The organism is Acidobacteriota bacterium (assembly GCA_020845575.1).
Classification (GTDB): Bacteria; Acidobacteriota; Vicinamibacteria; order Vicinamibacterales; family Vicinamibacteraceae; genus Luteitalea.
On the sequence record JADLFL010000054.1, the window covers coordinates 1 to 57,671 of the forward strand.

Sequence of the window (57,671 nt, forward strand, 5' to 3'; positions counted from 1 at the left end):
CCGGTGGCCGCGCCATCACCGAGGACCTCGGCATCAAGCTCGAGAACGTCAAGCTCGAGGATCTGGGCCGCGCCAAGAAGGTCACGATCGACAAGGACAACACGACGATCGTCGAGGGTGCCGGTGTGGCCGCCGCCATCGAGGGTCGTGTGAAGCAGATCCGCACGCAGATCGAGGACACCACCTCGGACTACGACCGCGAGAAGCTGCAGGAGCGCCTCGCCAAGCTCGTGGGCGGCGTGGCCGTCATCAAGGTCGGTGCCGCCACCGAGACCGAGATGAAGGAGAAGAAGGCGCGCGTCGAGGACGCGATGCACGCGACCAAGGCGGCTGTCGAAGAGGGCATCGTGCCCGGCGGCGGCGTGGCCCTGATTCGCGCGGGCAAGGCCCTCGAGGGCCTGACGCTCGACACGCACGACCAGCAGGTCGGCGTGAGCATCATCAAGCGCGCCATCGAGGAGCCGATGCGCTGGATCGCGACCAACGCGGGCCAGGAAGGCACGATCATCGTGCAGCGCGTCAAGGAAAACGACACGGTGGAGTTCGGCTACAACGCCGGCGCCGAGAAGTTCGAGGACCTGATCGCGGCCGGCGTCATCGACCCGGTCAAGGTCGTCCGCACGGCGCTCCAGAACGCCGCGTCGATCGCCGGGCTGCTGCTCACCACCGAAGCGATGGTGTGTGACATCCCCGAGGAGAAGAAGGACGCCGCTCCGGCACCTCCGGGCGGAGGGATGTACTAAGCACGTCGGCAACCGGCAACCGGAAGGACAAAGGGCCTCACTGGAGCAATCCAGTGGGGCCCTTTGCGTTGGACTCAGGGGCAGCGCATGGAACCTGGTTTGTGGTGTGCGGTTGCCCGTTCCCGATTGCCGGTTGCCGACATGCGCCGCGGACATTCAGGCGGCGCGCTACCTCAAGCTGAATTCCATCTCCACGGTGATGACCGTGGGAACGGCGACGCCCTGGCGCATGCCGGGACGGAAGCGCCAGAGGCGCATGGCTTTCATCGCCTCCTCGTCGAGGCCGAACGCGCGATCGAGCGAGCGGGCGATCTTGATGTCGCCGGGACGGCCGTCGGGTCCGACGATCACCTCGAGCCACACCTTGCCCTGAATCTTGGCGCGCATGGCTTCGGTGGTGTACTGCGGTTTCACCTGCGAAACCAGTTCCGGTGGCGAGACACCGGAACCGGGTCGATAGGCTCCGCCTCCTGTGCCGCCACCGAAGCCGGCCCCGAGACCGCTGCCGCTGCCGGAGCCGACGCCGGTGCCCTGGCCGGTGCCTGCTCCTCCACCGCTTCCACTGCCCTGCGATGTCCCACCCGGGATGGCCGTCCTGTCGATGACGCCGGCGATCGCGACGTTTCCTGATGCGACGTTCTGCACGGGAATGGTGAGCGGCGGCACGGGAGGCGGCTCGACCGGCTCGGGCGGCTCCACCTTGGGCGGTGTGAGATTCACCTTCGGCGCCACGGGGACCGAGATGCGGTCCTGCCCTGGCAACTCCAGTCGTCGCGGCGGTTCGGTACTCTGGTTCCCACCACCGCCGCCACCGCCACCGGGCCCTGGCTCGGCCACGAACACGAGCGTGTGCTCGGGATCGCGCGGCGGCACGACCTCCGGTGGGGACTCCGCCGGGACGGCACGGATACCCACGTACAGGATGATGGCCCCCAGCACGTGCGCAAGCGCCGACGCGACAGCCGCGCCGCTGGTCCGCTGTCGCTGCATCCCGAACTGGAGATCGACAGTGGGATGCGTCCCGATCGGCAGGATCACCGAGCCGTGGGCGGGCGATTCCTGAGGGGTGGGAGCGGGCGCGTCAGACATATCCGGGCGAGAACGAGAGAACGCGTTCATTCTGGCAGCACTCTTGCGTGAGCCGCAACCGGCTGCGCGATCGCGGGCAGTCCCATCGCGTCATGCGGCTCGGCATTTTGACGTTCGCAGTGGGGTATCCGGCCGATCTCAGCGGGAGAAATACCCCGTTCGTGCGCGCACCTGGTGCCTGGTGCGCGTGACACGCACCTCGATCCGGCGGTACTCGCCCTCCCGCGCCGCGCGCTGCGGCTGATAGCCGAGCAGATACTGATGCCGCAGCTCGGTCGCGATCCGGCGCATCGCCGCGGGGAGATCGCGCAACCGCCTGACGCGCTCGGTGCGTCCGCCTGTCGCGTCGGCCAACGCCTGCAACAGATCCGGGATCTTGCGCTGCAGGACCAGTGGATACGCCAGCACGTCGCTCGCCCGCACGCGCGCCAGGACGTCCTCGGCGCTGAGGCGGCTGTTGCGCTCGAGGCCGTCGGACACCAGCACGAGGGCGCGACGCCCCGGCGCGGGCTCGATCGCGTCGAACGCCGTCACCACCGCGTCGCGCAGCGCCGTCGATCCCCAGGGATCCAGCCCCTGCAACGCCGTGTCGACGGCCAGGCGATTGTTGGTGAGGGCCACGGCCACCTCGACGTCGGACCCAATCGCCACGAGCATGGTCCGGTCCTGGTCGCCGAGTTCCAGGAGGAGCTCGCGTCCACCGCGCTGTGCCGCCGCGAGGCGTCCATCAGCCATGCTCCAGCTCCTGTCGACCGCCAACGCGATCGACACGGGCTGCTCGCCGTCGGCAAACGTGGTGACGGTCTGCGGCACGCCGTCCTCGAGCACGACGAACTCGTCGCGCGCGAGGTCGGTGACAAACCGTCCCTTCGCGTCGGTGACCGTCGCATAGACCTCGACCAGCTCGGTCCGCGTAACGAACTCCTGCGACGCGGCCCCACCGGCATGCGCCGCCACGTGGCCCGGCCGTACCGGGGCGAGCAGCACGAGCAGCCCGCAGACCGACAGGACGAGGCGAAGGTCGAGTGGTAGAATCACGGGCAGTCGCTGTACGACAAGGAGCACCTCATGATCGCGCTGGGCTTCGGACCGATCGGTATCCCCGAACTGATCATCATTCTCTTCATCGTCGTGCTGATCTTCGGCGCGAACCGCCTGCCGGAAATCGGCCGCGGGATCGGCAAGGGGATCCGCAACTTCAAGGACGCCACCAAGGACGGCGTGGCCACCAAGGACGAGTAGTCGTCATCGCGTGTCGATCACGACGCGCGCGTCGCCCTCCCGCCGCGTGACGCGCGTGCGATCGAGCCATTCCAGCAAGGGGATCGCGGCACGCCTCGTCAGGCCATAGCGGTCCTTGAACCATCCGATCTCGACTCGCCCCGTTCCGCCACCGCTCCCGGCGGACGCCCGCAGGTCCTCTACGAGCCCCCTCAGCCTCGTGTGTGACACGTAGAGGTCGCCCACGCGCGCCACATCGCCGCTGCGCGCCAGGCGCGACAACACGGCCGCCAGCGACTTCCTGTCGGGCACTGCCCCCGTCCCCTCGAGATCGGCGACTGTCACACCAGCCAGGGCCGCCGCGTCGATCGACTCGAGGACGCGCACATCGACGGGATCACGCTCCGGTGCCTGCGCCGTCGCGCGCGTGATCCGATCCTCACCCGTGATGATGCCCCCATCGGCGAGGCGTGCGAGTACGAGGTCGGTCACCTCCGCCCGCCATCGTCGTCCGCCGATCCTTCGCAGCGTGGCTCTTGGCACACCGCCACTCAACGGATCTGATGCCATGGCCTCATCGAGACGCGCGAGCACGTCCTGCTGCATGCCGTCGAGGATCTCGACGGCCACCCAGTATGGTCCCGCTGCAGCCAGCACGCCCTCGTCGGTCAACCGCTGCGCCACGCGGCTCAGGACGGCGGGAGCCACGCCGCACCGGGCGGGCAGATCGACGCGCACGCAGCCGAGCGGTCCCGCGGCGCGCGCACGCGCCAGCAGCAGCGCGGCAACGTCGGTGACGGCCAGATCCGCGGGCGGCACGCCACGCGCCGGCGGTGCGGGATCGAGCACCACGGCGCCGCCCACCGTGGTCACCGGCGAGTACGACCGCAACACCAGGCGGTCGCCGCGACGCGCCGGAAGCGGCGTTTCCAGCCGCAACACCGCCGCTCCACGCGCACCAGCGGTCAGCACGCGCGCCGATCCGTCAGCATTCACTGACGGAAGAACGAGCCGTCCGACCACGACCGTCGTGCCCAGGTGCACATGCAGCCGCGTGCCATGCCGCAAAGCCGTGGGCAGGGTCGGCCCCCCGACCCCGACCGCGCCTCGCAACACCGTCACGTCGACAGCGAGGCGACGCGTGGGGAGCGCGACACCGTCGGCCAGCAACATGTGGCCGCGATCGATCTCGGTGCGTCCGAGCGTCGCGACGTTGAGCGCGGTGCGTTGTCCGGCATCCGCGCATGGTGCCGGGACTCCGTGTACCTGGACGCCGCGCACGCGGACGCGCTGACCGCCCGGCCACGCCGTGAGCTCGGACTCCGGCGCGATACGCCCAGACCAGAGCGTGCCCGTGACGACGGTGCCGAAGCCCTTCACGGAGAAGACACGATCGATCGGCAGACGTGTCGGAGTTGCCGCGTCTCGCTCTCGACGCGTGCGTGCGCACTCGAGCAAAGCGGCACGCAGGTCGTCCAGGCCCCCGCCCGTCGTCGCCGACACGCGCACGATCGGCGCGTCGCCCAGCGGCGACCCCTCCACCAGGGCTCGCGCGTCGAGCTCCGCCACGGCCTGCATGGTCTCGTCGGCCAGATCGCAGCGCGTGAGCGCGATTACGCCGGCGGGCACGTCAAGCAGGCGACAGATGTCGAAGTGTTCGCGCGTCTGCGGCATCACCGATTCGTCCGCCGCCACCACCAGCAGCACCGCATCGATCCCGCCCACACCCGCCAGCATCGTCCGCACGAACCGCTCGTGACCAGGCACGTCCACGAACGACAACGTCACGTCGCCAACGGTGGTGTGCGCGAACCCGAGCTCGATGCTGATCCCGCGCGCACGCTCCTCAGGCAACCGGTCGGGATGCGTCCCCGTCAGCGCCTGGACGAGCGTGCTCTTCCCGTGATCGATGTGCCCCGCTGTCGCGATCGTGAGGTGCACCGCTATCGTCTTCCCTTCACGGCCTTCGTGATCGCGCGCTCGCGCTTGCCGGGCCTGCCCTTGGCAGGGCGACCCTTGCCCGGACGACTCTCGTGCTTCGGCGATGCCTTGCTCGTGCGGGGACCGCGGTGGCGCTCGGATTCGCGGATGCGATCGAGGACCTCGACGACGCCGAGATCGACCTGGCGGCGGTCCTGATCCACGCGCACCACCTGCACGCGAATCGGGTCGCCGAGCCTGAAGACGCGATGCGTGTTCTCGCCGCGCAGCTGGTGCGCGCGTTCGAGGTAGCGGTAGTAGTCGTCGGCCAGGCTGGAGATGTGGACCAGACCTTCCACGTAGTGCTCCACGAGCTGCACGAACAGGCCGAATGGCGCCACGCCGGTGATGAAGCCGTCGTACTCCTCGCCGACCTTGTCGGCCATGAAGCGGACCTTCTTCCACGCGACGAGCTCGTTGGCCGCCTCGTCGGCCCGGCGCTCCATCTCCGACGTGTGACGCGCGACTTCCGGCAGTTCCTCGACTCGCTCGTCGTAGAGCGCTTCGGTCAGCACTCCGTGACGGAACTCGCGCAGCGTGCGATGCACGATGAGGTCGGGATACCGGCGGATCGGCGACGTGAAGTGCGCGTACGCGTCGGCTGCCAGACCGAAGTGGCCGAGGCATCCCGTGTCGTAGCGCGCCTTCTGCATCGTGCGCAGCATCAGCGTGGCGATCGGCCGCTCCTCCGGCTTGCCGCGCAGCTTCTCCACCAGCTTCTGGAAGTGCCGCGGCTTGATGGCCGACGCCGACGCGGCGAGCGTGTACCCGAGCGTCGCGATGAACTCCTCGAACTGCTCCACCTTCAGCGAATCCGGCGCCTCGTGGATGCGGTACAGCGTGGGCACGTCGTGCGCGTCGAGGAACGCGGCCACCGTTTCGTTGGCCACGAGCATGAACTCCTCGATCAGCCGGTGCGCCACGTTGCGCTCGGCCACGAGGATGTTCTCCACCTGGCCGTCCTCGTCCAGCACGATCTTCGCTTCCGGGAGATCGAAGTCGATCGATCCGCGGCCGTGGCGGCGCCGGTTCAGGATGTCGAACAACTCGCGCATGCGCTCGAAGTGCGGGACGAGCTCGCTGTATCGCTGTCGCCGCTCCGCGTCGCCGGCCAGAATCGCGTGGACGTCCGTGTACGTCATGCGCGCGCGGCTGACGATGACCCCGTCGTGGAGCGTGGCGTCGACCACGCGCCCGCGTCCGTCGATCTCCATCACGCAGGACTGCACGAGGCGATCCACGTGCGGACGCAGCGAGCACAGACCCGTGGCCAGCGCCTCGGGGAACATGTGGACCGCGCGTTCGGGGAAGTACACGGACGTACCGCGATCGGCGGCTTCGCGATCCAGCGCGCTCCCCTCCCGCACGTAGTGCGCCACGTCGGCGATGTGCACCTTCAGCAGGTAGTGCCCGCTCTCCAGCCGCTCCACCGATACCGCATCGTCGAAATCGCGCGCGGTCTCGCCGTCGATGGTCACCGCGACGTCGCCGCGGAAATCAGTACGGCCGGCGATGTCGGCTGGATCGACGTCCTCGCCCATGCGCGACGCCTCGGCGAGGCTCTCGTCCGAGTGGCGATCGGGAATGCCGTGCTTACGGATGATGATCTGCGTGTCGACGCCTGGTGCGTTGATGTCTCCCAGCACCTCGAGCACGCGGCCGAGCGCGCCGCGCCCGTGGACGGGCCAGCGCACGATCTCGATCACCACCATCTGTCCCGCCGTGGCGCCGAGATCGTCGCCGGCCGGGATCTGCACGTCCATCAACAGCCGCTTGTCGAACGGCGTGACGTACTGGAGGCCGTGATCTTCCCTGTCGAACCGGCCGACGGTGGTGGCCGCGCTCCGCCCGAGGATACGGACGATGCGGCCCTCGGCGCGCCCGTCGCGCGCGTGGCGCTCGACGCGCACGACGACGCGATCGCCGTGCATGGCGTCGTGCAGGTTGTGACCGGCAACGTAGATGTCGCCCGTCACCTCGTCGATGGGCTGATCCAGCTTCACGAAGCCGAAGCCGTTCGGATTGACCACCAGCCGGCCGGCGGCAAGATCCATCAGCTCCGGCACGCCGAAGTGGCGTCCGCGTGTTTCAATCAGCGCACCACGGGCCACGAGCGTCTTCAGGGCCTTGCGGATCGCGGGGGCCTCCGACCGGGGCAGGCCCAGCAACCGCATCAGCTCGTTGACGGTGGCGGGATGGGTCACGCGCGTGCGGATGCGCTGCAGCAGATCGTCTGGCGTCATGGTGTCGTCGATTTTCCCAACCGGAGTGTCCCGGCCTCAGTCTACAGGGTCGGTGACCGACGAGGCGCTCGTGGCCCGCGCGCAGGCCGGGGAAGAGGAAGCGTGGGCGGAGCTCGTGCGGCGGCACCACGCGGCCGTGTTCCGGGCCGCGCACGCCGCGCTCGTCTCGCGGGCGGATGCCGACGATGCGGCGCAGGACGCGTGGATCGCCGCATGGCATGCACTCGACGGCTTCCGCGGGCAGGCGTCGTTCCGCACGTGGGTCCTCACGATCGCCTGGCGGAAGTCGCTGGATCGACGGCGAGGACTCGCGGCGTGGTTACGCATGCGGCGTCTCGATGCGGAGGACGATGACCCGCTGGCCGTGACGCTGGCGGCCACCGAACCCGGCGCCGCCGCGCAGTTGGAGGACAAGGTGGCGCGTGCCCGCATCACGAAGCTGATACGCGCGCTGCCTCGCACGTACCGCGACGCGCTGGTGTTGATGGCCACGGGAGACTTCTCCTACGTCGACGGCGCGGCGCTGTTGAACATACCCGTGGGCACGCTGAAGTGGCGCGTGAGCGAGGCGAGACGCCTGCTGCGCACCAGGATGGACGCCCACTCGCCTGGAGGGCCGCACGATGCTTGACGAGGAACGAATCGACGCGGCGCTCGAAGCGATGGCGAGACCCGAGCCGCGGGCCGACGCCGTCGCCCGCGTCCTCGCCCGCACGGGACCGGGAGTTGCAAGACCGGCGATGGCGCGGGTCCTGTCGCCGGACAGCCCCACCCGTCCTCAGCGCGAACAGCACTTGTACGGGAGACGCGCTTGCGGGCCGGCGGGGCGCCCCGTCCGGCGCCACCCGCGCCCGGACGCGATTCTTCACGCACTCCAGAGCCCCTGGCTCACCGCCCCTGCCGCCCTCTGTCTCGCCGTGGCGACGATGTGGTTCGTGTGGCGGCCTGACACGCCCGTCGCGCCTGCACCAGGCACGCTGGTAGTCGACGCAGTGAATCCGCCTGCGCTCGTCTCACGACAACCGGCGCCCGTGACAGCCGCCGCTCACGATGAACCGCCTGAACCGCGTCGTGTTCACAGTCGCGCGTCGAACACCAGACGTGCGTCGGCGTTCGTGCCCGTACCCGTACTCGTGGCCTACGCCGATGTCGTACCGCCGCGCGCGGATCTGGAGGCCATCGAGGTGCCGCCGATCGCCATCGAAGACATCACACAGACATCCATCGACATCGAGCCGCTGCCAGCCCTCGAACCGATCGCGATCGCCGCAATCCCACTGGCGCCCCTCGACGCCATCGACAACCAGGAGAACCCATGACGTTCATCGCCCTCGCTCTTGCCGCCGCCACGCTGGCAGCCGCCCAGCCGGCTGCACCGCCGTCCACACAGACCACCTCGACCAGACCTGCGACCGTGACGGCCACGACGTCGCCGGACACGGAGTCCGCGCAGGCACCTGCCGACAACCGGCCATCCGTAACCCGCACACTGCCGTCACAGAACGTCAAGGTGGACGTCACGATCACCGAACAGGCGGCCAAGGACTCACCTGTCAAGAAGACGGTCACGCTCATCGTGGCCTCCGGCCGAACGAGCAGCGTCCGCACCACAACCAACGTGCCGCTCGTCAACGGACGTGATCGCGATCTTCCGTTCAATATCGACGCGACTGTCTTCGTCACGCAGGAAGGGCGCGTGTACCTCGAGCTCCGATTCCTCTACACGAGCGTACGAGGGATGCTGCCGATGGCCAGCGAGGGGCTGTCGGACCTCGAGCCAACCGACGACAAGTTCGCGAAGACAGCTCGCCCGTCGCACTCGACCGTCCAGGACTCGCTCACATTGCTGCTCACACCGGGCGTCCCCGTCGTTGCCGCGCGCTCGGCCGACGCCGCCAGCGATCGCACGGTGACGGTGGAGGTCAAGGCGGAGATTCTGAAGTGAGCAGGGGAATGACGAATGCCGAATGACAAATGCAGAAAATGCTGAATGACGGACGGTGTCGCGATACGCCCGGCACTTCCGACATTCGCCATTCTGCACTCGTCATTCTGCATTCGTCATTGAATGATCTACCCTGCCCGTATGACTCGCGGACGCTTGTGGGGGTACTTCGCCGGCACGACCGTGGTGGCGGCGCTGTTCGGATTCCTGTTCGGCTGGTATCAGGCGTACCCGGCGCAGCACAGTCGCGACCGCGCGCTGCTGCGCCTGCGCCTGTCCGAGACGCGCGCCCGGACGCTCGACGCGCGCATGGCGCTCATGAGCGCCAACTACGGCAACGCGCGTGCGCACGTGGAGGAAGGAATTCGACTCCTCGACGCGTTCAGGACGACGGGCCAGCGCGACCTGCCACCCACCGAGGCGGCCAAGGTCGACCAGGCGCAGCAACTGTTGCGCGACGCACTGGCGCTCGTACCTGGTGCGCCGGCTACCACCGAGACGGCTGTCGCAAGACCTGAAGGCGAGGCCGAGTCGAAGACGCAGCAGGCGGCCAACCTGCTCGGCGAGGTGTATCGCGCCACCCCCGAACCGTAGGGAATGCCGCGAGGACATGCCGCGATGGGGCGCGGCCGGCGTTGCATCGTCAGTAGAGCAGCGCCACCTGGACGTCGCAGACGTTGGTGTCCGTCGGCCCCGTGCGCGTGAGCGTCCCGAGGCGGCGATGGCACTCGTAGGCGTCGTTGTTGCGCAGATAGGCCTCCACGTTGACGCCCTGCGCCGCCGCCAGCGCTGCGGTGCCGTTGTCGGCCCACGCGCCAGCGGCGTCGGTGGGGCCGTCGATGCCGTCGGTGCCGACGCTGGCGAAGAGCACGGGCTTCTCCGCGCGTGCCAGTGCATCGATCGCACCGGCGACCAACTCCTGATTGCGTCCGCCGCGTCCCGTACCCGAAACGGTGACCGTCGTTTCACCGCTGCTGATCACGCAGACGGGACCGCGCCTGTCGCCAACCACTGCAAGAACCGCCGCGACGTGTGCGGCGCCTGCCTCGCGCGCTTCCCCGAGCACAGGCGACGGCAGCACGATGGCGTCGTATCCGCGTCGCCGCGCCTCTTCTGCGGCGCCTGCCATCGCCATGCGACGCGATCCGATGAGCCGATACTCGCTGCGCCGGATCGCCGCGTCTCCCGGCTTGGGCGTCTCCGGGACGTCCCCCTCCGCGCCGCGCTTCAGCCACGCGCGGACTGACGCCGGGACCGCCGCCTGATCGGCCATCCCCGTCACGATGCGCCATGCGTCGGCGAACGCGCTCGGGTCGGCAACGGTCGGCCCCGATCCGATCACGCTCGGGTCGTCTTCGATCGGCGCGACGACGTCCGAGATCGCCAGCGTCACGGTCCGGCCGCCGCACGCGGCGGCAAGCCGTCCCCCCTTGATGCCCGACAGGTGCTTGCGCACGCAGTTCAGTTCGTCGATCGCGCGCCCGTCGTGCATGAGCGCCCGCGTGATCTGCTGCTTCTCTGCCAGTGTCACGCCATCGACCGGACGGCACAGCAACGACGACGCCCCGCCGGACAGCAGCACGACGAGGTGGTCGCCTTCGCGCACCGCTCGTGCAGCGTCCAGCGCGGCGTTCGCGGCCGCCACGCTCTCCGGTGTCGGTGTCGGATGCCCTCCCGTGTACCACTCCACCTCGTCGGGCACGCGACGGCCGTCGTGCGTGCCCACGCCGATGGTCCGCCGCGGAAGTTCGGGCACGAGCGCGAACCAGCGTTCGAGCATGGCCGCAGACGCCTTGCCCGCCGCGATGAGCGTGTAGGGGCGGCCGGCCACGACGGGCGCGGGGCCGTCGACGAGCGCACGGCGTACGAGTGTGGAGGCGGAGACGGCGGCGAGCGCCGCGGCGGTGATGCCGGCGAGATCGTCGCGCGCACGCGACGGGAGTGTCAGTGGCAGCGCCGTCCGTCCATCCATGCCTGCCGTGAGGCAACGTGGCTGAAGTGATCGAGGATACCGCCCACCACCTGCTCGGCCTGACCCTCCCGGCAGAGGATCTCGATGCGATCCATCACGCGGCCGAGTGCCAGCTCGACGCACGCGACCGTCGCGCCCGAATAACACTCGCGCTGGAGAAGGAGTTGTTGGTGGCAGCGCTGGAGCTCTTCACGATAGAACTCCGCGAGGACCGACACGCGAAGGTGGGTGTCGACGGTGGTACGTGTGTGTCGGAGCAACACATCCCACTCTAGTCACGCGCGCGGCCGGGTGTCAACGACCGATCTCGCGGGCGCCGACCCACCCGGCCAGCGCGCCCGCCAGCACTGTGGCCGCGCCAAGCGTAAGCAGGTGCTGCCATGTCAGGAACGGCGCGTACGGCAGATCCAGCGCGCGGGCCCACGCGGCGGCCGGTCCCTGCCAGACGACCCACAGCGCCACGCGCAGCAGGACCACGGCCACGACCGTGCCGGCCAGCGCCTGCAGGATGCCTTCGGCCACGAACGGCCCCGAGATGGCGCGCGGCGGCGCGCCGAGCAGGCCGAGGACGTCGATTTCGTCACGTCGCGCGTAGTAGCCGAGTCGCAGGACCGCGGCAACCGCCGCGAACGCGGCCAGTGCCAGCAGCAACGCGAGCGCCGTGACCACGCGCCTGACGGTGGTGACCGTCAGCAGCACGCGCCGCAGCACATCCCTGTCGTACGCCACCTCGTCCACGCCCGGCAACGCGCGCAGTCGCTCCACGAGCGCGTCCACCTGCGCCTCGGTGGCGGACGCGGCAAGACGCGCTTCCACCACCGCACCGAATGGCCGCTCCGGCAGTGCCGTGATCACGCCTGCCAGGTCCGGGAAGTCCTCGGTGACGCGCGTGGTCGCCTGATCGGCGTCGAGCACCTCCACCGCCGCGACCGCTGCATCGTCGCGCGTGGCCTGCGCCGCCGCGTCGCGATCGGCCGTCGACGCGTCGCGCGCGAGATAGACCGACAGTTCGGCCGCTTCGGTCATCCGCGTGGTGAGATCGCGCAGCGCCGTCGACGCCGACAGCGCCGCCGCCAGCACGAACACCGCCGCGGCCAGCAGCATCGTCGACAGGCTCGCGACGCGCCAGCGCCGTCGCAGCGACGTCCACGCCTCGTCGAGGCAGTACCGCAGGAAGCCGACGGCATGCGTGTCCTCGTGGCGGCGGCTGCTCACGACGCCCTCCGATCGGCCACCACATGTCCGCGCTGGAGTTGGACGACCCGCCTGTTGACGTAGCGGATCAGTTCCTCGTCGTGCGTCGCCATCAGGACCGTCGTGCCCGCGGCGTTGATGCCCCTGAAGATGTCCATCACCTCGATGGACAACGCGCGATCGAGGTTGCCCGTCGGTTCGTCGGCCAGCAGGAGCGCGGGTTCGTTCATCAGCGCGCGCGCGATCGCCACGCGCTGCTGTTCACCGCCTGACAACTGCATCGGGAACGCTTCCATCCGGTGCTGGAGGCCCACCTGCTGCAGGAGCAGCGACGCACGACGCCACTGCTGCGACCGTGGTACGCCCATCACGCGCGCCACCGTGGCGACGTTCTCGAACACCGTGCGGGCCGGCAGCAGCTTGAAGTCCTGGAAGACGAATCCCACCGTGCGCCGGTACGCCTGCCGCGCGTCGCGTCCGAGCGCAGCGAGGTCCGTGCCGTTGACGCGGACCTCACCGGACGAGGCGACGTCCTCACGAAGGAGGAGGCGGAGCAGCGTGGACTTGCCGGCGCCGCTGGGGCCGGCCAGACACACGAACTCTCCCTTGTCGATGGTGAGCGACACGTCGCGGAGGGCATCGAACCCCTGCCCGAACGATCGCGTGACGGCAGATAGCGTGATCACGTGCGTGGTACTCCAGGACGCGTCTCGACGAGCTCGACGCGCACGCGTCCGAATCCGGCAGCCACGTCGATGCGCAACGGCACTCGACGGTCGTCGGCACTCAACCAGAGATCGATCTGCGGCGGTGCCCGACGCGGGACGCGCTGCACCAGCGCCGGCTGCATCCGCAGCGCCGGCACCGGCTGTCCCCGCCACCGGATCGTCTCGGCTTTCAGCGGCCCGGACTCCAGCGTCAGGTTGCGGCCCATGTCGTTCACGGGGATGGCCACGTCCATCCCGGGCACCAGCGGCAGCGTACGCATGAGCAGGAACGCCGCGATCGGATCGCGATGGTCGCCCGGCGCCCTGAAGCCAGGTCCCGCCTCCACGCTGGCGGCATCGGGAGGCACCACGCGCACCACCCCGCCCGCTCCGTCGTGGAACACCGCCTGATCCACGTGCCGCCGGCCCTCTCGGATTTCCCGCAGGTGGACGATCGGGAGGAACGCCTCGTCAGTGAACGTGCGGAACACGTCGCGCGCCTCGAAGAACTTCGCTACCCACGGCGCCGTGGCCAACGACACGCGCGCCTCGTACCTGATGCGGACGCGGTTCTTCTGGTCCAGCCATCGCGGCAGTGTCGGATCGTCTCCCGACGCGGCGAGCACGGCGATCTCGATGGTGCCCGCCGACACCTGCGTGCCGGCGCCATCCCAGAACACGTCGTACCGGTTGGACTCCCCCACGGCGAACCCCGGTGTTCCCGGCTGCGGCGCGCTGACCATGGCTGGCGCGCCGACGGCCGCCAGCAGTGTCGCCTCGTCGGCCAGTTCGTAGATCACGTCGATGCGTCCCTCATCACCCGCCACGCTGCCGCGTCGAACCAGCGGCCACTGCGCATCGAGGCCATCGTCTGCCGTGACCACGAACCTGACGTCGAGATCGTGCAGCGTCCAGATCGCGTCGGCCGACGGGAATGTGCCGAGCGCGCCTGCGACGGCGCCCGCAAACGACGGGCGCTGACCGCTGTACCCGTTCACGATCGGCCGACCGTGCACGAGCGTGCCCAGCATCAGCGGCGTGGCGGCGCGATCCTCGGGCTGCGGCAGGAACGCCACGGCACCGGGTCCCTCGGCATCGCGTAACCACACGTTGACGGGCGTGTCGAACGCGGGAGCGGCAACGTACGGCACGCGCCACGCGAGCGCCTCCACCAGCACCACCGCCGACAACGCGAGCACGACGATGCGCCCGGCGCGGGGTCGCTCCCGTCGCCAGTGCGTCACCGCGCACGCGGCGAGGGCCGCCACGGCAAACGCGAGGAGCACGCCGAATCGTGCCGGGGCTCGAACGGCCTGGAAGCCGAACACCCACCGATGCGCGAAGGCGTAGACCGTGCGCACGCCGTCAGGGCCGAGCGCCAGCACCACGCCGGTCACGCCCACGGCGAGCCACGTGGCGAGCAGCGGCTGTCGGCGTCGATGCGCGATCCCCGCCACGCCGAGCACCGCGAGCGCGAGCGCCCCCCACCCCGGCAGCAGGCCGTCTTCTTCAGTGCGTCCGATAGGCGCGAACGGGATCGGCCGCCACGGCGGCTCGCTCACGAAGCTCAGGGGCGTGGCCGCGTGGCGGCTCGCTTCGTCCATCGTGCGCACGAAGCCCTCGCGCTGCTGCACCTGCATGTACGGCACCAGGATCGGCGCCACGAGCGCCGTCGACACGATGGTGCCCAGCGCGAATGGACCAAGCAGCCTGCCGAGCGACACGCGGCCTGCCGTGGCCACGAGCGCGAAGCCGCCAATGCCCAGTGCCACGAGCCCGACCACCGCGTAGTACACGGACCCGAGCGCTGTCAGGCCGAACCACAGACCGAGCCACGCACCGTCCTGCCAGCGCCGCTTCGCGACAACGCGATGGAGCGCGCCGAACGCGAGCGGCAGGAAGTAGAGCGCCTGCAACTGCAGATGGACGATGTGCGAGAACCTGTAGGCGCAGAATCCCCAGACGAGGCCGCCCACGAGGGGGCCGATCGCATCGTCGAGCACCTGTCGCAGGTACCACCACATCGCCCATGCGCTGGCGACGAGCGAGGCGACCAACACGACGTTGTAGCAGAGGACCGGATCGCGCCAGATCGCGTACACCGGCGAGACGAGCGCTGCCTGCACGAGCAGGTGATCCGTGAATGCGAGGGTCTGTCGTGCCGGATGGAAGATCGGCGCGTCGAACACCGCACCGTTCACCCACGACGAGGGCGCCGCGAGCAGCTTCTGGAGATCCCACCCGAGCGTGAAGAGATTGAGGAAGGGGTCGCCGGCGCCGAGTGGTGCGCCCAGGAGCGCGCGCGGATGGCGGGCCAGCGGCCATGTGGCCACCACTGCCGCAATAGCGAAGCACGCGAGCGCCACTAGACGCTCGCGCCAACTCGCGCGCCCTGACTCAGGCGTCGAGCTGACGCTGGATGAGGGCATGGACCACTTTCGGATTCGCGGTGCCGCGCGTCAACTTCATCACCTGTCCGACCAGCGCCCCGATCGCCTGTACGCGACCCGCGCGATAGCTCGCCACGGCATCGGGGTTGGCGGCGAGCACCTCCGTCACGTGCGCCAGCAGCGCCGCTTCGTCGCCCACCTGCGTCAGTCCCTCGCGCTCGACGATGGCCGGTGCCGGCTCGCCCGTGCGCCACATCGTCTCGAACACCTGCTTGGCGGCGGGTGTCCCGATGGTGCCGGCATCGACGAGGCGCAGCAGTTCGGCGAGTGCGGCGGGCGTCACAGGTGCGTCGGCGATGGAGGAATCCGCGTCCTTCAGCATGCGCAGCAGATCGCCCATCACCCAGTTGGAAGCGAGCTTGGCCGGCACCTGCGCGGCGACCTGCTCGAAGTACGCCGCCACGTCGACGTCCTGCGTGAGCACCCCGGCATCATAGGCAGGCAGGCCGTACTGCGAGACGAAGCGCGCACGACGTGCGGCCGGGAGTTCGGGCAGCGACGCCCGGATGCGGTCCACCTGCCCCGGCGCGAGCACGAGCAGCGGCAGATCCGGCTCGGGGAAGTAGCGATAGTCGTGCGCTTCCTCCTTGCTGCGCATCGAGAACGTGCGTCCCGTGTCTGGGTCGAACAGGCGCGTCTCCTGCACGACGGTGCCGCCCTCGGACACCAGTGCCGACTGTCGCGCGATCTCGTAGTCGATCGCCTTCTGGAGGTAGCGGAACGAATTGACGTTCTTGACCTCGACTTTCGTGCCCAACGCCTCCTGCCCCACGGGACGCACCGACACGTTGGCGTCGCAGCGCAGGCTGCCCTCCTCGAGGTTGCCGTCGTTGACGTCGATCGCCACGAGCACGTCGCGAATCGCCGTGAAGTACGCCGCAGCCGCGGCGGCGTCACGGAGATCGGGTTCCGAGACGATCTCGATGAGCGGCGTCCCGGCGCGATTCAGGTCGATACCAGTGAGCGACGGGTCACCGGTGCCTTCGTGGAGCGACTTGCCGGCGTCTTCTTCCATGTGGATGCGGGTGATGCCCACATGGACGGCCTGTCCGTCGACGTCGAGCTCCACGTGCCCGCCCGTCGCGATCGGCCTGTCGTACTGCGAGATCTGGTAGCCCTTCGGGAGGTCGGGGTAGAAGTAGTTCTTGCGCGCGAACTCCGAGACCTCGTGCACGGTGCAGCCGAGCGCCACGGCCGCCGCAATCGCCTTGTCCACCGCTGCCGCATTGAGCACGGGCAGCGCGCCGGGCAGCCCGAGGCACACAGGACAGGTATGCGTGTTCGGCGGATCGCCGAACGAGGGCGTGCAGCCGCAGAAGATCTTGGTGTGGGTCTGGAGTTGAGCGTGCACCTCGAGTCCGATCACGGCCTCGAAACGCACGGACGCAGGTGTCGCCGGCACGCAGGGATTGTACGGGAATGCCGAATGCCGCGATGCCGAGAGTGCCGAATTCCGGTTGCCGGTTGCCCGGTGCCGGTTGCCGGGTCAACCGACGCCGATCCCCGGCAGGCGCGTGAAGGCGCGAACGATGTCCGGGTCGAACTGGGTGCCGCTGCCGCGCACGAGTTCGCTGATGGCCTGCTCGTGGTTGAGGGCATCGCGAAACGGCCGTGGCGACCGCATCGCATCGTACGAATCGGCAACGGCCAGCACGCGGCTCGTCATCGGGATCTCGTCGCCCGCGAGCTGTCGCGGATAACCGCCACCCGCGTACTCCTCGAATCGCGACCTGACAATCACCGCCGCGGGCCGCAGCCCGGGCAGCGCGTCGAGGATCGACGCTCCGAGGTCCGGCACGCGACGCCACAACGCGCGTTCCTCGGCCGTCAATTCGCCCGTCTTTCCGAGCAGCCCGTCCGGCAACACCAGGCGACCGAGCTCGTGCAGCAGCGCGGCCTGGGCCAGAACGTCGATCTGCCCATCCGGCACGCGCACCATGGTGGCGAGCGCGACAGCGAGCTGCCGCACGCGGTAACTGTGCTCCCGCCAGACGTCGCTGCGGAACGCCACGAGATCGAGCGCCGCTTCGACCTGCCTCGTCGTGTCGACATGCAGTTGCGACAAGGCGGCGACGAGTCTCCCATGCCGGGCCCCGAGTTCCGTCGCACGCTGCTCACGCAGCAGCCTGTCGGCGCGTCGCAACCGGTGCTGACGCATGCCGTTCTCCAGCGCACGTGACAGGCTGCGCTGATCGAACGGCTTCAGCAGGTAATCCACCACGCCGTGCTGAAGTCCTCGCAGCGCCCAATCCACGTCGTGGACGCCCGTCACGAGCACGACGGCCACGTCGGGGTGGTGCTGCTCGATGTGCTCGACAAACCAGAATCCATCCCGCTGCGGCATCTGCACATCGCAGAGCGCGACGGCCACGGTGTGCGAGTCTGCCACCGCCAGTGCCTCCTCGGCACCGCTCACCGACAGGGGCAGGCAGCCATCGGCTTCCACCCACGCCGTCAGTACCTCCCGCACGTCCTCGTCATCGTCGATCACGAGCACGCGCGCGGCGTGCTCGGGCCGAGGACTGACGGCAATCCCGCTGAAGTCGAACTCGCTCGGCGTGCTCATGCCGCCCCCTGCCCGCGCCGCGCGATCGTGACGCCGAGATCGAGGCGTTCGAGCTTCCGGTACAACGCCCGCCGGCTCACACCCAGCAGCAGCGCCGCCTTCTTCTTGTTGCCGTTGGCGCGCTGCAATGCGCGCATGATGTGCTCGCGCTCGACGGCCGACAGCGGACCGACGTCATCGGCCACGCCGCGCGCCCTGTCGATCGTCGCCAGCACGCTACGCTCGACGGGCAGACTCGCTGCCGCGCGAGGCGCGGGGAGGCTCGCGCGCACGTCGAGCTCGCCGACCAGACGCCCTTCGGCCATGAGGCAGGCCCGCTCGATCACGTTGCGCAGTTCGCGCACGTTGCCAGGCCAGTCGGCTTCACGCAACAGCCGTTCCGCACCGGAGGTCAGTCCCGTCAGTGACTTGGCCAGCCGCGTCGCCGTGGCGCGCATGAAGGCGTTGGCCAGGTACACGATATCGTCGCGGCGATCGCGCAGCGCGGGTACGTGGATGTCGACGACATTGAGTCGATAGAACAGATCGCGCCTGAAGCGGCCGGCGTCGCACTCCACCTCGAGATCGCGATTGGTCGCCGCGATCACCTGCACGTCGACCTTGCGAGGCTCGAGCGATCCGACGCGATGCACCTCGCCGAACTCGATCGCGCGCAGGAGCTTCGCCTGAACGCCGGGCGGCAGCTCACCCACCTCGTCGAGGAACAGCGTGCCGCCATCGGCCAGCTCGAACAGCCCCGGCTTGGCGTCGGTGGCGCCCGTGAACGCCCCGCGCATGTGCCCGAACAGCTCACTCTCGAACAGCGTCTCGACGACGGCCGAGCAGTTGATGACGACGAAGCGTCGCTCGGCGCGGGGGCCGAGCTGGTGCAGGGCGCGCGCGACGAGTTCCTTCCCGGTTCCCGTCTCACCACTCACGAGCGCCGTGCGCACGTGCGGAGCCACGGTGCGCAGTGTGCGGAACAGACGCTGCATCGGGACCGACCGTCCGATCATGCCGTGGAACGACACGCCCGGTGAGCGTTCGGCAGGAAACAGACGTACGCGCCGCCGCAGGGCATCGTCGTAGCGCTCCGTCAGGAGCGCGCACATCTTCTCGGCGTCCAGCGGCTCGCGCAGATAGTCGTGGACGCCCAGCCGGATGGCGGCCACCGCGGATTCGACGGACGCGCGCGAAGTGACGAGCACCGTCGGGAGGTCGGGCGCCTCGTCGCGGACGCTCCTGACGAGCGTGAGGCCTTCCATGTCGGTGACGTCCAGCGAGGCCAGGAGCATGTCTGGCGTTCGCTGGCGGAATGCGGCCAGTCCTTCCCCGCCGCTGTCGCACACATGCACGAGAAACCCCGCACGGGCCGCCGCGTCGAGCACCAGGGTCCGTGTCGGACTCGGGGGATGGATGACAAGCAGGGCGGGCGTGCTCATGACTCCTTCCCCCAATCGACAGTCGTCCCGCGCGCCTTGAACCAAAGCGCACACCCGCGCGCAGACGTGCGCAGGAGACGGACACCGACATTCCGCCATCTCCGGAGCTACCATCACCGCCGATGGCGTTGCGATTCGTGCGGGTTCTGGTGGTGGCGTCGACGGTCGTGGTCGCGGGGACGGGGGGGCTGGGGTGTGCGGCTCGGTCGCGGCCCGTGGCGCGGCAGCCCCCACCCGAGCCGGGGCCGCCGGTGTCGGAGCCTGCACCGACACCCACTCCACCGCCCGTACCACCCGCGCCGGTGCCCCGTGCGCCGCAGCCGGCGGGGATCGTGCTGCGCGTCGAGACCGGGCCCCACGGGAGCGGAGTTGTCGAAGCGGTCGACATCGACACGTACGTGCGCGACGTGGTGGTGGGCGAACTGTCGGTCTCCTCGCGCGACGGGGCGCTCGCGACATCGGCCTACGAGGCGCAGGCCATCGTCGCGCGCACGTATGCCTTGTCGGTGCGCGGGCGGCATGCCGCGGACGGCTTCGACGTCTGCTCCACCACGCATTGCCAGGTGTATGCGCGGGACCAGTGGCGGCGGAGTCGCTGGGCGGCCGAGATCGACGCCGCGGTACGGCGTACGAGCGGCCGCTACCTGGCCGTGGAGTCCGGCAGGCCGATCGAAGCCGTGTTCCACGCGCACTGCGGCGGACACACGAGCGCTGCCGCGGAAGTCTGGCGCGGCGTGGGTGCGGCGTACCTGCAGGGCGTCGACGATCCGTACTGCGTGCGCGAACAGCCGGCGCCCTGGTCCGTCACGCTGGACCTGGAGGACGTGCGCACCGCCCTGAACCGGCAGCCGCGCACGGCCGTGGGCGACAGACTCGACGGCGTCCAGGTCCTGCGGCGCGACGCGGGCGGTCGCGTGGTGGAAGTGGCGGTCTCCGGCTCGCGCGCACCCGTCATGACCGGCGAGGACTTCAGGCGCGCCGTGATGGCGGCGCAGGGTCCGCGCAGCATCAGGAGCACGCGATTCGAGGTGACGCGCACCGGCCACCAGCTCCGGTTCGTCGGTCAGGGGTCGGGCCACGGCGTCGGGCTGTGCCAGATCGGACTCCTGGGCCGCCTGCGCGCCGGCCAATCGGTCGAGGCCGCCCTGCTCGCCTACTACCCCGGCGCCCGCCTTGTCAGCCCCGGCACCTGACCGCCCCCCATCAGAACGTGCTGCCGGACTCTGTCCGGCAGTCAGTGATCTCCACCCGCCGGACAAGGCCGGCGGCTACACCTTTCCGCGGTGGCGCCAGCCAGGGCGGCTCTCGAGATGTAGGGGCGACGGCATGCCTCGCCCCTACGCTCACTCAGAAGATCGTTTGCAGCTCGCTGAATCGCTCGACGCGGCGGGTGCGCGCGTCGTCGGGGGGTGGCAACTCGCCGAGTTCGAGTTCCCACGTGGCCGCGTGGGGGACGAACACGGTGCCGAATCCCGCCGCACGGGCGGGCAGGATGTCGGACTTCGGGCTGTTGCCGATCATCCAGGCCGTCTCCGGACGCGCGCCGAGCCGACGCGCAGCATCGCGATAGGCGTTCTCGTCCTTCTCGCGCACCACGTCCACCTGGTGGAAGTGCTCGCGGAGTCCCGATCGCACCACCTTGTCCCACTGCTCGTCGTGATTGCCCTTGGTGAACAGCACGAGCCGATGACGCCGGCCGAGATATGCGAGCGTGTCGCCGACGTCGGGCAACAGTTCGAGACGCTTGCGACGCAGCGCCGCCACCTCGGCACGCAGGAACGGCCGCAGTTGGTGAAGTGTTCCGTCCACTCCAACGTGATCGCAGAGCACTTCGAGCGACAGCCCGAAATTGAGCGCGCCATAGCCGTGCGCGCGCGTGCGCTGGCGCTCGATGGCCAGCAGTGCCTCACGCGTGCGATCGGGCTGCACCCCGTAGGCCGACAATCGCGTCGCGGTGCGCGCGATCACCGAGTCGAAGTGGACGTTGTTCTCCCAGAGCGTGTCGTCGGCGTCGACAAAGAGCGTCAGGCCCGGCTGCACGCGACCTCCGGCGTGGGATGCGCCGTCACGACGTCATGGCGTAGACGGCGATGTTGGCGGCAAACTTCGTGTTGTCCTCGCGGCGGAAGCGCTTGTTCTTCCAGTCGTAGTCCCATTCGCAGCCGTAATCCTTGTTGCTGTACAACACGCCGAGCCGTCCCTGGTGCTCTATTCCGCGCAGGTAGTCGTGGATCATGTCGTCGCCGAAGCCATTCAGCTCGTGCGACGTCGTGGGTGGCGTGGCGAACGTGAAGAAGCACCGGTAGAGCGGATGCGACGCCGGCAACTTCGGCATCGCCCCGGCCTTGCCGAACGTGGTCGCCATCTCCTGCTCGAAACTGCGCGCGTAGAGCCCGTCGATGTCGTGGTTGCAGTCGTCCGAGAACAGGAGACCGCCCTGCTCGACGTACGTTCGCAGGCCCCGTCGCTCGCGCTCGCTGAACCGCACGAGCAGGTGTCCGGTCATGAACAGGAACGGAAATGCCGGCAGATCCGTCGCGTCGGCCGTGATGACGACCTCGTCCCGATAGACGGGGATGTTCGTGTAGGTGAGCACCGCATCGAGGACGTTGGCGGCGACCTTGGGGTTGTAGTCCCAGTCGCCCGACGAGTAGCGCAACCGCGCGAAGACGAACTCCGAGGCCCGGGGCTGTGCCTGCGCCGCCGTCGAGGCCAGGCACGCCGCTCCGGCCGACGCGACGGCCCCTCGCACGAACCGACGACGACTCACCCGCACACTGGCAATTGTAAATCGCCATGCGGCCGTAGTAGCGTGAAGGGCATCATGCCTCCGGCCGTAAACACGCCCGCCCCCGCCAGGCGTACCCATTCATGGCAGCCGTGACGCCTGCCGATGCGGCCCTTGCGGGCGCGTCCGCCGACGTCGACATCGCCGCGGTGGTCAAGGCGCATCTGCTCGCCGACGAGGGCGCGGCCGCCCGTGACTTGTACGGCGAACTCGTGCGCCGGCACCAGCGGAAGGCCACGCGGATCGCCTTGTACTACCTGCGCGAGTCGGCCGAAGCCGACGAGGCCGTGCAGGACGCCTTCGTGAAGGCGTACACGCACCTGCGCGACTTCGAGTACGGCCGGTCGTTCGAGGTGTGGTTCACGCGCATCCTCGTCAACACGTGCCTGGATCGCGTGAAGGCCCGTGGGCGGCGGGCCCGCTGGATGATTGCCGCCGACGACCTCGGCGATGCGAGCCCGCTCGAGCGCGTCTCGGTGCCGCGGGAATCGACGCCCGAGGCCCTTGCGCTCAGGCGCGAACGCGGGGCCCGGTTGCTGGACGCGATCGAACGCCTGCCGGAGCGGCAGCGAACGGTGGTGTTGATGAGCCAGATCGAAGGCGCATCGACGCGAGAAGTGAGCGAGATGACAGGCTTGCGGGAGACGACGATTCGGGTACACCTGTTCAGGGCGCTGCGACGCTTGCGTCTGCTGCTGGCCGACGATCCGGCCTTTCGCGCCGCACCGCTCGAGGATTGAGACGCCACACGATGTTCATGCTGCACACGCGCTGGTTCGGGCCGTGGGCCCTGCCCCACCTCAGCGACGAGTCGCTCGTCGAACTCCACACCCTGCTCGTCTCCGGCGAGCAGGCCGTGGCGGCGCGCTATCTTCGGCACCTGAAACAGTGCGACGACTGCGCGCGCCGCTTCGACGCGCTGCGCGAGGACGCGGCCGCCTTGCGCCACGACGTGGCGACCAGCGTGGAGGCGCTCATCACGCCGGCACGGCTCGATCGCCAGTTCGACGTCATCATGCGTCGTCTCGAAGGGCACTCGGGACGCCTGCTGGCGTTCCCGCGCGCGGCGCGCCGCACGGCGCCCGTGCAACCGCTCCGCCGGTGGCTCGCGATGGCGGCGGCGGCCGGCCTGCTCGTCGGCATCGGCGCGGGTCGCCTCATGGGCCCGGTCAAGGCCGACCCGGCGGCCCTCTGGCGCGCGCGCACCGACGCCGTACGTCCCGTGCCGTCGACCCTCTCGCAGGAGACCGACGAGCAGATGCTCGTGGAGATCGATGCGGCCATCGCGCGGAGCCGATCCAAGGAGTTCCGTGTGCTCGACCAACTCACTCCTCGAGCCTCGGACATCCGCGCCAGGCCGACGCGGTAGACCGCGGGAGCCGGTCGAGAGGCCAAGACCGTATACTGATGTGTGGTGCCGCCACTCATCTTCCGCAAGGGACTCGACCTCAAGGACGCCGTCAAGGGCGATCTCGCCCGTGATTACCACAGCGACGTCGTCGAGCGGATCCGCGGAAACGACTTCCGGTTCGACGAGGGTCGGCTCACCATCCACCTGGCGCGTGAGTTCGGGTTCTGCTACGGCGTGGACCGCGCCGTGGACTACGCCTACCAGGCGCGCAAGCGGTTCGCCGACCAGCGCGTCTACCTGACGGGCGAAATCATCCACAACCCGCACGTCAACGAGAAGCTGCGCGCGGCGGGCATCAGGTTCCTGAGCGATCCCGGCGAGCCGGAGACGCCGCTCGGCGACGGCGACGTGGTGATCATCCCCGCGTTCGGCGTCACCGTCCACGAACTCGCCCGGCTGCAGGATCTCGGCTGCGCGCTCGTGGACACCACCTGCGGGTCCGTGCTCAACGTCTGGAAGAACGTCACCCGGTACGCGCGTGAAGGCGTCACGGCCGTCATTCACGGCAAGGTGAAGCACGAGGAGACGCAGGCCACGGCCAGCCAGGCGCTCAAGACGGCCGGCGGGCGCTATCTGGTGGTCCTCGACAAGGTCGAGGCCGCCGACGTCTGCCGGTACATCCGCGAGGGCGGTGACAGCCACGCCTTCATGGCGCAGTTCGGCCACGCCGTCTCGGCGGGGTTCGATCCCGAGCGCGACCTGGGGCACATCGGTCTGGCCAACCAGACGACGATGCTGATGACCGAATCGCTGGAGATCGCCGAGATGCTGCGACAGGCGATGGCCGACAGGTACGGGGAGGCCGCGCTGGCCGACAGGTTCCGCCCGTTCGACACGATCTGCAGCGCCACGCAGGAGCGGCAGGACGCCGTGCTGGCGCTCCTCGACAACGAGCCGCTCGACCTGATGCTGGTGGTGGGCGGCTACAACAGCAGCAACACGTGCAATCTGGCGCGCATCTGCGCCGATCGCGTGCCGACGTTCCACATCGCCGACGTCGACCGACTGGAGACCCCGGACCGCATCCGCCATCGTCCCGTACCGCCGTCCGACCAGCCGACGGCCAAGCTGCCCGAGACCGTCTCGCACGACTGGCTCCCGCGGTCGGGAGTGGTGCGCGTGGGGCTCACGGCGGGGGCCTCGACGCCCAACAACATCATCGGCATGGTGGTGGAACGCCTCTCCGCGTTCACCGCCGGCACATCGCGGTAAACAGGCGTCGAGGGGCAACCGTACCCGGAGGACGGGGAAGGTGTGTTCATGAACAAGGTGGTGACAGCAATCGCAGGGGCGTTGATCGTGGCCCTGAGCCTGGCTCCGGTCCACGGCGGCCAGGCGCAGGGTCAGGCTCCACGGCCGTCCAAGTGGTGGCTGGACCCGGTCTGCAGGATGCGGGTCGGGTTGAGCGACGCGCAGACGGCGGACCTCGACAAGGTGTTCCTCTCGGTACGCGACGAGCTGCGCGCCGAGAAGGCGGAACTGGAGAAGCGGGAAGCGGCCCTGTCGCGGCTGCTCGGCGAGTCCAACGAGGACGAAGCCGTGGTGGTGCGCACCATCGATCGCGTGGAGGCGGCGCGCAGCGCGCTGTCCAAGACGCGCACGCTGATGCTCTACCGCATGCACCGGCTCCTGACGCCCGAACAACGCCGCAAGCTCGAGGCGTACGAGCAGTCGCGTGCGGCGGGGACCGCGCCACACCCGTCAACGCAGCAACGGTAGGAGGTTCCGGCCCCCGGCGGGCTGGTCGGCTGGTCCGCGGACCGGCAGGAGGATCGTTCGTGAGATCGACTGTGTATCTGGTGCCGGCCGTCGTGGCGGCCCTGACCCTGGCGCCCGTCCCTGCACTCGCGCAAGCCAACGCCCCGACAGTGAGCGAGGCGCGCGTCGCCGAGTTGCTGCGCGCCGTGGGGGCCAATCAGGCACCTGCCACGTCCGGTGTGCAGTCCCCGTCGGCCGCGCCGACGCCGACGACCGATCCCGCGGCGATGGCGCTGCGGATCGAGGACGCCGTCGCGATGGCGCTGGAGAAGAACCTCGACATCGCCGTGGAGCGGCTGAACCCCGTGGCCATGGATCTGAGCCTCAAGGCCATCCAGGCCAACTTCAACCCGGTGGCCTCGTCGACGCTCGGCCTCAACAGCACGTATCAGCTGCCGACCAGTCAGCTCATCGGCGGTGACCGCGTGAAGAACGACCAGATCACGTGGAACTTCGGCGTGAACCAGTCGCTCCCGTGGCTCGGCACCCAGTACTCGGTGGCGTTCAACAACCGGCGGCAGGACAACAACAACACGTTCGTCACGTTCAACCCGCAGTACAACTCCACATTCACCGCCCAGATCGTCCAGCCGCTGCTGCGTGGGCGCGAGACGGACAACACGCGCACACAGCTCGTTGTCACGCGCATCAACCGCGAACTGTCGGACGTCCAGCTCCGCACCACCGTCACCAACACCCTCGCGTCGGTCCGCAACGCCTACTGGGATCTCGTCTTCGCCATAGAGGTTGTCGAAACGGCTCGCCGATCACTCGCGCTGGCGCAGAGTCTGGTCGAGGACAACAAGGTGCGCGTGGAGGTCGGGACGCTGGCTCCCATCGACGTCGTCCAGGCCGAAGCGGAAGCCGCAGCACGTAAGCAATCGCTCGCGCAGCTCGAGGCGCAGGCACGCACCGCCGACCTCACGCTCAAGCAACTCATCGTCTCGGGGACGAGCGACCCGGTCTGGAACGTGCGCATCAATCCTGTCGATCGCCCCACGATGACCGAGCAGCCCGCTCCGCTCGAGGAGGCGCTGCGCAACGCGCTGTCGGCCCGTACGGACCTCACCCAGCGCCGCCGCAACCTCGAGATCACCGACGCGAACATGGCCCTGCTGAAGAACCAGGCCGGGCCGCAGGCCAACCTCGTGGCCAACTACGGCGGGCAGGGTATCGGCGGCGATCGCTTCGGCACCATCCCGGGCACCAGCGACCGTGGCGTCACCGAGTCAGGCGGGTATGTCGACGCGCTCGACCTCATGTTGCGCCGCCGCTATCCGACATGGAGTGCCCAGGTCGTCGTGTCGCTGCCGCTCGGCCCGAATCCGCAGTCGGTCCAGTACGCACGGGCGAAGATCACGCGTGAGCAGGCCCTGACGGAAATCCAGGGTCTGGAACTGCGGATTGCGTCGGACGTGACCAACGCACGTCTTCAGGTGGAGTCCAACCGCGAACGCGTCGACTCGGCGCGCGTCGCACGCGATCTCTCGCAGCGGCGTCTCGAAGCGGAACAGAGCAAGTTCGACGTCGGGCTGTCCACCAACTTCCTCGTGGTGCAGGCCCAGCGCGACCTCCTGACCGCCGAGAACACGCTGCTGCGCGCCGAACTCGACTACCAGCAGTCGCTCGTGACCTTCGAGCGCGTCCAGCTCACGTCAGGTGGTGGCATCACGATCAACACCAACGCCAACGCCGGCACGGGTACAGGCGCTGCCACCGGCACCGGGACGGGCACCGGCCAGGCCGGCGGTCAGGGTACCGGCACCGGTCAGGGCCAGCAGTAGCCGCCGCCAGGGTGACCGCCCGTCGGGCAGGGCATCCACACGGGGTGCCCCGACCTCTCGCTTGCGATCGCCGTGCGTAGGGGCGGCCCTTACCCGCCCGCCGGCGCCGTGTCGCAGCGGAGAGGGTGGCCGTCCGTCGCGCCCTGAGCCGTGGGCATCACATCAGCGCGTTGAACACCAGCTTGTACGTGCCGTGCGTCTGCGCGCGGTTCTGCGGACGGAAGCCGATCATGACGACACGGCCCTTGCCGTGCGAGACGGCGACGGCCGCGGCCTTGCGCGCGATGACCTGCTCGCCGAGAAGCCAGCCGCTCTGGAGAATGTCGCGGTCGACATAGGTGGCCAGGACAGCGATGTCCTGGCTGCGGTCCGTGGACGTGATCTCGAACACCTGGCTGCCTGGCATGAACAGCGCCAACCCCTCCGCCGGCATGCCGTACACAAGCGGATTGTCGTTGGCATAGCGCACCCGCAGCGTGGATCCCGGCGACCAGAACGTCCTGGACGGCAGCCCCGCCACCACATTCCGCACCGGAAGGCTGAATCGCTGCACGGGCAGGTCGGCCGCCTGCGCGAACGTCACCAGCGTGCCGCCGGCGTGCACGAACGCCTCGAGCGCCTTCACGCCTTCGGCACCGAACCCGCTGCGATACTCCTCCGGCACATCACGCTGAGGCCCACCGCCGCCGGCACCGCCGCGACCACCGCCCTGCGGCGCGTCACCGGTCATCGCGGCAACCGAATCGGCAGGCAGCACGATGACGTCGAACTTCGCGTCGAGCCCGCCGGCTTTCAGATCCGCGTCACGCACCGTGGTGAACGGTACGTCGAACTGCTCGAAGAACAGGCGCGTCCAGCCCTCGTCCATGTTGCCGCCGCGGTACCGCTGGAAAAGACCGATGCGCGGTGCCGTCAGCCTGGTGGCCGACGTCGGCACGGGGCCCGCCGCCGCCTTGAAGTCCACGCCGGCCTGCGTCGCGATGGCCCGCACGTCACCGGCGCCCACGAGGAAATCGCCCACGCGCACACTGCCGTCAGCGGTCGCCTCCGTCGCACGCGAGACCGCAATGCCCTTGCCGAGCAGCAGGAACGCCGCGCGGTAGCTGTCGTTCAGCCGCCCGTCGAGGACGTACCCGTTCGGTGCGGACGCCGCCACGGTCGCCGACGGCGTCAACGCCGCGGTGACCTTCTTCAGCAACGCCGCCGGGATGGGCTCGCCGACCGGGTCGCTCTTCACGCCCATGAACTCGCCGAACGTGTCGGTGGACATGTCGTACGGCCGGATCGGATCGCCATTGCTGTCGCGCGTGTAGGTGTTGTCGGGATAGAACGTGCGCCCGAGCATCCAGCGCACGAGACCCTGCTTGGGCTGCGCCATCGACACGACGAACGAGCCGGGCCCGTAGGCTCGCCCATCCACGATCACCTGCCCTGTCGTCTCGTGGACGTCGACGCCGGACGCCATCAGCATGTTCACGAGCTTCCGCACCGTGAGCGGATCGTGCTGCCCCGCCGCGAGCACGTAGGCCTTCACGGGTCCGGCCTTCCCGCGTTCGGTCTGACGCGACGCCTTCAGGTACATGTTCCGCAGCACCGTCTCGCGATTGCGCGCCGCGAGGTCGACGGTGGCCCATGCCGCGATCTTCTGCTGCTCCACGATGTCGCGCACGCGCCACCAGCCGCCGGGCCAGAGGCTCGGCATCGTGGTCTGCGGCGCGTACTCGGGCAGGTTGCGGGGGCCACCGCGCAGCTGATCGGGGTGCAGGAACATCGGCGTCGCAAGACGCGCACTCGCCGATTCGGTCAACATCCCGGCGATGTTGTGGAACGGCGTGATCCAGTGGAACCCCATGTGGCCCCACCCCGAGTACACGGCGGCACCCACGACGCCCGTCTTCCCCGCGGCCTCGAGCTGCGTGCCCATGTGCGCGCCCCACCACGTCATCTCGCGCCACACGAGCGGATCGCCGTCGGGGCGAATCGGCTCGGCATAGGGCGGGATGTAGAGCCGCGCATTGGTCGCGCCCATCTGGTGATGGTCGACGTAGGCCTGCGGCAGCCACTCGCGATACAGGATCTTCGCGAGGTTGCGCGACTCGGGCAGGTTGAGCGCGAACCCGTCGCGGTTGTTGTCGTGCCCCGCGTACTTCTGGTACAGCCACGGCAGGCCCGTCGCTTCGTACTCGGTGCCGACGTACTTCATGTACCAGTCGGCGATCATCTGCGTCCCGTCGGGATTGATCGACGGCACGACGATGCTCACCACCTGATCGCGCATGCGCGCGGCTTCCTCGTCGTTGCGCGTGAGGCTGTCGTGGACGAACTCGGCAGCCGTCTGCGAGGCTGCCACTTCACTCGAGTGCAGCGCGAACGTCTGGATGACGACGGCGCGGCCGTCCTTGATGGCACGCTCGACGTCTGCCTGACTCGCGGCGCGCGGGTCGGCCAGCGTGGCGTTCAACTGTCGCAACGCGTCGAGTTTCGCGAGATTGGCCGGCGACGAGATGAAGAGCGCGATGTACGGCCGCCCTTCGCTCGTCGATCCGAGCTCGACGACCTTCACGCGATCGGACGCCTTCGCGAGCGTCCTGTAGTACTCGAGCAGGCGATCCCAGTTGGCGAGCTTGCGATCGGCACCCATGCGATACCCGAAGAACTGCTCGGGCGTGGGCAGCGTCGCGGGCGTCTGCGCGTGCAGCGACGGCAGGATGGAAGACGGCGCGATCGCGTCCCCCGCCCCCGCCACAAGAGTCAGGGCCATGGCGCTCGACAGCGCACGACTGGTGAAACGAGAGGGAAACATGGCGCGAATTGTATCCGCGCCGTGCGTCGCCGCCTACGAGAACGACGGTAATGCCGCGAGGAGCTGCTCGACCGATTGGCCAGACACGGGGTCGACCCAATCACCGGCCACGTCGGCCAGCGGCCGCAGCACGAACAGGCGATCCCTGAAGCGGGCGTGCGGCACCTGCAGACCGGGCTCGTCGATGATGAAATCGCCGTACAGGATCAGGTCGAGATCCAGCGTGCGCGGGGCGTCGGGAAACGGACGCTCGCGTCCGGCGGCGTCCTCGATGGCGTGAAGCGCGGCGAGCAGGGCGCGCGGACTCAGGATTGTGCTGCCCACGACGACTTCGTTGAGGAATTCCGGGGCGTCTGCCGGCCCGCCGACAGACGCCGTCTCGTAGCGCGCCGACGTCACGGCGCCGTTCAACAGCGACGCGAGTCGGTCTTCGGCCTCGTCCAGATGCGCGTCGCGATCGCCGAGGCTGCTCCCGAGCGCAATCGCGACAGGAACGCGCGCTACTCCACCCACCGCACGGGCAGCACGCCGTCGCCGGTGCTCGCGCCGGCCATCCGGCGGCCGAGCAGGTCGTCACGCCCCTGCAGCGCCAGATCGAAGAAGCGCAGGTGCTCGCGCATCTCGCCGAGCATCAGCGTGAGCATGGTGCGGTGGCGCGCGTTGGAGACCCCGGCGACCTTCGGCGTCCACTTCTCGATGAACGCCTTCTGCTGCCGCGCATCGTCGTCGAGCACGGCCGTCTCGCGCGACTTGCCCTTGCCGGCCGGGACAGCCAGCGCGGAGATTGACATGTCCGCCGTGCCGCCGAGATCGGCGATGGCGTTGCGCACCCACTGGAGGTGGTGCTCCTCGCGCCCGACCACGTACTGGTACGTGTTGTTGAACTCGTAGTCGGCGATGGCCTGCGCGCCCTTGATGTGGCGATCGAAGAGGGCGAGGCGGTCGCGATGGAGCTCCTGCAACAGCGTCAGGGTGGCCGAGGGCGTCACTTCTGTTTCTCCTTGCAGGTGATGCACGAGCGCGTCCAGGGAATCGCCCGGAGACGTGCGGCGGAGATGAACTCGCCGCAGTCCTTGCAGATGCCGTAGGTGCCGCGATCGATGCGCTCGAGCGCCTCCTCGATCGCCTGGAGGATCTTGGCGTCCGTGGAGCGCAGCTTCAGCGCGATGTGGACCTCGTTGATCCCGTCGGCCTGGTCGGCCATGTCGCCCTGACGGCTGTTGCCCATCATGGATCCAATGGGCTTGAGACCCTCACCGGAGAGCAGTTCGCGCTGCTTCTTCAGGAGAGCGTCCTGGAATTCCGTCGTGTCCACTCTGAGCTACTCCCTCCGGCCGCGTTCGCGGCAGGTGACAATCAGGAAATGGTAGCACCAGCGGCCGGTGCCGGAGCTATTCGGCCCGAAGGACGGCCAGCGGCCGTCGGCGCACCACGTCGAGGCTTGCCAGGATGCCCACCACGCCGACCAGGACAGCTGCGAGCACGATGCCCGACACCACGGTGACCGGCGACGGGCGCCACGCCATGTCGAACAGGTACCGACACACCGCCCAACTCAGGGCCAGGGCGCCCATCGCCCCCACGAGACCGCCGAGCGCTCCCAGTCCGACGTATTCGAGCGCCACCATCACGGAGATGGTCCGGGGCGTGGCCCCGAGCGTCTTCAGGATGGCCGACTCGTAGAGGCGCTGGAAACGCGTCATCGCCACGGACCCGATGACGATGAGAATGCCGCTCACGAGCGCGAGCCCTCCGACGGCGCTGATGGCCAGCGTGACGTTCGACAGCACGCCCTGCGCCGTCTTCACCACCTCGCGCACATCCACCGCCGACACGTTGGCATGCGCCGCCACCAGATCGCGCTGGAGGCGCGCGCGGCCTTCTGGTGTCTCGGGACCGCGCAGCACACCCATGAACCCGTGCGGCGCCTTGTCCAGCGTGCCCGGGCGGAACACGAACATGAAGCCGCCGGAGCGCACGTCGTTCCAGTCCACGTCACGGATGGACGTCACGCGCGCCTCGATCGCGCGCCCGAGGACGTCGAACCTGATGACGTCGCCCATCTGCAGTCCCGCGTTGCGGCGCAGCGACTCCTCGATCGAGACCTCCGCCATCCCATCGGACGCGTCGGGCCAGAACCGCCCGTCGAGCAGCGTCTCGTTGTCCGCGAGTCCCTCGCGATAGGTGACCACGAACTCACGACCGAGCCCCTGCCGTCCCTGCACGCCTTCGAGCGTATCGACATCGGCGTCGGCCCCGCGGATGCCCGTGACGCGTGCCCGAAGGACCGGAATCAGGCGCAGGCCGCTCGCCCCGTCCGTCGCGGCGACGACGCGTTCAACGTCCGCGACCTGATCGGCCTGCACGTCGAGCAGGAACATGTCGGGCGCGTCGGGACGGAGATCGAACGCGAACTGATCGACGAGCGTGCTCTGCACCAGACGCACACCGAGGATGAAGAACGTGCCGAGACCGACGGCGAGCAGGATGACGCGCGTCTGGTTGCCCGGCCTGGCCAGGCTGAGCACGGCGTGCCGCAGCGCGAACACGCGCGTGTGCCGCAGTGGGCGCACCGCGCGCACCACGCTCGCCGCCGTCACGAACAAGACGGCCGTGATCGCCAGCAGGCCGGCCGACACGATGAGCCCGGCGCGCAGTGAGGCCGCCTGCCACGAGGCCACGAGCGCCAGCGCGATCCCGACGACCGCCACCGTCAGCCACTGCGTCCAGTCGATCCGCGCCAGGCGGCCGCCGAGCGACGTGCGGGCCGACTCGTCGCGCAACAGCCACAGCGGCCGCACGCGCCGCACCTCGAGCAGCGGGACGAGCGCGAACAGCAGCGAGACGAGCACGCCAACGGCCACGGCCTGCATCGAGGCATGCGGGGTGAGCCGCGCGTCGAGCGACTCGACGCCGAAGAGCCCGCCCGGCGTGAACCGCAGCGCGACGGCACCGAGCACGAGACCGAGCAGGCTGCCGATGAGACCAAGAGCCGTGACCTGCGCGAGATAGATGGCAAGAATCTGGCGGCTCGTCGCGCCGAGGCACTTCATCACCGCGATGCTGCGGATCCGCTGCCCGATGAAGACGCGCGTGACGCTCCACACGCCGATGCCGCCGAGCACCACCATGACGAAGCCGATGAGGCTCAGGTAGTTCTCGGCCACGCGCAGGTCCTCGCCCACGCGATCCTCGGTGGTCCGATACGAGCGCGCCGACACGAAGCTGCCCCTGAAGCGCTCGCGGATCCCGTCGACCAGCGGATCGATCCCGTTGTCGTCCATGCGCAGCAGGATGGCGAAGCGCGCGCGCGCGCCGTAGGCCAACAGGCCCGTCGCGTCGAGATCGGCGCGATCGATGATGATGCGCGGGCCGAGGCTGAACATGCCGGTCCGTCGACCCGGTTCCGTCTCGATCACGCCGCGAATGGTGAACGTCGACTCGCCGATCCGCACCTGGTCGCCCACCGACAGATCGAGCTGCACGAGGAGTTCGGGGCGCACGAGCACGCCGTGGTCATCGAGCAGCGCGTGATCGAACGTGAGGCCGTCGCGAAGGACGAGCGTGCCATACAGCGGATACCCGCGATCGACGGCCTGCAACTCCGCCATCCGCGCCACCGCACGCGACTCGTCGGCCGGCCGCACCATCGTCGCGAGCTCGACGGTCTCGACGCGTGCGCGCACCGGCGCACGGGCAAGTGCAGCGTCGACATCCGCTCGCGTGTCCTCGGGCCACGGGCGGTTGGTCGAGACCACGACGTCGGCAGCCGTCAACACGCGCGCTTCGCGCACGAGCGCCTCGCGCACGTTCTGGATCACCGACCTGAGCGCCGCGATCGCGCCGACGCCGATGGCCACACACAGGAAGAAGAACAGCAGGCGTCCCCACGCGGCCCGCAGTTCACGCCACACCATGCGCAGCGTGAACACGTCAGCGCACTCCCGCGGGCGCGTCGACCTGACGCTCGATGCGTTCGACAACCGCGCCGTCGCGCATCACGATCTGCACGTCGGCCTTCGCCGCCAGCTCGCGATCGTGCGTGACGAGTACCAGCGTGGTCTGCCGCGCGCGATTGACGTCGAACAGCAGGTCGATCACGTGCTGCCCGTTGTTCGAATCGAGGTTGCCCGTCGGCTCGTCGGCCAGCAGCACCTTCGGTTCGTTGGCCAGCGCGCGCGCGAGCGCCACGCGCTGTTGTTCGCCGCCGGAGAGCTGCGACGGGTAGTGATGCACACGCGCGTCGAGATCCACGTCGTGCAGCAGGCGCGTGGCGCGCTCGTGCGCATCGCGCACGCCGGCCAGTTCCATGGGCACGAGCACGTTCTCGAACGCCGTCAGCGACGGCATCAGGTGGAAGAACTGGAACACGAAGCCGATCAGCCGTCCACGCAGGCGCGCGAGCGCGTCCTCACCGAGGTTGGTGATGATCGTGCCGTCGATACTGATCTCTCCCGTCGACGGGGCGTCGAGACCGGCCATCAATCCGAGCAACGTGCTCTTGCCGCTGCCGGACGGGCCGACGATCGCCAGACTGCGACCAGCGGGGATCGTGAGGTCGAGAGGTTTGAGAATCGTCAGCGGCGACCCACCGGAGTCGACGGTCTTCGAGACACCACGCAATTCGATCATGAGGAGGCAAGCGCGCGCGCGATCACGGGCTGGAGGAACTGCCAGACGAGGTCGGCCACGCGCCGGGTACCTTCCTCGTTGGGATGGATGCCATCAGGTTGATTGAGCGACGCGTTGCCCGCGACGCCGTCGAGGAAGAACGGCAGCAGCGTCACGCCGTCCTGCGCGCCGAGCTCGACGTACACCTGCCTGAACTCGCGCGTGTACTGCGGCCCGAAGTTGGGCGGCGCTTCCATGCCGCACAGCAGGACCGCGATGTTGCGGTCGCGGGCGACGCGGATCATCTGCGCGAGGTTGTCGCGCATCTGCGCCACGGGCAGGCCGCGCAGGCCGTCGTTGGCGCCGAGTTCGAGAACGAGCACGCGCACGTCGCCGTCGAGCGCCCAGTCGAGGCGCCGCACGCCTCCGGCCGTCGTGTCGCCCGAGACACCGGCGTTGACGATCTCGACGTCGAGGCCCGCCTCGTCTGCCTCGCGCTGCACCAGAGCCGGCCATGCCAGATCCGGTGCGAGGCCGAGTCCCGCCGTGAGGCTGTCGCCGAATGCCACCACGCGTGGGCGTTCCGGGGAGGACGCAGGAGTCCTCGTCTGGTGCGCTGGCGTGGACGAGGCCGCCGTGCCGGCGTCTGGCGCCTCACGCTGGCACCCTGCCACGCCAAGGACGACGGCGACGAGAACGACAAGACAGTGACGTCTGCGCATGGCTCACCGCGCTCCGCGCGCCGCGAGGCGCGCATCGATGTCCGCCAGCGCCTGTTCGAGCATGCCGCGGTGTGCGGGACGGCATGCACGCTGCAAGTCGGCGAGGACGCGCGCCCGCGAGAGCGCCAGCGAGTCGATCTGCTGACGACGCTCCGCGTCGGCCGCGGACACGTCCGGCGCAGCAGCGGCCGCGCGACGCTCCGCCGCCGCCTCCTGCTGCTCCTCGACCGATTTGCTCTCCCACCCTCGTGCCATGCGTACCTGCTCGTGTGTCGTGACGTTCCAGGCCGTGGACCTTTGTCCTTTGCCCTTCGGCCCTGGTCCATTGGAACACCGGTTGCCCGTTGCCGGTTGCCGGCCCTCCCTACCGTACGCTGACGCCGGCGCGCAGCCAGCGGCCGGGCATCGCCACGCCGCGAATCTCCTCGTAGCGCGCATCTCCGATGTTGGCCGCTTCGACGAACATCGTCATGCGCTTCACGGGGCGCGCCAGCCGCACGTCGAGCGTGGTCCAGGCATCCCGCGCATACGGTCGCCGATGCTCCACGCGCGCGCCGGCCGACAGCGCCCACGGCAGCTGCACGGCGATGTCGCCGCCGAGCCCGTGCGGCGCGTAGTCGTCCACGTACTTCGACAGCCCGACCAGCGCGCCCGTCTCGACGCGCGTGAAGGCGTACTGGAGTCCGATCGCCGCCGGCCCGCGACGGCCACGCAACGACGCCTCGAACCCGTGACTGCGCACGTCCCTGATGTTCTCGGTCCGCCAGCGGACCGTTGCATCGGGACGCACCCAGTCGATCACATCGCGTTCACGGCGTACGAAGGTGGTGACCGATCCCACCCACGATCCGCCGAGATATGTGTCCACACCGGTGTCACCTGTCCATCCCTGCTCCGGCTCGAGCGACGGGCTCGCCAGGTGATTGGGATCGGTGTAGTAGCGCTCGGTGAACGTCGGGACGCGAAAGGCCCGCCCGACACTCGCGCGCCATTTCACGCGCGGGCGCAGCGGCAAGGCGACGGCCAGCGACGGACTGACGGCCGTTCCGAACGTCGAGTAGGCGTCCACGCGGACGCTCGGGTACAGCAGGAGACGGCCGGCTCGCGCTTCGAGTTCGGCGAACGCGCTGACGCGGCCTTCCTCACGCGCACCGAGCGCCGACGACCGAAGCCAGTCGGCTGTCGCCTCCACGCCCGACGTGAGCCGCATCGTCGAGGAGAGCGCGCCACCGAACCTGATGGCACCACCGACCGCGTGCGTGCGGTGACGATTCGGCTGCGCACCTGTCGCGCGGGGGTCGTACAGAAACGTGTCGCCGTGCGAGCGATACCACGCGTCGGCGGTGAGCGACCACGCGCCACGCAGCTTCCGGTTCTGCCTGGCCGTGACGAGCACCTGATTGGTCCGCTCGTGCGAGGGCGCGGGCCCGTAGTAGCCGGCCGCGCCGAAGTCCTTGTCGAGCAACGCCACGGCAAGCGTGGTGGTGCCAAGCCGCAGATCGGCCCGCACCTGCCGGTGCAGGAAGTCGCGCGCCGGCGCGAAGCCCGTGGATCGATCCACGGACGCGCTCATGCCCGCGAGCACGGGGACCGTCGCTGGGCGCCACGCCACGCCGGCCTGCACGAGTCCGTGCTGCCCTGCCGCCATCCGCGCCGACGGCGCGTCGGCCGTCTGCTTCGTGATGATGTTGATCACGCCGCCGACGGCGTCGGCACCGTGCAACGACGACCCGGCGCCGGAGAGCAGTTCGATGCGTGCGATGTCTTCGAGCGCCACGGGCAGATCGCCGTTGTGATGCCCCGTCTGCGCGTCGTTGAGACGGACGCCATCCACGAGCACCAGCGTCTGGCCGAACGACGCCCCACGCACGCTCACGTCGGTCTGCGACCCGAACGGTCCCCGGTGACGCACCCACACGCCCGGCAGCAGGCGCAGGGCGTCGGCCACTGACGCCACCGGCAACTGGCGCAGATCGTCAGCCGTGACGATCGCGAGCGTCCGGCCGACCGAGCCGGCGGTCGCCGGCGCGGCGGTGCCCGTGACAACGATGCGTTCGTCGAGTCCGGGAACGGTGGATGGTGTCTGCGCGTGCGTGACGCCTGACGCGCACAGGTAGATCAGCGTCAGGAGCATCAGCGGGAGATCAGTACGCATCGGTCACGTCCGTGCGCATCGCCCATTCGAGCACGCGCGTGTCGGCATCGAACGGATGCACCGCGTCGAGTCCCAGCAGTCGCACCGCCGCCGCCACCAATGCCCGATCGTCCGTTTCATCGGTCTCGTGCGTATCACGAACGTGACGGCCTGCCGCACGCAGCGCCTCGAGTGGGGCGAGGCCGATCAACTCGGACCCGATCACGCGCGTGCCCATCGACTCGGCGACCTCACATGCGGTGTTCCAGACGACGTGCATCGGCGTGACCGTGAAATCCAGCAGGTTCAGCGAGACCTGTGCGTGACCGTACGCAGGCATGCCCCACCCCACGGCACGCACGGCAGGCAACAGGCCGGCATGACGCACATGCGTGCTCCCTTGGCCTTCCGTCCAGCCCGACGCACGCACGCGACCCGCGATCGCGCGAGCGATGGCGACGTCGGCCGTTGCCAGCGAGAGGTTCCACGCGACGAGGAACTGTCTCGCCCCGACGATCGCCGCGCCGAGGGAGGGATGCGGACGGTCGGGACCGAAGTCTGGCGTGAAGGCGGTGTCGCGCAGCTTTTCCGCCAATCCTTCGAACTCGCCGCGACGGAGATCCGGCAAGGCGCGGCGCATGGGATCGAAGGCCGCGGCTTCATAGAGATAGACGGGCAGGTCGAGATCGTGCGCGAGCGTCGACGCCACGCGGCGCGCGACCAGCGCGCACCGGCCGAGCGACACGCCACTGACCGGAACGAACGGACAGACGTCGAGAGCGCCGAGTCGAGGATGCGCGCCACGATGGCGACGCATATCGACGCGCGCGGCCACCTCGCGAGCCAGCGCGAGAGCGGCATCGCCGACGGCTTCCGGCGAACCGGCGAACGTGAACACCGTGCGATGTGCGTCGACACCTGCGTCCACATGGAGGAGCCGCACACCGGGTGACGTACGTACGGCGGCGGCAAGGGCGGCAATCGTATCGGGATCGCGCCCTTCCGAGACATTCGGGACGCACTCGACGATCGGCGCGTCCCGTCCGTCCTCGGATCGCGGGACGTCAGGCACGACCGCGCTTGAGCTCGTCTCGAATCTCCCGCAGCAGCAACACCTCATCGGGTGTCGCCGGCACCTCGTCGGGACCGGCGATCTGCGCACGGACGCGATTGACGAACTTCACCAGCAGGAACACCGCGAACGCGATCAACAGGAAGTTGATCACCACGTTGATGAAGAGTCCGTAGTTCAGCGTGACGGCACCGGCGGCCTTGGCGTCCGCCAGCGTGGCAGCCGGACCCGCAAGCGAGCCCGGGCTCAGCGTGACGAAGAGGTTCGCGAAGTCGACCTTGCCGAGCAGCAGGCCGAGCACCGGCATGACGAGATCGTCCACGACGGACTTGGTGATGGCACCGAAGGCCCCACCGATGATGACGCCGACGGCGAGGTCGATGACGTTGCCGCGGGCGATGAACTCCTTGAACTCTTTCAGCATGCGAAGCCTCCGGTGTGAGGGCGGTCAGAACTTGTACACGAGCGCCGTGATGAAGGCGATGTCGTTCTTGTCGGCGACACCAGACGGTCGAGTCACGTAGATGTCCTGGAACTCGAGCTTCAACTGGATGCGCGAAGTCATCGACGCCGCAACACCGGCGCTGAACGTGTAGATCGCGTCGCCGAAGTCGTCCATCTTCCACAGCGCCGTGGCGCCCTGGGTCAGCGCGGCCGTCGACGAGATCTTGTGCGTGAACTTCTCGCCCGCGGTGACCGCGCCGTCCTTCTCGATGTCCAAGCCCGTGTTCTTCTCGAACACCATACCGACGCTGGAGTCGACGTCGAACGTGGTGCGATCGGTGGCGACCACTTTGTAGCCCACACCCACGGTCGGCGCGACGAGATAGTCGATCTCCTTGAAGCGGTCGCGCAGGTACCCCACCTGCCCGAACACGAAGACGCGATCGGTCACCAGTCGCTCGACGCGTCCGTTCAGGATGCCCCGATCCACGTTCTCGGTGCCGTCCTCGGTGGCCAGGATGTACAGGCCGTCTGCCTTGAAGATGGTTTTCGTCTTCGGATCGCGCTTGAGATCGAAGGACAGGTTGAGGTTGGTCGTGTCCTTGTTGCCCTGCGTGAGGGCAAGGCCCGCGCCGAAGGAGCCGGTCCACACGGGCGGCGGAGGTGGCGGCGGCGGCGCGGGTTCGGCGCACTCGCACGGAGGGATCGACGCCGGCACCGCCGGCTCCTGTGCCATCGCCGGCGCACTCAACAACCCTGCCACCATCATGCCGGGCAGCGCCCGGCGCCACACTCTCACTCGTCTCACGTTCGACACGCTTGCTCGTCCTTTCGCGGGATTGGTCCGCTGGCGTCGGGGACCACGCCTGGGTCGCCCGCTCGTCTGCAGCCGGCTCGGGACGAGAGCGGGTCCGCCGTCAGCGGCTCTCGTTGGCCAGCTTCTCGTACGCGTGCGCGAGCGCCTCGCCTTCGGCGCGGCGGGCACGGGACTCCTCGAGCGCGGCACCGTCGTGCGTGCGGCTCGTGGCGATCACGGCGGCATGTTGGTAAGCCGCACGAACGGCTCCACGCAAGGCGTCAGCCACGTCGGCCACCATTTCGTCTGTGACCCTGACGGAGGGAGGCACGCGGGTCAGAGCCCGGCGGGCGCGTTCGTTGATCTCCATGCCAATCTGCGCGTTCATGTGCGTCCTCGCTTGGTCGGTGGCTCTCGACAGACGGTTCCCGCTGTCGAGCCGGACACCATTGTACGCAACGCGCGACGCGCGATCCGAAAGAGTGTAGCAGGAGGGCGTCAACTGCGGGAGATCGTGTAGCGCGCCGCAACGCGCGTGGCCTCCAGCACCGCGTCGGTGAGCGCGGGCAACGCCAGGAGCGCGCAGGTCCACACGGCGACGGCGAGAGCCACGCTCATCCACACGGGCTCGTGCACCACGCGAACCTCAGGCAACACGGCGCGGCCGCACGGGCAGTGCGTCGTCGGGCGACGCCACCAGGACCGGGACCGGCGTGGAGACAGACGTCGTCGCGCGCCGTCGCAGGGCGACGAACAGGACGACCATGGCACCAAGCAGGCACACCGTGGTCAACCATCTGATGCCGGTGAGCCACACGGCGGCGAGCGCCAACGGTGCACCCACGATCAAGCCGCCGACGTACGCCAGCGCGAGATCGCGGGTCCAGCCCATCAACAAGCGACGTTCGAAGGTCATGCGCTGCGCGGTGTGAGGGGGACACACCGGTCGCAGGTGCTGGCCCCCACAGCATGCACCGAGACGGCCGTTAAGGATGTAAAACCTCGCGTGAGCCCGTCACCAGGGCGTCAAACCCAGCAGACGTTCGCCGAGGGGCGTGAGCGTGGCCGTCTCGGCATGTACCTGCTCCCAGCCTCGTGGATCGCCGGGGAACGCATCGCGTTTCGGTGAGTCGCGCTCGCGCCACAACCGCACGCGCTCCTCGCGATCCGCCGTGTCGTCCCAGTCGGCCGGGTGCATCGAGATGTACTGCGCCATCCGCACGCGATCGGTGGAGTGGTTGGGGCGGATGCCGTGCGCCAGCAGCGAGTTGAAGATCAGGAGATCGCCGGCATCGAGATCGACGTTGACGATCGTCAGTCCCGCCGTGTCGGGGTGCATCGGATCCCTGTCGGCAGGCTGCGTCCGCACCCATGTATCGAAGCCGGAGAACAGTTCCGGCACGCACTGGAACCCGCCCACCTCGCCGTCCTGTTTCGCGAGACTCAGCACGCCCTGCACGCCGATCGGCAGCGGACGCCGCGACGTATCCACGTCCCAGTGGATGAACCCGTTCGGATTCCCTTTCACTGTCTTCGGCGGGTTCAGGTTGGCGCGATCGATCGTCACCCAGAGGTCTTCGCGGTCCCAGATGTCGACAAACGCGTCGTACACGCGCGGCGCCATGCGGTTGTCCCACAGCGCCTGGTGGTTGTAGATCTCGAGCATCCCCGTGTGGTTCAACTCCGGCATCTTGTGATCGCGCCGCTGCGGCGCGTACCACGTCTCGGGATCGGACGGATCCTTCTCGTCGAACCGCCACAGCACGTCGACCAGCCGCTCCACGTTGCCCGGCGGTACCGCCTGTCGCACCACCACATACCCCTTCGTCGTCCAGTGCTCCCAGTCCTCGCTCGACAACACGCGTGACGGCAGTCGCTTCTGAATGTCCTTCAACTGTGTCTTCGTGGCTGTAGTGGTGGGGTGACTGTTCGCGGGTTGCATGTCTCTGTCTCTCCTCGTGTCAGCGCGTGGGGACATGACCTGTCACGATGCGATCAGGCCTGGCGTGCCTGCTGGAGGCGGGCGACGGCGACGGGATCCATCTGCACGGCCAGCTCCGTGATCCGGCCGTCGACATCGATCGTCATCACGATGTCTGCGTTGCAGAGCCAGGCCTCGCCGGTGTCACGGAGATGGCCCGTGAGATCGGCATGGCCGGTGGCCAGGCCGTTGCGGACGTCGAAGTCCCGGAGCGCCAGTTCGGGCGTCGTGAGCGTGAACTGCAGGGCCTTCAACAGCAGTCGATAGCCGCCGGGGCCGCGCGCGACGAGGCGCACGAGCGGGTCGGTCACCGGTCGTCCGAGCGTGTCTTCGTAGGCGCGCCCGTTGAGGCGGAACACCGCGTCCTTGTGGAGGAGGCCGTCAGGCAGGTCGAGGCTGGCGCGATTGACTGTCGCCACCCACTCGGCCACGCGGTCCACGAATTCGCCCGGCGTCAGCATCGGCGCGAGTGTAGCAGGGGAATCCGTGCGATCCTGTGAGGCGCTGATGACCACCCACGCTCCCACGACGTATCAGGTCGAGATCATGCTGCGCGGCGACGAACAGGTGTACAGCGAGACGGTGCACCACATCGGCGCGGCGCCGGCCGCGTGGACCGCGGATGACGCGGCCACCGTGTTGCAGTCCACGCTGCTCGCCATCGACCGCGCGCTCAACCCGGGCCGCACCGACGAACCGTCGACGCTCACGTTCCGCGGCATCAACTGGATCGTGTCGCCGCACGAGAAGGGGGTCGTGCTGGCCCTGGAGATCCACAGCGCGTCCGCCGTCGCCGGCCCGTTCGCGATCCCGCAGGCGACGCTCGAGGGGCTGCTGACCGACGCCGTCAACGCCCCGACGTCGGGCGGCGGTGTGGTGCACTGACACGCGGGAGGGCATACAACGCCGGGATGGCGAAACTGGCAGACGCTGCGCACTTAAAATGCGCTGGTCCGGAAGGACCGTCCGGGTTCGAGCCCCGGTCCCGGCACTCTGGCTCGCTCCGCTCCCCATCGTGCGCGGCACCGTGCTCAGGTCCGCGGCTCCGCCCTCCGGGCTCGCCGCTCGACTCGATCCCCACTCCCGGCACTCTGGCTCGCTCCGCTCCCCATCGTGCGCGGCACCGTGCTCAGGTCCGCGGCTCCGCCCTCCGGGCTCGCCGCTCGACTCGATCCCCACTCCCGGCACTTCGGCTCGCACCGCTCCCCGCGCGCCCGGAGCGGTGCTCAGGCCCGCGGCTCCGCCTGTCGGCGCGCCGCTGGACATCGGCAGGGCCTCCTTCATGCGTCGCGACCAGACATTCATCGCGGCTGACTCAGGCTCATGGAGGTACAGCTTCAGCAGCGCGCCGGGATCGGCATAGACGCGATCAGCGGTCGCCACGATTCGCCTCGTGCAAGGCCCTTGCGTCCGCCGCACTCCTGGTGCTGATGGCGGCCGCCGTGGCGGCAGTCATCCCGTCCGTGCGCGCGGCTCGCGTCGAGCCCATGCAGGTCCTGCGCGAAGAGGTGCCTGGGGTCGGGCCCGCGCGCGTCCCTCCCTGGTTGCCGACTCTCCGGGCTCCCCCGGTCACGCTGCAGTCGGATCCGGCTGTTCGTCGAGGTCGAGGTCGCGCCACGTCACGGCGTAACGCCACCGACCGAAGGACAACGGCCGTGTCCAGACGGGACGAGCGCTCGAACGGGCCGTCGCCGGGAACCATGCCAGTTCGCGACCGCGTCCGTCAGGCGTACACGCCGATCGGCACCAGACACCGCGCAGACGGCGCTCCCGAACCCGCGCCCCTGCCCTCTGGCAGGCGTCGTGCCCGACAGCGCTCCCGTCCGCACGTCGCGGGTAGCTTGCCGGCAGCCCCAACGCGCGCACTCCACGTTCGGTCACGGCATCCGCTACCGTCTGCATCGCTGGCAACGTCGCCGCGACAAGGACGTACGCGTCCTCGTCCAGATCGTCCACGGTCACGGGCGATCCTGCGAGCATCCGCTCGATCTGCAGGCGAGCCGTCGTGACGTCTCCGTTGAGATACAGCGTGGGCCCGGCGTTCGGCGCGTTCCAGCGACCGCCTCGTTCACCCGCCCAGGAGGGGTCGAGCGGGTCTCGCCAGACCGGCGACGCCACCCGGAGCCACACGCGGCGAGTCGGCAGCCGCATGCGTCGCGGCGTCACGGCTGGACACGCCGCAGGTCGAACATGGTTTCCACCGTCCGTGCGACATCGTCGTAGCGGCCGGCCATGGCCCAGTCGTACAGCGACTGACCGTCGAGCATCGCGGCAGGACGTCGCACGACGGCGGCGATGCGCTCACGCGAGACGTGCCGATCCAGCAGATTGGTGGCGGTCGCCATCGCCGCGATCGCCGGCGCCCGATCCGGTGGAGGCCCGGTGCGACGCCACTTCGAGAACGCCTGGCGCGACACGCCGAACATCGACGCGGCCTCCGATGCCGACACATCCCACAGCGCCAGCAACCGCTCCAGGGGCGCCGACCGCAAGCGGCGGTCGAGGTCGTCGACCAGGCGACGAACCCACTGCAGGTCCGGCGCCTCGGCCACGAGCTGCGACGCGCGCTCCCGGGGTGTGATCCGAGACGACACGGTGCCATTCATACCGCAACCGTATGTCAACCGCAACCGCATGTCAATGCGCGATCCCCTCGACGGGATTCCCTGACTTGAGCACGGCGCGGCGATTGACACGCTGACAGGCGCGGTCGACGATGGGGGCGTGCCGGAGTTGCCTGATGTCCTGCTCTATCTGCACGCCCTGCGGCCGCGCGTCGTCGGCCAGGCGATCGCGCGGGTCAGGCTGGCGTCACCGTTCCTGCTGCGCTCCGTCGAGCCGCCACTCGACGCCGTCCAGGGGCGCACGGTCGTCGATCTCGAGCGACTGGGCAAGCGCATCGTCTTCACCCTGGACGACGACCTGTTCATCGCCATCCACCTGATGATCGCGGGACGCTTCCGATGGCGGGCGCCGGGAGCGGCAGTGTCGGGCAAGGTCGGCTTGCTGGCGGTCGATTTCGAGCACGGCACGCTGCTGCTGACCGAAGCCGGTACGAAGCGACGCGCGTCCCTGCACGTGGTGCGGGGACGAGACGCACTCGCCCACTACGATCCCGGCGGCCTCGACGTCCTGGGAACGTCGTTCGACGCGTTCGACGCCGCCTTGCGACGCGAGAACCACACGCTGAAGCGTGCACTTACCGATCCGCGGATCCTGAGCGGCATCGGCAACGCGTACTCCGACGAGGTCCTGCATGCCGCCCGCCTGTCGCCGTTCAGGCAGACAGGCGCGATCGGCGACGAGGACATGCGGCGCCTCCATCAGGCCACGCGCGACGTCCTCACCCGCTGGACGACACGCCTCCAGGACGAAGCGGGTGACGCCTTCCCCGAGAAGGTCACAGCCTTCCATCCGGGGATGGCCGTGCACGGCCGCTACGGCCAGCCATGCCCCGTCTGCGGCACCCCCATCCAGCGAGTGGTCTACGCCTCCAACGAGGCCAACTACTGCGTGCAGTGCCAGACGGGAGGCCGGCTGCTGGCCGATCGCGCGCTCTCGCGGCTGCTCCGGGAGGACTGGCCGCGGACGCTGGAGGATCTGGAGCAGCACAAGGCGACACGGTGGTCAGACGCACCGTAGGGGGGCAACGCGAGCGCGTCCCCCCCTACACCGATCCGCATGGAGCCCCACACACCGTCACCTTCTGGAGCGAACGGGTTTCAACCCGTTCGACAGGCGCGTCAGGCCCACTTCGCGCGGATTCGCGCGACGATGGCTGCGTCGACGGCGGCATCGAAGGTGGCGCCGGTGCGGGCCACGCGGCCGATGTGCAGCTCGCGCAGCGTCGACTGCTGGACCAGCGCGTCGATGCCATCGAGCGTCACGCCGCCGCCGATGACGACGCGGATCGGGGCGATGGAGGCCTGGAGCCGCGCGAGTGCGTCGGCCCTGAGGGCCCACGTCCCGGATCCGCCGCCCGACAGCACGCGATCGACGGCGGCATGGCGGTGCAGTGCCGCGGCGGGATCCACCTCGAGACGTTCGACCACACGGTGCACGGTGATACGCGCCATGGGCACGCGCGCGGCGACCAGCGCCAGCGCATCCTCGTCGAGCGCTGCCCTGCCATCGGCGTCGCGCACGAAATAGCCCGTCACGATGTCGACGGGCAACTGGGCGAACGCCGCGGCATCACGCGCGATGTCCTCGCGGTGCGCGTCGTCCCCCACCACGAACGTGTTGCGCGGCCGCACCATCACGCGCAAGGGAATGCCGACGCGTGCAAGCAGCGATTCCACGAGACGGACGTCAGGCGTGAGACCGTCCTCGTGGATGTCTCGCACGACCTCGAGACGCGTCGCTCCGCCGGCTTCCGCCGCCAGCGCGTCCTCGAGCGACAGCACGATGATTTCGAGCGCGCCGTCGTCGGCACGCGAGGCACGCTCCGGCATGGAGTGCGGCAGGGTCATGGTCTGGCTCCGAGCTGACGCGCCAGTGTCTCGGGATCCGACGTCGGTAGCTGACAGGTGAAGTGCTCGCACACGAACGCCGTCGGGCGCCCGTCGCGCGAGCCGACGGTCTCCAGGAACGGCAGCAGGTGCGCCAGCCGTGCGCGCGCCCCGACGCTCGTCACGGGCAGCACGATCGTGAACGGCAGGTACTGGCGCGCCACCACGTCGTGCAGCGCACGCGTCTCCGGATCGTCAGGTGGGCCATCGATCACGACCTGTCGCAGGCCCGCGTGATACGTCGCGAGATCGGCCAGCATGAACGGCACGGCGCGCGCCGCGCGACCGATCGCCGTCCCGCCACGCGCAAGCGTCCGTTCGATGCGCGCGAGCGCCTCCGGATCGGGAGCCAGGTGGACCAGCCGCAGCAGCGTGGCCACGGCGACGGCACTCGCCGAGGGTTCGGCGCCATCGTAGTCTTCCTTCATGCGCAGGATCACGCTGGGATCGTCTCCCGTCGTCGAGAACCAGCCAGCGCCCACGTCGTCCCAGAAGCGCGCGTCGAGCTGCGTCTGGAGATCCCGCGCCCACTCGAGCCACGACACGTCGCCCGTCGCCTCGAAGAGCTCCAGCAGTCCCCACGCAAGATACGCGTAATCCTCCGCATACCCATCGATGCCCGCCAGGCCCTGGCGCCAGCGCCGCAACAGGAGGCCGCTGTTGGCATCCCACATCGTGTCGCGGAGGAAGTGCGCCGCACGCTCGGCGGCGCGCAGCCATGCGTCGGCCTGCGGGCTCTGGCCACGCAACTGGCGCGCGGCCCGCGCGAAGGCCGCGATCATCAGGCCGTTCCACGCCGTCAGTACCTTGTCGTCCAGATACGGGCGGGGCCGCTCGCGCCTGTGGGCGAACAGTCGCTGGCGCGCCACGCGCAGGTCCCTGATGATCTCGTCGAGGGAACGGCCCGTCGTGGCGGCGAGATCCTCGATGTCGCGCGCGACGTAGAGCACGTTGCGGCCGCGGAACTCGCCGAGCGGATCGGCGGCGTTGCCTTCCGCGCGCAGGCCGAAACGTTCGATGACGAGCGGCGCGAGACTCTCGCCCACCGCATCGGTCACCTCGTCGAGGCTCCAGAGGTAGAACGCGCCTTCGAGACGTGTCGCGTGCGGAATCGCGGCGTCTTCGACGGGCACGCTGTCGGCGTCCTCGGCCGAATGGAAGCCGCCTTCGGGCGCCGTCAATTCGCGCAGGACGTAGGCCAGCGTGTCTTCGGCCACCGACGCGTGGAACGGATCGCCGGACGCCTGCGACGTTTCGAGCAGCGCGATGGCGATCTGCGCCTGGTCGTAGAGCATCTTCTCGAAGTGCGGCACGCGCCACTGCGCGTCCACCGAGTAGCGATGGAAGCCGCCGCCCACGTGATCGCGCACCCCGCCGAGCGACATCGCGCGCGCGGTCGCCACCGCCATGTCGAGACCGTCGGGATTGCCCGAGAGCGCGTGGTGCCTGAGAAGGAACAGGAGCTCCGATGCGCGCGGGAACTTCGGTGCGGGGCCGAATCCGCCGTCGCGGCCGTCGAAGGCCTGCGCGTACAGCGCCAGTCCCTCGTCGAGCGTCGCGGCCGGCGCCACGTGCACGCCGCCATCGGGCGGTGCCTCGGGACGCGTCGCCTCCCGCAGGCGTTCGGCCAGCGTGGTCGCCGACGTCGTGACGCGCAGGCGATCGTCGCGCCACGCACGGCCGATCTCCTCCAGCACGTCGAGCAGCCCCGGCCTGCCGCCGCGCCGCGTCGGCGGAAAGTACGTGCCGCCGAAGAACGGCTCGAGCTCCGGCGTGAGAAACACCGTCATCGGCCAGCCGCCGTGTCCCGTCGTCGCCTGCACGAACAGCATGTAGACGCGATCGACGTCGGGCCGCTCCTCGCGATCCACCTTGATGCTGACAAAGTGCGCGTTGAGCACGTCGGCCACGTCCTGCCGTACGAACGACTCGTGCTCCATCACGTGGCACCAGTGACACGTGCTGTAGCCGACCGACAGGAAGATGGGCTTGCGCTCCTCTCGGGCGCGGGCGAAGGCCTCGGGCCCCCAGGGGTACCAGTCGACGGGGTTGTCGGCGTGCTGCAGGAGGTACGGGCTGCTCTCACCCGCCAGGCGATTGGCCATCGGCCCATCTTATGCCTGTTGTACTATCGCCAGTCGGAGAGCCGTGTGAGTACCGAACAGCCCAAGCGCGTGGCCCTGCTCATCGAGGACGAATTCGAGGACGCCGACGTCGCCGCGACGAGCGATCTGCTCCGGTCCGCGGGCGTCACTGTCGTCATCGTCGGCCCGATCGCGGGACGCACCCATCGCGGACGCAAGTCGACGGAGGTCGTCGTCGAACTCGCCGCGGGCAGGGCGCACGCCCGGGAGTTCGACGCGGTGTTGATCCCCGGCGGCTATGCCCCGGATCGGATGCGCATGCGGCACGCGATGACCGACCTGGTGCGCGACATGCTCGCCGCCAACAAGCCCGTCGCCGCTATCGACCGCGGCGCGCAGCTGCTCATCTCGGTCAAGGCCGTCGCGGGGCGCACCATCACCTGCTGGCCGTCCATCGCCATCGACATCAAGAACGCCGGCGGCCGCTACGTCGACCGCCCTGTCGTCGAGGACAACGGCGTGATCACGGCCCGCAAGGCCGACGATGTGCCGCACTTCGCCGCGGCGATCCTGAAGGCCCTCGGCAACCTCCAGCCGGCCTCCTGAGCCGGCGTCACGTTGGGCCAGTGACCGTCATCCCGCAGCACGACATCATCAGGCACCTCGGCCACCGCCGGGTGTGTACGGGTGAAGCCCCCGGGCGCGTCAACCTGATCGGCGAACACACCGACTACTCCGGTGGCTTCGTGCTGCCGACCGTCATCCCGCAGACAACGGTCGTCGCTGTCGCGGCCAACAAGCACACGACCGCGAACGTGTGGAGCGCGTCGATGCCGCACGACGACCGGCAGGTCTCCTACGTCGTCGGCAACGAGCAGCGCGTCCACGGCTGGATGGACTACATCCAGGGGGCCACGGCGGTGCTGCGCGCGGCGGGCCACGAGCTCGGCGGGTTCGATGCCGTCATCAGGTCGGAGGTGCCGCTTGGCAGCGGCCTGTCGTCGAGCGCGTCACTCACCGTCGCCACGCTCCGCGCGCTGCGCGACCTGTTCGGGCTCACGTTCGACGACGCGGTGCTCGCCGGGCTGGCGCGGCGCATCGAGACGGACTTCATCGGCGTGCCGATCGGCGTGATGGATCCCATCGCATGCTCGCTCGGCATCGAGGGACACGCGCTGTTCCTCGACACGCGCGATCTCTCATGGGAGCGCGTGAGGATCCCGTCCATGGTCGAATTCGCCGTGATCGATTCCGGTGTGAGCCACAGTCACGCCACGGGCGGGTATCGCACGCGGCGCGACGAGTGCGACGCCGCCACGCGGGCCTTGCACCTCGACCAGCTGCGCGACTTCGCCGAGGGCGATCGCGCCGCACTCGACGCGCTGCCCGACGTTCTCCGCCGACGCGCGCGGCACATCGTGTCGGAGAACGCGCGCGTGCTTGACGCGGTCGCCGCGCTGCGCCGGCGCGACGTGACGCGCTTGGGCGCGCTCATGGACGCGTCGCACGCCTCACTCCGCGACGACTACGAGGTCTCGATTCCGGAGATCGACAGGATGGTGGCGTGCGCGCGCGCGCGGCAGGGTGTGCTCGGGGCGCGCATCACGGGCGGCGGCTTCGGCGGCTCGATCGTCGTGCTCACGCTCGAGGGCCACGCCCGTGCCGCGGCCGACGCCGTCATCGCCGACGCCCGGACGATGGATGGCGTCAGGCCTCAGGTACTCGTGCCGGCACCAGCCTGACCCACGGGCGTATGGCGATCCGCTCTCCACACGCGGCGGATCGTCGCGTACGCCACCGTCACTTCCACGCCGTAGAGCAGCACGATCGCCGTCACGTACACCCACAGCAGGAACACCACCACGCCTGCGATGGTGCCGTGCACGCTGAAGCGCGAGAGATCGCGCACGTACCAGCCGAATCCCGTCAGCGCCGCGCGCCACAACAGGCCGGCGACGATGGCGCCGGGCCAGACGTCGCGGAAACGCACCTTGTTGGTGTTCGGGACGAAGTAGTAGATGAGGCCCGTCACCAGGATGAACAGCACGGTGCTCGCCCATCGCACCCACAGGCCGTGCAGCCAGTCGAACGTGCTCGTGCCGGCGAGCACGCCGGCGAACCAGTGCGCGTTGACGATCGACCCCGCGCTCGCGAGCGCGAGCGCCGCCACCATCAACACGCCGGACGCGGCCAGCATCAGGAACGACACGAGCTTGTGCTTGAAGTAGCTCGGCTGCCGCTCCACACGCCACGCGTAGTTGACCGCCGTTGTCAGCGCCCCGAACACGCCGAGCGCCGACCACATGATGAGGAGCGTGGCGAGCACGCCCAACTGCACGCGCTGGTGCCTGAAGGCGTCGACCTGCGTGCTGATGAAGTCGAACTGCCGCGGGAAATACCGCAGGACGAAATTGAGCACCTCGAGCCGCGCCGATTCGCTGGCCGTCGCGGTACCGAGGATGGAGAACAGCAGCAGGAACAGCGGGAACAGCGACAGCAGCGCGTAGTACGAGATCGACGACGCGTAGGTGAGATTGTCGCTGTTGATGAAGCGAAGGAAGGCGCGCCAGATCGCCAGACCCACGGCGAGCGGAATCGACGCCATCGTCCGCGCGACAGATGCGGGCGGTGGAGGCGCGCCGCCTCCGGTGACCAACGACACGCGCGTCAGCTCGACGTCTCGTCGGCCTCGGACAGGGCGTCAGACGGATCGCGCCCCTCGCGAACGGCCTGCGCGGCTTCACGCGCGCGCTCGGCCGCCGTCTGCACCATCACCTTGCCGCGCTCGGCGAACTGCGTGACGCGCTCGGACGCCGTGCCGAAGTTCTCGCGTGCCTTCTCCCGCGCGCGTTGCGCACGCTCGGCGACCTCGCGGCGGGTTTGGTCACCGGTCTTCGGGGCGAACAACAATGCGAGGCCGGCACCCAGCATCGAACCGGCGATGAAGCCGATGAGGAAGGTCGAGCCGCCCTGGCGGCCGTTGGCATCATCGTGACTCATGACGTTCCTTTCGATGGGCGGTCGGGTCCGACGGCCCGATCGGGCCCGGAGGGCCGACCCTCCCTAGACGCGACCTGTGTCTCGTGTGACGTCCCGCAGCGTCGACCAGCTCTGGTCGGCCACGCCGCGCGCATGCTGCACGGCGGTCTGCAGTTCCTGCAGGCGACCGAGCACGTCGTCGAGGCCCGGACCGACGCGCTCGCGCAGAGCCTCGCCGTCTCGGGTCAGCAGCAGGAAGCCCGCCACCGCACCACCCACGGCGCCCGCCAGCGCCGACAGCACGATCTTTGTCCGATCCGTCACTCCGACATTTGACCACGGGGCAGCGGAAAAGGGAAAAGGCCAATGGCTAACGGACAAGGACAGCCACAACGTGACGAAGAGACCAAGGGCGAAAGCGACGAGGTCAACGCGAAAAGGCTCGTGGCATTGCGGGGGATGGTCGGGTAGCTAGGCCATTCGGCTTCGCCACGCGGCGGTATGCCCGGAGCCTGGAGCCCGTGCCCGCCAGCCTGCGGAGCCGCGGCACCAGCAAGAGCGCGGGTGAGTCGGCCCTTCGTCGCGAAGACGGCCGCCCAACTCGCGGCGTGGCAGACGGCGTCGCTGGAGGGCCTCGACCTGGTCGGCTTGCTGATCGACGGCGTCCACATCGGCGAGCACTGCCTGATCGTCGCGCTCGGGATCGCGGCTGACGGCCAGAAACACGCACTGGGGCTCTGGGACGGCTCGACCGAGAACGCGCGCGTCTGCCAGGACCTGCTCGCCAACCTCCAGAGCCGCGGCCTGTGCACGGACCGGAGTCTGCTGGTGATCCTCGACGGCTCGAAGGCGCTGCGCAAGGCCGTGCGCACCACCTTCGGCGACGCCGCCCTGGTGCAGCGCTGCCAGGTCCACAAGATGCGGAATGTCCTCGAGTATCTGAGCGACCGCGATCGCCCGTGGGCGCAGGCGCTGCTGCGGCGCGCCTATCAGGCCACGGATTTGAAGACCGGACAGCGGCGGCTGCACGACCTCGCACGCCGGTTGGAGACCGAGTATCCGAGCGCCGCCGAGAGTGTCCGCGAAGGGCTCGACGAGACGCTCACCGTCCTCACCCTCACGCTCTCGCCCCGGTTGCGCCGATCGCTCGCGACCACCAACGCGGTCGAACGTCTCATCAGCCGCACGTGGCTCGTGAAGCGGAACGTCAAGCGCTGGCGCGGGGGGCAGATGATGCTGCGGTGGGTCGCCGCCGGCGTGCTCGAAGCCGTCAAGGGCTTCCGCCGGCTGAAGGGGTATGCTGACATGCCCACGCTGGTCGCCGCCCTGCGCGCGCCTGACCGCCAGCTCGGGCTGGTGGTACATGACGAAGGCCGTCAGGTCGCGTAGGCGTCAACCGAGCCGCCGCTGAATTCAACAGCCGGCGGGACATCCCCTTGCGGAGTTCCCTTCGTCGTTCGCGCTTCGGACTTCTCCCTCGAGGTTTCGGCCTTTTTCACTGTCCTTGTCCGTTAGCCATTGGCCTTCTCCCTTTGACTCGGCTCACGCCTGTGCGGCGGTCCTGCGTGGCCGCGGTGGCGTCGTGATGCCGTGCTTCTTCATCTTGCTGTAGAGCGTGGGCCGATACAGGCCGAGCTGTTGAGCCGCGTCCTGCTTGTTCCAGTTGGTGCGCTGCAGCGCCTGCAGGATTGCCATGCGCTCGATTTCGGCGAGTGTGGCGTTGGCCGGCAGCATGCCACTGGCGGTCGCTACGCCAGCCGTGGCGACGATCGATTCGGGCAGATCGTCCGGCTGGATCTCCTGCCCGCGCGACACAAGGACGCCGCGTTCGATGGTGTTCTCGAGCTCGCGGATGTTGCCCGGCCATCTGTGCTGCATCAGGCGCTGATACGCCGACGGACTCACGCCGCGCAGCGTGCGGCCGTGTCGACCGTTGTACAGGGCCAGGAAGTGCTGGCACAGCGGCGCGAGGTCTTCGAGACGCTCGCGCAACGACGGCACGCGCACCGTGATCGTGTTGATGCGGAAGAACAGATCCTCGCGCAACCGCTGCTCGCGCAACGCCGACTCGATGTCGATGTTGGTGGCGCAGATCAACCGGAAGTCCACGCGCACGCTGCGATCGCTGCCAATCGGCCTGAACTCGCGCTCCTGCAGCACGCGCAGCAGCTTGGCCTGCAGGTAGGACGGCATCTCGCCGATCTCGTCGAGCAGCAGCGAGCCGCCCTCGGCCATGGCGAGCAGGCCGGCCTTGTCGGTGAACGCGCCGGTGACCGCGCCGCGCCGATAGCCGAAGAGCTCGGCCTCGATCAGCTCCTTCGGGAGCGCCGCGCAGTTGATCTTGACGAAGGGGCCGTCGGCGCGCGCGCTGTGCGCGTGGACCGCGTTGGCAATCAGTTCCTTACCGGTCCCGTTCTCGCCGAGCACGAGGATGTTCGCGTCGCTCCCGGCGACGGCGCCCACCAGATCGAGCAGCTCGAGCATGCGCTTGCTGCGGCCAACGATGGCCGGGAAGCGGCGCGGCGCATCGAGCTGCTGACGGAGCTGGCGATTCTCCACGCGCAGGCGCACCCGTTCGGCAGCCCGCTCGAGCTCCTCGGCAAGCTCCTCCGGTTCCACCGGACGACCCACCACGGCAAAGGCACCCGCGCGAAGCCAGTCGGCCGCACGCACGTCGGACTCGCCGCTGCGCACCACCACCGCGTCGGCGTCGGGCAACAGATGCCTCCAGCCGCGCAGCAACCCCGGTCCGTCGGCCAGCGGCGGCAACGCCACGAGCAGCACGTCGGGCGTCCACGTTTCGACGGCCGCTTCGAGCCGCGCCGGCACCGCCTCGTGCAGGTCGACGAGGCGGCGTTCGTTCAGGCGGTCGAGACCGATCCGGATGCCGGCGTCAACCTCGCCAACCAACAGGAGCCGAAGCGGAACGTCAACCATGATGGCTCATTTCAATACACAAGGACGGGCAAGCACTGTCCGTTCTACAGACGAGCTTTGTCTTGAACTCATACATGATAGTTCGAGCGTCGCTATTCGAACAGCACTCGAACGTGAGACTTGTCACCCGTCTACGCGATAATTCGCGGATGCCCCACCCCCGCGTGACGGCTCGTCCGGGTCGGTGACGCCGATGGACCGCCTGTCTTCGACCATCGACCCCTCTCGCGACGATTTCCGCCGCAACGCCGATCGCATGCGGCGCCTCGTCGCGGAGTTGCGCGAGCGGCGCGAGCGGGCGGCGGACGGCGGCGGCGCCCACGCACAGGCCCGGCACCGCGCGCTGGGCAAACGCACGGTCCGAGAACGGCTGACCCGGCTGCTCGATCCCTCGTCACCGTTCCTGGAACTCTCCCCGCTCGCCGCCTGGGACGTCTACGACGGCGAGGCCCCTGGCGCGGGACTCGTGACGGGCGTGGGGCGCGTTTCCGGTCGGGAAGTCGTGATCGTCGCCAACGATGCAACGGTCAAGGGCGGCACGTACTTCCCGCTCACGGTGAAGAAGCACCTGCGTGCGCAGGCCGTCGCGCTGGAGAACCGGCTGCCGTGCGTGTACATGGTCGACTCGGGCGGGGCCTATCTTCCGCTTCAGGCCGAGGTCTTCCCGGACCGCGAGCACTTCGGCCGCATCTTCAACAATCAGGCCCGGATGTCGGCGGAAGGCATCGCGCAGATCGCCGTGGTGATGGGCTCGTGTACCGCCGGCGGTGCCTATGTGCCCGCCATGTCGGACGAGACCATCATCGTCAACGGCACCGGCACAATCTTCCTCGGCGGTCCACCACTCGTGAAGGCAGCCACGGGTGAGGACGTGACGGCCGAAACGCTCGGCGGCGCGGACGTCCACACGCGGCTCTCCGGCGTCGCCGACTACTTCGCCCAAGACGACGACGACGCGCTTCATCTGGCGCGTACCGTCGTCGCAAGCGTGCCCGTGGAGTCGTATCCGCCTGCGGATCACGCACCGGCCGAACCACCCGCTTACGATCCGGCGGAGATCTACGGCATCATCCCCGAGGATCTGCGCAAGCCGCTGCCCGTGCGCGAGGTGATCGCCCGACTCGTCGACGGGTCGCGCTTCGACGAGTTCAAGGCGCGCTACGCCACGACGATCGTCACGGGCTTTGCGCGCATCCACGGGTACCTCGTGGGCATCATCGCCAACGACGGCGTGCTGTTCTCCGAGTCGGCGCTGAAGGCGACGCACTTCATCGAGCTGTGCGACATGCGCGGCATCCCCCTCGTCTTCCTCCAGAACATCACGGGCTTCATCGTCGGCCAGCAGTACGAGCGCGCGGGGATCGCCAAGGACGGCGCGAAGCTGGTCCACGCCGTGGCCACCACGCGCGTGCCGAAGTTCACCGTGGTGATCGGCGGATCGTTCGGCGCGGGCAACTACGGGATGTGCGGGCGCGCGTTCGATCCGCGGTTGCTCTGGACGTGGCCCAACGCGCGTATCTCCGTGATGGGCGGCGAGCAGGCTGCCGGCGTGATGGTCACCGTGAAGCGCGATCAGCTCGCGCGACAGGGACGGACGTTGACCTCGGACGAGGCAACCGCGATCCGCGATCCGCTGCTCGCCAAATACGAGCACGAGGGCTCGCCGTACTACGCCACCGCGCGCCTGTGGGACGACGGTATCCTCGATCCGATCGAGACGCGCGACGCGCTCGGTCTCGGCGTCGCCATGAGTCATCACGCTCCGCTCGCGCCGCGGCGCACGGGCGTCTTCCGGATGTGACGCGATGAACGGCCTGCGCATCGATCGCCACGGCGCGCACCTGCACTGGACGCTCGAACGTCCCGATGTCCGCAACGCGCTCGACGACAGGCTGATCGCAGCGCTGCGCGAAGAAGCCCTTGCCGCGGCGCGCGATCCCTCCATCGCCGTCATCGTCATCGCCGGTGCGGGCGCCGCGTTCTGCGCGGGCGCCGACCTGGCGTGGATGCGGCGGATGCGCGATCACGACGAGGCGCGCAACATGGACGATGCGATGGCCGTGGCGGACATGTTCCATGCCGTGGCGTCGCTGCCGATGCCTGTCGTGGCGCGCGTCCATGGCGCCGCGCTCGGTGGCGGATCGGGCCTGCTGGCGATCGCCGACATCGTGGTCGCTGCAGACGACGTGCAGATCGGGTTCACCGAGGCGCGCGTCGGCATCCTCCCGGCGACGATTGCCCCGTACGTCGTGCGTCGCATCGGCCTCGCGGCCTCGCGCACGCTGTTCCTGCGCGCGCAACGCATTTCCGCGACCGAAGCCCTGCGGATCGGGCTCGTCGATGAGCTCTGTCCGGCCGACGCCCTCGACGCAACGCTCCAGACGGTGCTCGACGACCTGGCGCGCGGCGCCGCATCCGCACACAGGGCCACCAAGGCGCTGCTCGCACGTCTCGCTCCCCTGCCCGACGCAGCGGAACGCGCCCTCACCGCCGAGGCGATCGCCAGGCAGCGCGTGAGCGACGACGGCCAGGAGGGCTTGCGGGCGTTCCTGGAGAAGCGTCCGCCGGCATGGGTGAGGCTGCCCGACCGTGCGTAAGGTCCTCATTGCCAACCGCGGCGAGATCGCCGTGCGCGTCACTCGAGCCTGCCGGGAGCGCGGACTCGGCGTGGTGGCCGTCTACGCCGGTCCAGACGCCGCGAGCCTGCACGTGGAACTCGCCGACGAGGCCGTCTGTCTCGATGCACGGGGCGACACGCGTCCCGTTGCCGCGTACCTCTCGGTCGATCGCGTGATCGACGCCGCGCGACGCACCGGCGCGGACGCCATCCATCCCGGGTACGGCTTCCTCAGCGAACGCCCCGCACTCGCCGGAGCGTGCGCGGACGCGGGCATCACGTTCATCGGCCCGCCAGCCGACGTCATCGCGCGCATGGGATCGAAGCTTGAAGCTCGTAACCTGATGGAACGCGCCGGTGTCCCGTGCGTGCCCGGTGCGCGGCCGGACGACCAGTCCGTCGCGGCGCTGCGCGACGCGGCGCTGCGCGTCGGCTTCCCGCTGCTCGTGAAAGCCTCGGCAGGCGGCGGTGGCAAGGGGATGCGGCTCGTGGAGCACGCGTCAGCGCTCGATGACGCGATCGCCGCCGCGCGTCGCGAAGCCGAGGCGGCTTTCGGCGACGGCACGCTGTACGTCGAGCGCCGGCTGATACGGCCGCGCCACATCGAGGTGCAGATCGTCGCCGATACGCATGGCACCACGCTGCACATCGGCGAGCGCGAGTGCTCGCTGCAACGCCGGCATCAGAAGGTCATCGAGGAAGCACCGT

At 69.2% G+C, this 57,671-nt stretch carries 58 protein-coding genes, 1 tRNA gene and 1 pseudogene (1 of these 60 running past the window's edge); 22 read left to right on the plus strand and 38 right to left on the minus strand.

What is annotated here, in order from left to right; all coding sequences use genetic code 11:
* On the plus strand, positions 1–743 hold a 743-nt coding region (gene groEL / locus IT182_15515; GenBank protein MCC6164758.1), incomplete at its 5' end, for a chaperonin GroEL.
* Positions 744–911: 168 nt separating this feature from the next.
* On the opposite strand, the gene IT182_15520 is transcribed toward groEL, so the two are convergent.
* Together IT182_15520 and IT182_15525 are read right to left on the minus strand one after the other, a co-directional pair.
* Positions 912–1,832 carry an energy transducer TonB gene (locus IT182_15520; protein MCC6164759.1) on the minus strand — a complete coding sequence of 307 codons (921 nt, stop codon included), beginning with the start codon at positions 1,830–1,832 and terminating at the stop codon, positions 912–914.
* A gap of 138 nt (positions 1,833–1,970) precedes the next feature.
* Positions 1,971–2,870, minus strand: coding sequence for a VWA domain-containing protein (locus IT182_15525; GenBank protein MCC6164760.1), 900 nt, complete (start codon positions 2,868–2,870; stop codon positions 1,971–1,973).
* Between the two features lie 30 nt (positions 2,871–2,900).
* Between IT182_15525 and tatA the strand changes: the two genes are divergently transcribed.
* A complete protein-coding gene (gene tatA, locus IT182_15530) occupies positions 2,901–3,074 on the plus strand; it encodes a twin-arginine translocase TatA/TatE family subunit (GenBank protein MCC6164761.1) in 174 nt (57 codons plus the stop codon).
* Between the two features lie 3 nt (positions 3,075–3,077).
* Here tatA and selB read toward each other — a convergent pair whose 3' ends face one another.
* Together selB and rnr are read right to left on the minus strand one after the other, a co-directional pair.
* Entirely contained in the window at positions 3,078–4,994 is a 1,917-nt protein-coding gene (selB, locus tag IT182_15535) for a selenocysteine-specific translation elongation factor (protein MCC6164762.1), read from the minus strand.
* 2 nt (positions 4,995–4,996) lie between these two features.
* Positions 4,997–7,276 carry a ribonuclease R gene (gene rnr / locus IT182_15540; protein ID MCC6164763.1) on the minus strand — a complete coding sequence of 760 codons (2,280 nt, stop codon included), beginning with the start codon at positions 7,274–7,276 and terminating at the stop codon, positions 4,997–4,999.
* Positions 7,277–7,328: 52 nt separating this feature from the next.
* Between rnr and IT182_15545 the strand changes: the two genes are divergently transcribed.
* The 4 genes from IT182_15545 to IT182_15560 all read left to right on the plus strand — a co-directional run bounded on the left by IT182_15545 (position 7,329) and on the right by IT182_15560 (position 9,815).
* The gene (locus tag IT182_15545) at positions 7,329–7,907 is read left to right on the plus strand and encodes an RNA polymerase sigma factor (protein MCC6164764.1); all 579 of its coding nucleotides are present in this window, start codon (positions 7,329–7,331) and stop codon (positions 7,905–7,907) included.
* Positions 7,908–8,193: 286 nt separating this feature from the next.
* On the plus strand, positions 8,194–8,595 hold the full coding sequence (locus IT182_15550) for a hypothetical protein (protein MCC6164765.1): 402 nt from the start codon (positions 8,194–8,196) through the stop codon (positions 8,593–8,595).
* A complete protein-coding gene (locus IT182_15555) occupies positions 8,592–9,221 on the plus strand; it encodes a hypothetical protein (GenBank protein MCC6164766.1) in 630 nt (209 codons plus the stop codon). The genes IT182_15550 and IT182_15555 overlap by 4 nt, the downstream gene beginning before the upstream one ends.
* Before the next feature lie 141 nt (positions 9,222–9,362).
* A complete protein-coding gene (locus tag IT182_15560) occupies positions 9,363–9,815 on the plus strand; it encodes a hypothetical protein (protein MCC6164767.1) in 453 nt (150 codons plus the stop codon).
* 49 nt (positions 9,816–9,864) lie between these two features.
* Here the strand turns inward: IT182_15560 and IT182_15565 are convergent, their stop codons facing one another.
* The gene (locus tag IT182_15565) at positions 9,865–11,193 is read right to left on the minus strand and encodes a DUF4147 domain-containing protein (protein MCC6164768.1); all 1,329 of its coding nucleotides are present in this window, start codon (positions 11,191–11,193) and stop codon (positions 9,865–9,867) included.
* A 17-nt stretch (positions 11,194–11,210) separates the two neighbouring features.
* Between IT182_15565 and IT182_15570 the strand changes: the two genes are divergently transcribed.
* Positions 11,211–11,468: a hypothetical protein gene (locus IT182_15570; protein ID MCC6164769.1), complete on the plus strand. Its 258-nt coding sequence runs from the start codon at positions 11,211–11,213 to the stop codon at positions 11,466–11,468.
* A gap of 19 nt (positions 11,469–11,487) precedes the next feature.
* Here IT182_15570 and IT182_15575 read toward each other — a convergent pair whose 3' ends face one another.
* The 6 genes from IT182_15575 to IT182_15600 form a co-directional block, all read right to left on the minus strand.
* Entirely contained in the window at positions 11,488–12,408 is a 921-nt protein-coding gene (locus IT182_15575; protein MCC6164770.1) for an FtsX-like permease family protein, read from the minus strand.
* A complete protein-coding gene (ftsE, locus tag IT182_15580; GenBank protein ID MCC6164771.1) occupies positions 12,405–13,073 on the minus strand; it encodes a cell division ATP-binding protein FtsE in 669 nt (222 codons plus the stop codon). Before ftsE ends, IT182_15575 begins: the two co-directional genes overlap by 4 nt.
* The gene (locus tag IT182_15585) at positions 13,070–15,427 is read right to left on the minus strand and encodes a DUF3108 domain-containing protein (GenBank protein MCC6164772.1); all 2,358 of its coding nucleotides are present in this window, start codon (positions 15,425–15,427) and stop codon (positions 13,070–13,072) included. The genes ftsE and IT182_15585 overlap by 4 nt, the downstream gene beginning before the upstream one ends.
* 64 nt (positions 15,428–15,491) lie before the next feature.
* Positions 15,492–16,925, minus strand: a complete 1,434-nt coding sequence (gene gatB / locus IT182_15590) for an Asp-tRNA(Asn)/Glu-tRNA(Gln) amidotransferase subunit GatB (protein MCC6164773.1) — start codon at positions 16,923–16,925, stop codon at positions 15,492–15,494.
* Positions 16,926–17,030: 105 nt separating this feature from the next.
* Entirely contained in the window at positions 17,031–18,110 is a 1,080-nt protein-coding gene (locus tag IT182_15595; GenBank protein MCC6164774.1) for a response regulator, read from the minus strand.
* A complete protein-coding gene (locus IT182_15600) occupies positions 18,107–19,531 on the minus strand; it encodes a sigma-54-dependent Fis family transcriptional regulator (GenBank protein MCC6164775.1) in 1,425 nt (474 codons plus the stop codon). Before IT182_15600 ends, IT182_15595 begins: the two co-directional genes overlap by 4 nt.
* Positions 19,532–19,653: 122 nt before the next feature.
* Between IT182_15600 and IT182_15605 the strand changes: the two genes are divergently transcribed.
* On the plus strand, positions 19,654–20,724 hold the full coding sequence (locus IT182_15605) for a SpoIID/LytB domain-containing protein (GenBank protein MCC6164776.1): 1,071 nt from the start codon (positions 19,654–19,656) through the stop codon (positions 20,722–20,724).
* Positions 20,725–20,878: 154 nt separating this feature from the next.
* On the opposite strand, the gene IT182_15610 is transcribed toward IT182_15605, so the two are convergent.
* Positions 20,879–21,571 (minus strand): HAD family hydrolase, encoded by a 693-nt coding sequence (locus tag IT182_15610; GenBank protein MCC6164777.1) that lies wholly within the window; start codon positions 21,569–21,571, stop codon positions 20,879–20,881.
* Between the two features lie 25 nt (positions 21,572–21,596).
* On the minus strand, positions 21,597–22,400 hold the full coding sequence (locus IT182_15615; protein MCC6164778.1) for a DUF4159 domain-containing protein: 804 nt from the start codon (positions 22,398–22,400) through the stop codon (positions 21,597–21,599).
* An 11-nt stretch (positions 22,401–22,411) separates the two neighbouring features.
* Here IT182_15615 and IT182_15620 point away from each other — a divergent pair, with 11 nt between their 5' ends.
* Genes IT182_15620 through IT182_15640 form a run of 5 tightly spaced genes read left to right on the plus strand, consistent with a single transcriptional unit; the run spans position 22,412 to position 27,272 of the window.
* Positions 22,412–23,059 (plus strand): sigma-70 family RNA polymerase sigma factor, encoded by a 648-nt coding sequence (locus tag IT182_15620; protein ID MCC6164779.1) that lies wholly within the window; start codon positions 22,412–22,414, stop codon positions 23,057–23,059.
* Positions 23,060–23,070: 11 nt separating this feature from the next.
* Positions 23,071–23,688, plus strand: a complete 618-nt coding sequence (locus IT182_15625; protein MCC6164780.1) for a hypothetical protein — start codon at positions 23,071–23,073, stop codon at positions 23,686–23,688.
* Between the two features lie 42 nt (positions 23,689–23,730).
* Entirely contained in the window at positions 23,731–24,942 is a 1,212-nt protein-coding gene (locus tag IT182_15630; GenBank protein ID MCC6164781.1) for a 4-hydroxy-3-methylbut-2-enyl diphosphate reductase, read from the plus strand.
* 48 nt (positions 24,943–24,990) lie between these two features.
* Positions 24,991–25,449, plus strand: a complete 459-nt coding sequence (locus IT182_15635) for a periplasmic heavy metal sensor (GenBank protein MCC6164782.1) — start codon at positions 24,991–24,993, stop codon at positions 25,447–25,449.
* Between the two features lie 59 nt (positions 25,450–25,508).
* The gene (locus IT182_15640) at positions 25,509–27,272 is read left to right on the plus strand and encodes a TolC family protein (GenBank protein ID MCC6164783.1); all 1,764 of its coding nucleotides are present in this window, start codon (positions 25,509–25,511) and stop codon (positions 27,270–27,272) included.
* 157 nt (positions 27,273–27,429) lie between these two features.
* Here the strand turns inward: IT182_15640 and IT182_15645 are convergent, their stop codons facing one another.
* The 17 genes from IT182_15645 to IT182_15725 form a co-directional block, all read right to left on the minus strand.
* A complete protein-coding gene (locus IT182_15645) occupies positions 27,430–30,075 on the minus strand; it encodes a peptidase M14 family protein (protein MCC6164784.1) in 2,646 nt (881 codons plus the stop codon).
* Positions 30,076–30,108: 33 nt separating this feature from the next.
* On the minus strand, positions 30,109–30,558 hold the full coding sequence (gene folK, locus IT182_15650) for a 2-amino-4-hydroxy-6-hydroxymethyldihydropteridine diphosphokinase (GenBank protein MCC6164785.1): 450 nt from the start codon (positions 30,556–30,558) through the stop codon (positions 30,109–30,111).
* Between the two features lie 17 nt (positions 30,559–30,575).
* Positions 30,576–31,064, minus strand: coding sequence for a hypothetical protein (locus IT182_15655; GenBank protein ID MCC6164786.1), 489 nt, complete (start codon positions 31,062–31,064; stop codon positions 30,576–30,578).
* Positions 31,061–31,390: a TraR/DksA family transcriptional regulator gene (locus IT182_15660; protein MCC6164787.1), complete on the minus strand. Its 330-nt coding sequence runs from the start codon at positions 31,388–31,390 to the stop codon at positions 31,061–31,063. The genes IT182_15655 and IT182_15660 overlap by 4 nt, the downstream gene beginning before the upstream one ends.
* 76 nt (positions 31,391–31,466) lie before the next feature.
* Complete coding sequence (locus IT182_15665) at positions 31,467–34,007, minus strand: FtsX-like permease family protein (GenBank protein MCC6164788.1); 2,541 nt, start codon at positions 34,005–34,007, stop codon at positions 31,467–31,469.
* A gap of 1 nt (position 34,008) precedes the next feature.
* The gene (locus IT182_15670) at positions 34,009–34,707 is read right to left on the minus strand and encodes an ABC transporter ATP-binding protein (protein ID MCC6164789.1); all 699 of its coding nucleotides are present in this window, start codon (positions 34,705–34,707) and stop codon (positions 34,009–34,011) included.
* On the minus strand, positions 34,704–35,408 hold the full coding sequence (locus IT182_15675) for an arylesterase (protein ID MCC6164790.1): 705 nt from the start codon (positions 35,406–35,408) through the stop codon (positions 34,704–34,706). Before IT182_15675 ends, IT182_15670 begins: the two co-directional genes overlap by 4 nt.
* Positions 35,409–35,411: 3 nt before the next feature.
* Positions 35,412–35,663 (minus strand): hypothetical protein, encoded by a 252-nt coding sequence (locus IT182_15680; protein ID MCC6164791.1) that lies wholly within the window; start codon positions 35,661–35,663, stop codon positions 35,412–35,414.
* 109 nt (positions 35,664–35,772) lie between these two features.
* Positions 35,773–37,563, minus strand: coding sequence for a TonB-dependent receptor (locus IT182_15685; GenBank protein ID MCC6164792.1), 1,791 nt, complete (start codon positions 37,561–37,563; stop codon positions 35,773–35,775).
* Positions 37,553–38,614 (minus strand): glutamate formimidoyltransferase, encoded by a 1,062-nt coding sequence (gene ftcD / locus IT182_15690; protein ID MCC6164793.1) that lies wholly within the window; start codon positions 38,612–38,614, stop codon positions 37,553–37,555. Before ftcD ends, IT182_15685 begins: the two co-directional genes overlap by 11 nt.
* Positions 38,607–39,038: a large conductance mechanosensitive channel protein MscL gene (gene mscL, locus IT182_15695; GenBank protein MCC6164794.1), complete on the minus strand. Its 432-nt coding sequence runs from the start codon at positions 39,036–39,038 to the stop codon at positions 38,607–38,609. Before mscL ends, ftcD begins: the two co-directional genes overlap by 8 nt.
* Before the next feature lie 24 nt (positions 39,039–39,062).
* Positions 39,063–39,866 (minus strand): DUF481 domain-containing protein, encoded by an 804-nt coding sequence (locus IT182_15700; protein ID MCC6164795.1) that lies wholly within the window; start codon positions 39,864–39,866, stop codon positions 39,063–39,065.
* 109 nt (positions 39,867–39,975) lie between these two features.
* The gene (locus IT182_15705; GenBank protein ID MCC6164796.1) at positions 39,976–40,242 is read right to left on the minus strand and encodes a hypothetical protein; all 267 of its coding nucleotides are present in this window, start codon (positions 40,240–40,242) and stop codon (positions 39,976–39,978) included.
* Positions 40,243–40,352: 110 nt separating this feature from the next.
* Positions 40,353–40,490 (minus strand): hypothetical protein, encoded by a 138-nt coding sequence (locus IT182_15710; protein ID MCC6164797.1) that lies wholly within the window; start codon positions 40,488–40,490, stop codon positions 40,353–40,355.
* 10 nt (positions 40,491–40,500) lie between these two features.
* Positions 40,501–40,770: a hypothetical protein gene (locus IT182_15715; protein ID MCC6164798.1), complete on the minus strand. Its 270-nt coding sequence runs from the start codon at positions 40,768–40,770 to the stop codon at positions 40,501–40,503.
* A gap of 99 nt (positions 40,771–40,869) precedes the next feature.
* Entirely contained in the window at positions 40,870–41,796 is a 927-nt protein-coding gene (locus tag IT182_15720) for a phytanoyl-CoA dioxygenase family protein (protein ID MCC6164799.1), read from the minus strand.
* Positions 41,797–41,849: 53 nt separating this feature from the next.
* The gene (locus IT182_15725) at positions 41,850–42,296 is read right to left on the minus strand and encodes a hypothetical protein (GenBank protein ID MCC6164800.1); all 447 of its coding nucleotides are present in this window, start codon (positions 42,294–42,296) and stop codon (positions 41,850–41,852) included.
* Positions 42,297–42,342: 46 nt separating this feature from the next.
* Here IT182_15725 and IT182_15730 point away from each other — a divergent pair, with 46 nt between their 5' ends.
* On the plus strand, positions 42,343–42,720 hold the full coding sequence (locus IT182_15730) for a hypothetical protein (protein ID MCC6164801.1): 378 nt from the start codon (positions 42,343–42,345) through the stop codon (positions 42,718–42,720).
* A gap of 20 nt (positions 42,721–42,740) precedes the next feature.
* A tRNA-Leu gene (locus tag IT182_15735) sits at positions 42,741–42,826 on the plus strand.
* A 578-nt stretch (positions 42,827–43,404) separates the two neighbouring features.
* Here the strand turns inward: IT182_15735 and IT182_15740 are convergent.
* Positions 43,405–44,001: a hypothetical protein gene (locus IT182_15740; GenBank protein ID MCC6164802.1), complete on the minus strand. Its 597-nt coding sequence runs from the start codon at positions 43,999–44,001 to the stop codon at positions 43,405–43,407.
* The gene (locus IT182_15745) at positions 43,998–44,429 is read right to left on the minus strand and encodes a hypothetical protein (protein ID MCC6164803.1); all 432 of its coding nucleotides are present in this window, start codon (positions 44,427–44,429) and stop codon (positions 43,998–44,000) included. The genes IT182_15740 and IT182_15745 overlap by 4 nt, the downstream gene beginning before the upstream one ends.
* A 130-nt stretch (positions 44,430–44,559) precedes the next feature.
* On the opposite strand from IT182_15745, the gene IT182_15750 reads away from it, so the two are divergent.
* Complete coding sequence (locus IT182_15750) at positions 44,560–45,477, plus strand: formamidopyrimidine-DNA glycosylase (GenBank protein MCC6164804.1); 918 nt, start codon at positions 44,560–44,562, stop codon at positions 45,475–45,477.
* Positions 45,478–45,578: 101 nt separating this feature from the next.
* Here IT182_15750 and IT182_15755 read toward each other — a convergent pair whose 3' ends face one another.
* Together IT182_15755 and IT182_15760 are read right to left on the minus strand one after the other, a co-directional pair.
* Positions 45,579–46,307 carry a hypothetical protein gene (locus IT182_15755; protein ID MCC6164805.1) on the minus strand — a complete coding sequence of 243 codons (729 nt, stop codon included), beginning with the start codon at positions 46,305–46,307 and terminating at the stop codon, positions 45,579–45,581.
* Positions 46,304–48,451, minus strand: coding sequence for a thioredoxin domain-containing protein (locus IT182_15760; protein MCC6164806.1), 2,148 nt, complete (start codon positions 48,449–48,451; stop codon positions 46,304–46,306). The genes IT182_15755 and IT182_15760 overlap by 4 nt, the downstream gene beginning before the upstream one ends.
* Before the next feature lie 45 nt (positions 48,452–48,496).
* On the opposite strand from IT182_15760, the gene IT182_15765 reads away from it, so the two are divergent.
* Together IT182_15765 and galK are read left to right on the plus strand one after the other, a co-directional pair.
* A complete protein-coding gene (locus IT182_15765; GenBank protein ID MCC6164807.1) occupies positions 48,497–49,036 on the plus strand; it encodes a DJ-1/PfpI family protein in 540 nt (179 codons plus the stop codon).
* Between the two features lie 29 nt (positions 49,037–49,065).
* On the plus strand, positions 49,066–50,172 hold the full coding sequence (galK, locus tag IT182_15770; protein ID MCC6164808.1) for a galactokinase: 1,107 nt from the start codon (positions 49,066–49,068) through the stop codon (positions 50,170–50,172).
* On the opposite strand, the gene IT182_15775 is transcribed toward galK, so the two are convergent.
* From IT182_15775 to IT182_15785, 3 genes are all read right to left on the minus strand, one after another.
* Positions 50,145–51,092, minus strand: coding sequence for a YihY/virulence factor BrkB family protein (locus IT182_15775; protein ID MCC6164809.1), 948 nt, complete (start codon positions 51,090–51,092; stop codon positions 50,145–50,147). The two genes, galK and IT182_15775, sit on opposite strands and share 28 nt — an antisense overlap.
* Before the next feature lie 5 nt (positions 51,093–51,097).
* Positions 51,098–51,430: a YtxH domain-containing protein gene (locus IT182_15780; GenBank protein MCC6164810.1), complete on the minus strand. Its 333-nt coding sequence runs from the start codon at positions 51,428–51,430 to the stop codon at positions 51,098–51,100.
* A gap of 63 nt (positions 51,431–51,493) precedes the next feature.
* On the minus strand, positions 51,494–51,733 hold the full coding sequence (locus IT182_15785; GenBank protein ID MCC6164811.1) for a hypothetical protein: 240 nt from the start codon (positions 51,731–51,733) through the stop codon (positions 51,494–51,496).
* Between the two features lie 240 nt (positions 51,734–51,973).
* On the opposite strand from IT182_15785, the gene IT182_15790 reads away from it, so the two are divergent.
* Entirely contained in the window at positions 51,974–52,798 is an 825-nt protein-coding gene (locus IT182_15790; GenBank protein MCC6164812.1) for a transposase, read from the plus strand.
* A 153-nt stretch (positions 52,799–52,951) separates the two neighbouring features.
* Here the strand turns inward: IT182_15790 and IT182_15795 are convergent, their stop codons facing one another.
* On the minus strand, positions 52,952–54,346 hold the full coding sequence (locus IT182_15795; protein MCC6164813.1) for a sigma-54-dependent Fis family transcriptional regulator: 1,395 nt from the start codon (positions 54,344–54,346) through the stop codon (positions 52,952–52,954).
* Positions 54,347–54,539: 193 nt separating this feature from the next.
* Between IT182_15795 and IT182_15800 the strand changes: the two genes are divergently transcribed.
* The 3 genes and pseudogenes from IT182_15800 to IT182_15810 form a co-directional block, all read left to right on the plus strand.
* Positions 54,540–56,147 (plus strand): methylcrotonoyl-CoA carboxylase, encoded by a 1,608-nt coding sequence (locus IT182_15800; protein ID MCC6164814.1) that lies wholly within the window; start codon positions 54,540–54,542, stop codon positions 56,145–56,147.
* Positions 56,148–56,151: 4 nt separating this feature from the next.
* Positions 56,152–56,943, plus strand: coding sequence for an enoyl-CoA hydratase/isomerase family protein (locus IT182_15805; protein MCC6164815.1), 792 nt, complete (start codon positions 56,152–56,154; stop codon positions 56,941–56,943).
* A pseudogene (locus tag IT182_15810) lies at positions 56,936–57,671 on the plus strand (hypothetical protein); it runs 1,212 nt beyond the window's last position. Before IT182_15805 ends, IT182_15810 begins: the two are co-directional and overlap by 8 nt.

What these genes read in the sequence shown, in the direction of transcription:
- IT182_15595 (MCC6164774.1), bottom strand. Translation starts at nt 18,110, where the DNA reads ATGAGCACGCCGAGCGAGTTCGACTTCAGCGGGATTGCCGTCAGTCCT.
- IT182_15715 (MCC6164798.1), bottom strand. Translation starts at nt 40,770, where the DNA reads ATGACCTTCGAACGTCGCTTGTTGATGGGCTGGACCCGCGATCTCGCG.
- IT182_15560 (MCC6164767.1), top strand. Translation starts at nt 9,363, where the DNA reads ATGACTCGCGGACGCTTGTGGGGGTACTTCGCCGGCACGACCGTGGTG.
- tatA (MCC6164761.1), top strand. Translation starts at nt 2,901, where the DNA reads ATGATCGCGCTGGGCTTCGGACCGATCGGTATCCCCGAACTGATCATC.
- IT182_15680 (MCC6164791.1), bottom strand. Translation starts at nt 35,663, where the DNA reads ATGGCACGAGGGTGGGAGAGCAAATCGGTCGAGGAGCAGCAGGAGGCG.
- IT182_15600 (MCC6164775.1), bottom strand. Translation starts at nt 19,531, where the DNA reads ATGAGCACGCCCGCCCTGCTTGTCATCCATCCCCCGAGTCCGACACGG.
- IT182_15780 (MCC6164810.1), bottom strand. Translation starts at nt 51,430, where the DNA reads ATGAGTCACGATGATGCCAACGGCCGCCAGGGCGGCTCGACCTTCCTC.
- IT182_15565 (MCC6164768.1), bottom strand. Translation starts at nt 11,193, where the DNA reads ATGGATGGACGGACGGCGCTGCCACTGACACTCCCGTCGCGTGCGCGC.
- IT182_15755 (MCC6164805.1), bottom strand. Translation starts at nt 46,307, where the DNA reads ATGACCCTGCCGCACTCCATGCCGGAGCGTGCCTCGCGTGCCGACGAC.
- IT182_15605 (MCC6164776.1), top strand. Translation starts at nt 19,654, where the DNA reads ATGGCGTTGCGATTCGTGCGGGTTCTGGTGGTGGCGTCGACGGTCGTG.
- IT182_15635 (MCC6164782.1), top strand. Translation starts at nt 24,991, where the DNA reads ATGAACAAGGTGGTGACAGCAATCGCAGGGGCGTTGATCGTGGCCCTG.
- IT182_15685 (MCC6164792.1), bottom strand. Translation starts at nt 37,563, where the DNA reads ATGCGTACTGATCTCCCGCTGATGCTCCTGACGCTGATCTACCTGTGC.
- IT182_15645 (MCC6164784.1), bottom strand. Translation starts at nt 30,075, where the DNA reads ATGTTTCCCTCTCGTTTCACCAGTCGTGCGCTGTCGAGCGCCATGGCC.
- rnr (MCC6164763.1), bottom strand. Translation starts at nt 7,276, where the DNA reads ATGACGCCAGACGATCTGCTGCAGCGCATCCGCACGCGCGTGACCCAT.
- IT182_15805 (MCC6164815.1), top strand. Translation starts at nt 56,152, where the DNA reads ATGAACGGCCTGCGCATCGATCGCCACGGCGCGCACCTGCACTGGACG.
- IT182_15730 (MCC6164801.1), top strand. Translation starts at nt 42,343, where the DNA reads ATGACCACCCACGCTCCCACGACGTATCAGGTCGAGATCATGCTGCGC.
- IT182_15520 (MCC6164759.1), bottom strand. Translation starts at nt 1,832, where the DNA reads ATGTCTGACGCGCCCGCTCCCACCCCTCAGGAATCGCCCGCCCACGGC.
- IT182_15670 (MCC6164789.1), bottom strand. Translation starts at nt 34,707, where the DNA reads ATGATCGAATTGCGTGGTGTCTCGAAGACCGTCGACTCCGGTGGGTCG.
- IT182_15800 (MCC6164814.1), top strand. Translation starts at nt 54,540, where the DNA reads ATGGACCGCCTGTCTTCGACCATCGACCCCTCTCGCGACGATTTCCGC.
- IT182_15625 (MCC6164780.1), top strand. Translation starts at nt 23,071, where the DNA reads ATGTTCATGCTGCACACGCGCTGGTTCGGGCCGTGGGCCCTGCCCCAC.
- IT182_15760 (MCC6164806.1), bottom strand. Translation starts at nt 48,451, where the DNA reads ATGGCCAATCGCCTGGCGGGTGAGAGCAGCCCGTACCTCCTGCAGCAC.
- mscL (MCC6164794.1), bottom strand. Translation starts at nt 39,038, where the DNA reads ATGCTGAAAGAGTTCAAGGAGTTCATCGCCCGCGGCAACGTCATCGAC.
- IT182_15725 (MCC6164800.1), bottom strand. Translation starts at nt 42,296, where the DNA reads ATGCTGACGCCGGGCGAATTCGTGGACCGCGTGGCCGAGTGGGTGGCG.
- IT182_15615 (MCC6164778.1), bottom strand. Translation starts at nt 22,400, where the DNA reads ATGGGTACGCCTGGCGGGGGCGGGCGTGTTTACGGCCGGAGGCATGAT.
- IT182_15555 (MCC6164766.1), top strand. Translation starts at nt 8,592, where the DNA reads ATGACGTTCATCGCCCTCGCTCTTGCCGCCGCCACGCTGGCAGCCGCC.
- IT182_15705 (MCC6164796.1), bottom strand. Translation starts at nt 40,242, where the DNA reads ATGAACGCGCAGATTGGCATGGAGATCAACGAACGCGCCCGCCGGGCT.
- IT182_15720 (MCC6164799.1), bottom strand. Translation starts at nt 41,796, where the DNA reads ATGCAACCCGCGAACAGTCACCCCACCACTACAGCCACGAAGACACAG.
- IT182_15795 (MCC6164813.1), bottom strand. Translation starts at nt 54,346, where the DNA reads ATGGTTGACGTTCCGCTTCGGCTCCTGTTGGTTGGCGAGGTTGACGCC.
- IT182_15675 (MCC6164790.1), bottom strand. Translation starts at nt 35,408, where the DNA reads ATGCGCAGACGTCACTGTCTTGTCGTTCTCGTCGCCGTCGTCCTTGGC.